The 57671-nt window shown below is 46.9% G+C and carries 55 protein-coding genes, 1 tRNA gene, 1 pseudogene and 1 other annotated feature (2 of these 58 cut by a window edge); of the genes and pseudogenes, 26 read left to right on the top strand and 31 right to left on the bottom strand.

All coding sequences use genetic code 11. The features are described from left to right. From N2245_RS06030 to N2245_RS06015, 4 genes are all read left to right on the top strand, one after another. Nucleotides 1-340: the 3' portion of an ABC transporter permease gene (locus tag N2245_RS06030; protein ID WP_494535824.1), read on the top strand. 2552 nt of this gene lie to the left of the window's left edge; only the last 340 of its 2892 coding nucleotides appear in the window; the start codon falls outside the window, past its left edge; it ends in the stop codon at nucleotides 338-340. Next, nucleotides 337-1341: an ABC transporter ATP-binding protein gene (locus tag N2245_RS06025; protein ID WP_494535823.1), complete on the top strand. Its 1005-nt coding sequence runs from the start codon at nucleotides 337-339 to the stop codon at nucleotides 1339-1341. Before N2245_RS06030 ends, N2245_RS06025 begins: the two co-directional genes overlap by 4 nt. After that, on the top strand, nucleotides 1338-2096 hold the full coding sequence (locus N2245_RS06020) for an ABC transporter ATP-binding protein (protein ID WP_494535822.1): 759 nt from the start codon (nucleotides 1338-1340) through the stop codon (nucleotides 2094-2096). The genes N2245_RS06025 and N2245_RS06020 overlap by 4 nt, the downstream gene beginning before the upstream one ends. 76 nt (nucleotides 2097-2172) lie before the next feature. Next, nucleotides 2173-2418: a hypothetical protein gene (locus tag N2245_RS06015; protein WP_012874236.1), complete on the top strand. Its 246-nt coding sequence runs from the start codon at nucleotides 2173-2175 to the stop codon at nucleotides 2416-2418. Here N2245_RS06015 and N2245_RS06010 read toward each other — a convergent pair. The 11 genes from N2245_RS06010 to N2245_RS05960 all read right to left on the bottom strand — a co-directional run bounded on the left by N2245_RS06010 (nucleotide 2415) and on the right by N2245_RS05960 (nucleotide 15283). Next, complete coding sequence (locus tag N2245_RS06010) at nucleotides 2415-2981, bottom strand: cupredoxin domain-containing protein (RefSeq protein ID WP_494535821.1); 567 nt, start codon at nucleotides 2979-2981, stop codon at nucleotides 2415-2417. The genes N2245_RS06015 and N2245_RS06010 overlap by 4 nt on opposite strands. A gap of 44 nt (nucleotides 2982-3025) precedes the next feature. Next, nucleotides 3026-3829 (bottom strand): Mut7-C RNAse domain-containing protein, encoded by an 804-nt coding sequence (locus N2245_RS06005; protein ID WP_494535820.1) that lies wholly within the window; start codon nucleotides 3827-3829, stop codon nucleotides 3026-3028. Nucleotides 3830-3852: 23 nt separating this feature from the next. Further along, nucleotides 3853-5655, bottom strand: coding sequence for an ABC transporter ATP-binding protein (locus tag N2245_RS06000; RefSeq protein WP_494535819.1), 1803 nt, complete (start codon nucleotides 5653-5655; stop codon nucleotides 3853-3855). Beyond that, a complete protein-coding gene (locus N2245_RS05995; protein ID WP_494535818.1) occupies nucleotides 5652-7466 on the bottom strand; it encodes an ABC transporter ATP-binding protein in 1815 nt (604 codons plus the stop codon). The genes N2245_RS06000 and N2245_RS05995 overlap by 4 nt, the downstream gene beginning before the upstream one ends. Nucleotides 7467-7630: 164 nt before the next feature. Further along, complete coding sequence (locus N2245_RS05990) at nucleotides 7631-8656, bottom strand: cation diffusion facilitator family transporter (RefSeq protein ID WP_494535817.1); 1026 nt, start codon at nucleotides 8654-8656, stop codon at nucleotides 7631-7633. Nucleotides 8657-8732: 76 nt separating this feature from the next. Beyond that, complete coding sequence (gene hemL, locus N2245_RS05985; RefSeq protein ID WP_494535816.1) at nucleotides 8733-10025, bottom strand: glutamate-1-semialdehyde 2,1-aminomutase; 1293 nt, start codon at nucleotides 10023-10025, stop codon at nucleotides 8733-8735. Then, complete coding sequence (gene hemA, locus N2245_RS05980) at nucleotides 10006-11265, bottom strand: glutamyl-tRNA reductase (protein WP_494535815.1); 1260 nt, start codon at nucleotides 11263-11265, stop codon at nucleotides 10006-10008. Before hemA ends, hemL begins: the two co-directional genes overlap by 20 nt. Nucleotides 11266-11345: 80 nt before the next feature. Continuing rightward, the gene (gene rpe / locus N2245_RS05975; protein ID WP_012874244.1) at nucleotides 11346-12044 is read right to left on the bottom strand and encodes a ribulose-phosphate 3-epimerase; all 699 of its coding nucleotides are present in this window, start codon (nucleotides 12042-12044) and stop codon (nucleotides 11346-11348) included. Nucleotides 12045-12115: 71 nt separating this feature from the next. Continuing rightward, nucleotides 12116-12988, bottom strand: coding sequence for a succinate--CoA ligase subunit alpha (gene sucD, locus N2245_RS05970; protein ID WP_494535814.1), 873 nt, complete (start codon nucleotides 12986-12988; stop codon nucleotides 12116-12118). A gap of 22 nt (nucleotides 12989-13010) precedes the next feature. Further along, nucleotides 13011-14159, bottom strand: a complete 1149-nt coding sequence (gene sucC, locus N2245_RS05965; protein ID WP_494535813.1) for an ADP-forming succinate--CoA ligase subunit beta — start codon at nucleotides 14157-14159, stop codon at nucleotides 13011-13013. A gap of 122 nt (nucleotides 14160-14281) precedes the next feature. Then, on the bottom strand, nucleotides 14282-15283 hold the full coding sequence (locus N2245_RS05960) for a sensor histidine kinase (RefSeq protein WP_494535812.1): 1002 nt from the start codon (nucleotides 15281-15283) through the stop codon (nucleotides 14282-14284). A gap of 131 nt (nucleotides 15284-15414) precedes the next feature. On the opposite strand from N2245_RS05960, the gene rpoN reads away from it, so the two are divergent. Continuing rightward, the gene (gene rpoN / locus N2245_RS05955) at nucleotides 15415-16851 is read left to right on the top strand and encodes an RNA polymerase factor sigma-54 (RefSeq protein ID WP_494535811.1); all 1437 of its coding nucleotides are present in this window, start codon (nucleotides 15415-15417) and stop codon (nucleotides 16849-16851) included. An 89-nt stretch (nucleotides 16852-16940) separates the two neighbouring features. Here rpoN and N2245_RS05950 read toward each other — a convergent pair whose 3' ends face one another. Then, nucleotides 16941-17126, bottom strand: coding sequence for a hypothetical protein (locus N2245_RS05950; protein WP_494535810.1), 186 nt, complete (start codon nucleotides 17124-17126; stop codon nucleotides 16941-16943). Between the two features lie 133 nt (nucleotides 17127-17259). On the opposite strand from N2245_RS05950, the gene N2245_RS05945 reads away from it, so the two are divergent. Together N2245_RS05945 and N2245_RS05940 are read left to right on the top strand one after the other, a co-directional pair. Further along, nucleotides 17260-18510 (top strand): TolB-like translocation protein, encoded by a 1251-nt coding sequence (locus N2245_RS05945; RefSeq protein WP_494535809.1) that lies wholly within the window; start codon nucleotides 17260-17262, stop codon nucleotides 18508-18510. A gap of 82 nt (nucleotides 18511-18592) precedes the next feature. Beyond that, entirely contained in the window at nucleotides 18593-19375 is a 783-nt protein-coding gene (locus N2245_RS05940; protein WP_494535808.1) for a hypothetical protein, read from the top strand. A gap of 33 nt (nucleotides 19376-19408) precedes the next feature. Here N2245_RS05940 and speD read toward each other — a convergent pair whose 3' ends face one another. The 5 genes from speD to N2245_RS05915 all read right to left on the bottom strand — a co-directional run bounded on the left by speD (nucleotide 19409) and on the right by N2245_RS05915 (nucleotide 22995). Further along, nucleotides 19409-19753: an adenosylmethionine decarboxylase gene (speD, locus tag N2245_RS05935; protein WP_494535807.1), complete on the bottom strand. Its 345-nt coding sequence runs from the start codon at nucleotides 19751-19753 to the stop codon at nucleotides 19409-19411. Between the two features lie 9 nt (nucleotides 19754-19762). After that, nucleotides 19763-20923 carry a bis-aminopropyl spermidine synthase family protein gene (locus N2245_RS05930; protein WP_494535806.1) on the bottom strand — a complete coding sequence of 387 codons (1161 nt, stop codon included), beginning with the start codon at nucleotides 20921-20923 and terminating at the stop codon, nucleotides 19763-19765. Between the two features lie 11 nt (nucleotides 20924-20934). Beyond that, on the bottom strand, nucleotides 20935-21534 hold the full coding sequence (gene recR, locus N2245_RS05925; protein WP_494535805.1) for a recombination mediator RecR: 600 nt from the start codon (nucleotides 21532-21534) through the stop codon (nucleotides 20935-20937). Between the two features lie 120 nt (nucleotides 21535-21654). Further along, nucleotides 21655-22338 (bottom strand): dienelactone hydrolase family protein, encoded by a 684-nt coding sequence (locus N2245_RS05920; RefSeq protein ID WP_494535804.1) that lies wholly within the window; start codon nucleotides 22336-22338, stop codon nucleotides 21655-21657. A gap of 21 nt (nucleotides 22339-22359) precedes the next feature. After that, complete coding sequence (locus N2245_RS05915; protein WP_494535803.1) at nucleotides 22360-22995, bottom strand: O-methyltransferase; 636 nt, start codon at nucleotides 22993-22995, stop codon at nucleotides 22360-22362. A 110-nt stretch (nucleotides 22996-23105) separates the two neighbouring features. Between N2245_RS05915 and N2245_RS05910 the strand changes: the two genes are divergently transcribed. From N2245_RS05910 to N2245_RS05880, 7 genes are all read left to right on the top strand, one after another. Beyond that, nucleotides 23106-23780 (top strand): response regulator, encoded by a 675-nt coding sequence (locus tag N2245_RS05910; protein ID WP_494535802.1) that lies wholly within the window; start codon nucleotides 23106-23108, stop codon nucleotides 23778-23780. A gap of 6 nt (nucleotides 23781-23786) precedes the next feature. Next, a complete protein-coding gene (locus N2245_RS05905) occupies nucleotides 23787-26027 on the top strand; it encodes a GAF domain-containing protein (protein WP_494535801.1) in 2241 nt (746 codons plus the stop codon). Nucleotides 26028-26467: 440 nt separating this feature from the next. After that, a complete protein-coding gene (locus tag N2245_RS05900) occupies nucleotides 26468-27691 on the top strand; it encodes an NYN domain-containing protein (RefSeq protein ID WP_494535800.1) in 1224 nt (407 codons plus the stop codon). 74 nt (nucleotides 27692-27765) lie between these two features. Continuing rightward, nucleotides 27766-28764 carry a zinc-dependent alcohol dehydrogenase family protein gene (locus N2245_RS05895; protein WP_494535799.1) on the top strand — a complete coding sequence of 333 codons (999 nt, stop codon included), beginning with the start codon at nucleotides 27766-27768 and terminating at the stop codon, nucleotides 28762-28764. Nucleotides 28765-28809: 45 nt separating this feature from the next. Then, on the top strand, nucleotides 28810-29385 hold the full coding sequence (locus N2245_RS05890) for a hypothetical protein (RefSeq protein WP_494535798.1): 576 nt from the start codon (nucleotides 28810-28812) through the stop codon (nucleotides 29383-29385). 58 nt (nucleotides 29386-29443) lie between these two features. Beyond that, a tRNA-Asn gene (locus N2245_RS05885) sits at nucleotides 29444-29518 on the top strand. Between the two features lie 365 nt (nucleotides 29519-29883). After that, nucleotides 29884-30165 carry a hypothetical protein gene (locus N2245_RS05880; RefSeq protein WP_494535797.1) on the top strand — a complete coding sequence of 94 codons (282 nt, stop codon included), beginning with the start codon at nucleotides 29884-29886 and terminating at the stop codon, nucleotides 30163-30165. Between the two features lie 136 nt (nucleotides 30166-30301). Here the strand turns inward: N2245_RS05880 and N2245_RS05875 are convergent, their stop codons facing one another. The 11 genes and pseudogenes from N2245_RS05875 to N2245_RS05825 all read right to left on the bottom strand — a co-directional run bounded on the left by N2245_RS05875 (nucleotide 30302) and on the right by N2245_RS05825 (nucleotide 40420). Continuing rightward, nucleotides 30302-30667, bottom strand: a complete 366-nt coding sequence (locus N2245_RS05875) for a hypothetical protein (RefSeq protein ID WP_494535796.1) — start codon at nucleotides 30665-30667, stop codon at nucleotides 30302-30304. A gap of 563 nt (nucleotides 30668-31230) precedes the next feature. Then, nucleotides 31231-31452, bottom strand: a pseudogene (locus N2245_RS05870) (response regulator transcription factor); the annotation flags it as partial. A gap of 427 nt (nucleotides 31453-31879) precedes the next feature. Next, complete coding sequence (locus tag N2245_RS05865; RefSeq protein ID WP_494535795.1) at nucleotides 31880-32110, bottom strand: alpha/beta fold hydrolase; 231 nt, start codon at nucleotides 32108-32110, stop codon at nucleotides 31880-31882. A gap of 392 nt (nucleotides 32111-32502) precedes the next feature. After that, nucleotides 32503-33093 (bottom strand): dihydrofolate reductase family protein, encoded by a 591-nt coding sequence (locus N2245_RS05860; RefSeq protein ID WP_494535794.1) that lies wholly within the window; start codon nucleotides 33091-33093, stop codon nucleotides 32503-32505. Between the two features lie 229 nt (nucleotides 33094-33322). Next, complete coding sequence (locus N2245_RS05855) at nucleotides 33323-34069, bottom strand: class I SAM-dependent methyltransferase (RefSeq protein WP_494535793.1); 747 nt, start codon at nucleotides 34067-34069, stop codon at nucleotides 33323-33325. A gap of 841 nt (nucleotides 34070-34910) precedes the next feature. Beyond that, nucleotides 34911-35240 carry an NAD(P)-binding domain-containing protein gene (locus N2245_RS05850; protein WP_494535792.1) on the bottom strand — a complete coding sequence of 110 codons (330 nt, stop codon included), beginning with the start codon at nucleotides 35238-35240 and terminating at the stop codon, nucleotides 34911-34913. A gap of 141 nt (nucleotides 35241-35381) precedes the next feature. Further along, nucleotides 35382-35894: a hypothetical protein gene (locus tag N2245_RS05845; protein ID WP_494535791.1), complete on the bottom strand. Its 513-nt coding sequence runs from the start codon at nucleotides 35892-35894 to the stop codon at nucleotides 35382-35384. 82 nt (nucleotides 35895-35976) lie between these two features. After that, nucleotides 35977-36876 (bottom strand): DUF1028 domain-containing protein, encoded by a 900-nt coding sequence (locus N2245_RS05840; protein ID WP_494535790.1) that lies wholly within the window; start codon nucleotides 36874-36876, stop codon nucleotides 35977-35979. A gap of 1127 nt (nucleotides 36877-38003) precedes the next feature. After that, nucleotides 38004-38861 (bottom strand): sulfurtransferase, encoded by an 858-nt coding sequence (locus N2245_RS05835; RefSeq protein ID WP_494535789.1) that lies wholly within the window; start codon nucleotides 38859-38861, stop codon nucleotides 38004-38006. A gap of 11 nt (nucleotides 38862-38872) precedes the next feature. Then, the gene (msrA, locus tag N2245_RS05830; protein ID WP_494535788.1) at nucleotides 38873-39421 is read right to left on the bottom strand and encodes a peptide-methionine (S)-S-oxide reductase MsrA; all 549 of its coding nucleotides are present in this window, start codon (nucleotides 39419-39421) and stop codon (nucleotides 38873-38875) included. A gap of 75 nt (nucleotides 39422-39496) precedes the next feature. Then, on the bottom strand, nucleotides 39497-40420 hold the full coding sequence (locus tag N2245_RS05825) for an ATP-grasp domain-containing protein (protein ID WP_494535787.1): 924 nt from the start codon (nucleotides 40418-40420) through the stop codon (nucleotides 39497-39499). Nucleotides 40421-40560: 140 nt separating this feature from the next. Between N2245_RS05825 and ppc the strand changes: the two genes are divergently transcribed. Further along, nucleotides 40561-43356: a phosphoenolpyruvate carboxylase gene (ppc, locus tag N2245_RS05820; protein WP_494535786.1), complete on the top strand. Its 2796-nt coding sequence runs from the start codon at nucleotides 40561-40563 to the stop codon at nucleotides 43354-43356. A 46-nt stretch (nucleotides 43357-43402) separates the two neighbouring features. On the opposite strand, the gene N2245_RS05815 is transcribed toward ppc, so the two are convergent. The 3 genes from N2245_RS05815 to N2245_RS05805 form a co-directional block, all read right to left on the bottom strand. After that, nucleotides 43403-45706 (bottom strand): ABC transporter substrate-binding protein, encoded by a 2304-nt coding sequence (locus N2245_RS05815; protein WP_494535785.1) that lies wholly within the window; start codon nucleotides 45704-45706, stop codon nucleotides 43403-43405. A 246-nt stretch (nucleotides 45707-45952) separates the two neighbouring features. Next, entirely contained in the window at nucleotides 45953-46468 is a 516-nt protein-coding gene (locus N2245_RS05810; RefSeq protein ID WP_494535784.1) for a methylated-DNA--[protein]-cysteine S-methyltransferase, read from the bottom strand. Between the two features lie 108 nt (nucleotides 46469-46576). Then, complete coding sequence (locus tag N2245_RS05805) at nucleotides 46577-47203, bottom strand: TrmH family RNA methyltransferase (RefSeq protein ID WP_494535783.1); 627 nt, start codon at nucleotides 47201-47203, stop codon at nucleotides 46577-46579. 106 nt (nucleotides 47204-47309) lie between these two features. Next, nucleotides 47310-47555, top strand: a binding site (T-box leader). A 61-nt stretch (nucleotides 47556-47616) separates the two neighbouring features. Between N2245_RS05805 and argG the strand changes: the two genes are divergently transcribed. The 11 genes from argG to N2245_RS05750 all read left to right on the top strand — a co-directional run. After that, nucleotides 47617-48870, top strand: a complete 1254-nt coding sequence (gene argG, locus N2245_RS05800) for an argininosuccinate synthase (protein ID WP_494535782.1) — start codon at nucleotides 47617-47619, stop codon at nucleotides 48868-48870. Beyond that, nucleotides 48863-50209: an argininosuccinate lyase gene (gene argH, locus N2245_RS05795; RefSeq protein ID WP_494535781.1), complete on the top strand. Its 1347-nt coding sequence runs from the start codon at nucleotides 48863-48865 to the stop codon at nucleotides 50207-50209. The genes argG and argH overlap by 8 nt, the downstream gene beginning before the upstream one ends. Before the next feature lie 23 nt (nucleotides 50210-50232). Further along, the gene (gene lysW / locus N2245_RS05790) at nucleotides 50233-50409 is read left to right on the top strand and encodes a lysine biosynthesis protein LysW (protein WP_012874272.1); all 177 of its coding nucleotides are present in this window, start codon (nucleotides 50233-50235) and stop codon (nucleotides 50407-50409) included. An 84-nt stretch (nucleotides 50410-50493) separates the two neighbouring features. Then, entirely contained in the window at nucleotides 50494-51342 is an 849-nt protein-coding gene (gene lysX / locus N2245_RS05785) for a lysine biosynthesis protein LysX (protein WP_494535780.1), read from the top strand. Further along, a complete protein-coding gene (locus tag N2245_RS05780; protein WP_494535779.1) occupies nucleotides 51339-52385 on the top strand; it encodes a [LysW]-lysine hydrolase in 1047 nt (348 codons plus the stop codon). The genes lysX (N2245_RS05785) and N2245_RS05780 overlap by 4 nt, the downstream gene beginning before the upstream one ends. Before the next feature lie 5 nt (nucleotides 52386-52390). Next, nucleotides 52391-53257 carry a lysine biosynthesis protein LysX gene (gene lysX, locus N2245_RS05775; protein WP_494535865.1) on the top strand — a complete coding sequence of 289 codons (867 nt, stop codon included), beginning with the start codon at nucleotides 52391-52393 and terminating at the stop codon, nucleotides 53255-53257. Between the two features lie 28 nt (nucleotides 53258-53285). Further along, entirely contained in the window at nucleotides 53286-54329 is a 1044-nt protein-coding gene (gene argC / locus N2245_RS05770) for an N-acetyl-gamma-glutamyl-phosphate reductase (protein ID WP_494535778.1), read from the top strand. A gap of 20 nt (nucleotides 54330-54349) precedes the next feature. Continuing rightward, nucleotides 54350-55144: a [LysW]-aminoadipate kinase gene (locus N2245_RS05765; RefSeq protein WP_494535777.1), complete on the top strand. Its 795-nt coding sequence runs from the start codon at nucleotides 54350-54352 to the stop codon at nucleotides 55142-55144. A gap of 13 nt (nucleotides 55145-55157) precedes the next feature. After that, a complete protein-coding gene (locus tag N2245_RS05760; protein ID WP_494535776.1) occupies nucleotides 55158-56333 on the top strand; it encodes an aspartate aminotransferase family protein in 1176 nt (391 codons plus the stop codon). Nucleotides 56334-56357: 24 nt separating this feature from the next. Next, nucleotides 56358-57428 carry a Gfo/Idh/MocA family protein gene (locus N2245_RS05755; protein WP_494535775.1) on the top strand — a complete coding sequence of 357 codons (1071 nt, stop codon included), beginning with the start codon at nucleotides 56358-56360 and terminating at the stop codon, nucleotides 57426-57428. After that, nucleotides 57425-57671, top strand: the 5' portion of a protein-coding gene (locus N2245_RS05750; protein ID WP_494535774.1) for a sugar phosphate isomerase/epimerase family protein. It continues 1364 nt past the right edge of the window; the window shows 247 of its 1611 coding nt (coding positions 1-247); its start codon is at nucleotides 57425-57427; its stop codon lies beyond the right edge, outside the window. Before N2245_RS05755 ends, N2245_RS05750 begins: the two co-directional genes overlap by 4 nt.

Raw genomic sequence — 57671 nt, 5'->3', positions numbered from 1 at the left:
GAGAAGGTTTGTAGAGTTGGGTACCCTCAGAGCTATAGGGCTATCGACTGGTCAGATGGCCGCGATGCTAGCTTGTGAGCAGCTCATTATCATAGGACTTAGTGTAGTTATAGGAACTGTCCTGGGAGTGCTTGTCAGTGATATGTTCATACCGTTCTTACAGGTAAGTACTGGGGAACATCCACAAACTCCGCCGTTTCTGGTGCTTATAGCTTGGGACAGGCTAATGCTTATCTATCTTATATTTGCCGTGCTGCTTGGCCTAGCATTGGTCATACTGGCGATGCTGCTACTTAGAATGAAGATCTTCCAGGCAGTGAAGCTAGGGGAATCAGTATGAGTGAGCCAATTATAATATGCGAAAACTTGGTCAAGATCTATAAGCTAGCACAGGTTGAGGTCCTAGCCCTACAAGGATTAGATCTAACTGTCGAGCGAGGCGAGGTCATGGCACTTGTCGGACCCTCTGGTTCAGGGAAGACCTCCCTTATGAATGTTATTGGCGGACTCGACAGACCTACCGCTGGTCGGGTAGTAGTAGCTGGGCAGGAGCTGCTGAAGCTTAGCGATAGACAGCTAAATCACTATAGAAGACATGTGGTAGGATTCGTATGGCAGCAGGTGGCTAGAAACTTAGTGCCTTATTTGAACGCAGAACAAAACGTGGAGTTGCCCATGCTGATGGCAGGCATCAAGCCAGCGGAGAGAAAGTCCTGGGCTAACGAACTCCTCGAGGTAGTGGGACTTGGAAATCGCAAGAAGCATAAGCTGGCACAGCTGTCCGGAGGAGAACAGCAAAGGGTAGCGATAGCGGTTGCTCTAGCCAACAAACCCCAACTGCTATTGGCCGACGAGCCCACAGGAGAACTGGACTCGGCTACAGCCAAGACCATATTTGATATCTTCCATAAATTGAATGAAATGTATGGGACAACGGTCGTAATAGTATCACACGACCCTCAGATCTCACGCCATGTATCTCGTACTGTAGCAATAAGAGATGGCAAAACCAGTACCGAGACTCTAAGACAAGTAGTCGAAACAGAGAAAGAGGATGAGGCTAAGGAAGAACAGCACCATTTCATAGAGTACACCGTCTTAGACCCCGCAGGGAGATTGCAAGTACCGGAGGAGTATAGAGAGCTATATCGTATCGGAAGAAGAGTGATACTTGAGACTCTACCAGACGGTATAGTTATCCGGCCCGTGCCAGGAGAAGAGGTTACTAAGGTTCAGCCTCTGGTAGATGAGGATGAACCACCACCTAAGAAGCAGAACTTAGCATCACGTATAAGGAAATTCCTTCCGCTGGGAAGTAAAGGAGAGAGTGAACAGAAATGAGGCCCGAATCGAGTTCCCAGATACGCCCTGATAGCTGGTTAGTGGACAAGGATGGGTTTAGACAGCATGTCATACAGGTTGTAGACGTAGTTCGGAAATATAAGGTAGGCAGCGAAGAGGTGCAAGCTCTCAGGGGAGTAAATTTGACTGTGTCTGAAGGACAATTTGTGGCTCTAATGGGACGTTCGGGCTCAGGAAAAACAACTTTGCTCAACATCATAGGAGGGCTAGATAGACCTACCACTGGAGAGGTATTTATATCAGGAAAATCCCTTAGCAACCTCTCCGAAGGCGAGCTAACTAAGTTGAGGCGTAGCCAATTTGGTTTTGTATTTCAGTCATTTGCGCTTATACCGATACTATCCGCTGCTGAGAATGTAGAACTTCCCCTTAGGATAGCCGGCAAGTATAGTCTTAGAGAGCGTAAGCAGCGAGTGATGGAAGCCCTATCTCTAGTAGGGCTAGCCAAGTGGGCTGAGCACAGGCCATATGAGATGTCCGGAGGCCAGCAGCAAAGAGTTGCTATAGCTAGGGCCTTAGTCACGAGGCCCAAGATACTGATTGCTGATGAGCCAACGGGAGAATTGGACAGTAAGACTGGGCAGATGGTCCTAAACCTCCTCAGAAAGGTTGTGGACGAATCGAAAGTAACGTTAGTGATGGCAACTCACGACCCAGCAGTAGAAGAGTATGCTGATGTACTCTATAGAATGCAAGACGGACAGATAATAGATACCCTCATAAAGACTATGTGAGTACCCCATCGATAGGTTATTATTACTATTGCCTATTCACGGCCAGGACAACATAGAACTCATAGGAGACCATACAGTGACACAAGAGTTTTTTAGTCACGGCATGAGCGTTGAAGTCCTCCAGATCCATAATCCTCTTGCAGAAGATGAGGACGATCTGATAGTCCAAGGCTACGTAGTTGACCACAACGAGATAGGGCTCCTACTGGATGGAGTCGAGGGCGAAGATGGAGGCCAGATCTTCATTCCGTGGTCTAACATAGCTCAGGTCATAACAATAGAGTTCGAAGAAGAATCCGGAGAAGAGGAGATTCTTCCCTAATAACCCGGCTCTTTGGCCTGTACGATAAATGTGCCCGTCATTATCTGAGGGTGAACATCGCACCTGAAGAAGTAGTTCCCAGGTTTGCTTGGAGCCTTAAATCGATATGTCGTGCTGCTAGGGCCATTGATTATCTTTCCCACAAATATTTTTTCCTTAGCAGTTTTGTCCGTGTAAAAAGCCATGTTGTGAGGAACGGAATCTTCGTTTTTGAACTTAATAACAACCAATTGTCCAGGTTGCACAGTTATAGTCTTCACATCAAATGCAAGTCCCTTCGCAGTAACAGTAAGGGAGTACTCACTACCCGATGGAGGCGTGCTGGTGACTGGACTCGGAGATGTCTCCGTGACAGTTGGAGCAGTACTTGGGCTAATTGATGGCACAGGAGTTGGGCTAGCTATGTGTTCCTCTGTGGGAATAGGCGTAGGCATGGAAATAGTAGTAGGGACAATCGAAGGTAATCCTTGAGATATAGGCAAGGTAGGGGTAGCCTCACTAGATGCTCCACAGCTAATAAGAGCTAACGACAAGAGCGCTATCTTTAGTAGTCTCTTCTTCATGAAATCGGACCTCGTATCTACTTCTATACTATTTCCAATATTTACTACGAGGTCTGAAGTCTTTTTGGTTCTAAGCTCACTTCTTCTTGGATAGATTCAATCAGTCTTAGGATAGCCTCATGATGACTTCCCTTCCAATAGATCTTCCCGCAACCACGGCATCTCCTGAATTCGTCGTAGTAAAGTACGGTCTTTGGCAGCAGAAGATGTATGATCTTGTGCTTAGGGACGTCTATCAGTAGATCATTACAGTGCGCACACCTACCGAAAGGATTGATCTTATCAAGCAGCTTGAACTGCTTTATCACCTCTACGATCTGCCTCTTTGGTTCGGTTTCCCTTACATAATAACCTCTGAAAACTATTTTTCTTTTCAAGAGCCCGATATCCCTTGTAAGAAGTATTCTGCCATCAGCCTTTGAGGCAAAAGCCAGATCCAGATCTGAAGAGTCAGGGTCATAGATAGTATCGAACCCTAGCATTCTAAGATAACCAGCCAATTTGCCCAGGTGAGCATCTAGAACAAATTTTGGATTTGGATCCGGGTCAGGCTTGAGATGGTACTCCAAAGATAAAGATCTGAATTCCGGATATACACTTATCCTGTCACCACATCTTGGGATGTAGGAAAAATCTATGATGTCTCCATTAGCAACCAGCATGTCAACTTCAGTATGGGGTACACCTAAAGACTCTACAAGGTCTTTGATCGAAGTCCTCCTGTTGAGATCTATCAGCCATTCTTGTTGTCTCTTGTCAGCAGGGAGAAAATCGTTTAGCTCCGCGTAGAATCTAAGAGTAACTTGACAAGGATTATTGTTATCTAGCGCATCAGGAAAGTTGCTCATTAGAGCATCTGATTAGGCAGCTGCTAAGCCACCCCCATTAGGATACGCACATGATGGTTATAGAGATTTGCATAGTGACCACCCCGTGCCAGCAACTCTTCATGAGTACCATCCTCAACTATTCGACCTCTCTCAAGTACTATTATTCTATCAGCGTTCCTGATCGTCGTGAGCCTATGAGCTATGATAATACTTGTTCGATTCTTGAGAATTCTCTGCAAAGCATCTTGGATTAGTGCTTCGGTAGCAGTATCTATGCTCGAGGTAGCCTCGTCTAGTACTAAAACGCCCTTAGGGCTGAGTGCTATAGCCCTAGCAAGTGACAGAAGCTGCCTTTGACCTATAGAAAGATTCTCTCCACCTGGCTCGACCAGGGTATCGTACTTCTCAGGAAGCTGTTCTATAAACTCTGCAGCATTAGCTTGTTCCGCAGCTCTTCGAACCTCCTCAAAGGATATCGAAGAATCATATAGCCGTATATTATCTGTAATCGTGCCTGCTATACATATAGGATCTTGAGGCACAACCGTGATGGCATGCCTAAGTTCATCAAGTTTGAGTGTCCTTATATCTTTGCCATCTAGCAGGATCTGTCCCTTCTGGGGATCATAGAATCTTGCGAGTAGGGAAACCAATGAGCTCTTGCCAGCACCAGTTGGACCCACAACTGCTACACTCTGTCCAGGCTTGATATGGAGGTTTATGCCCTTAAGTACAGGCTCCTTTGGGTTATAGCCAAAATAGACATCCCTGAATTCTATTTCTCCTCTTACCTCACCTAGAGGCACAGGCTTTTGAGGATCCTTAATCGAGGGCTCAACGGACAGGAGTCTAGCTACCCTTTCAGCCGCAGCTAGGGCTATCTGTACGTTGTTGTATTGCTCCGATAGTCTCAGGACAGGTTGGAACGCGCGCTCCGTGTACTGTACGAATGCCACGAGAACACCCAGCGATGCCCAGCCTGCTAGCACACCCTTACCACCCCAGTAGAGCAACGATGCTAAGGCCACAGCAGTTATTATTTCCTGGACTGATAGAAACTGAGCGCTCTCCTTACGCTGCCAGAGCAAAGCTCTCCTGTACCTAGCATTGAGGTCCTGATAGCCCTCCATGCTTCTCTTCTCGTTGCGAAACAGCTGAACGAGCAACATTCCCTGAATCTGCTCGTTCAGGTATCCGCTGACCATAGAGTTTAGGCTGCGCTCAACATCCGATGTGCGTCTTATACGTCGCCTGAAGAAGACCGTGATTACTGCTAAGAAAGGTAATATTGCCAATGCGAGTAGCGCTAACCGCCAATTCACCAAGAACATGGCCACTACCACAGTGACCAAAGTAACACTATCTATAAGAATCATCACGACACTAGTTGAGAGCAGGGAGTTGAGAGCATCAACATCACCAGTAATCCGCTGTACTAGCTCTCCAACACTGTGCCTGTTGAAGAAATCCATATTCTGCTTGAGCATATGGTCCAACATTCGCTTTCTGAGATCAGCCAAAGCCTTCTGGCCACTGCTCTGCAATAAATATGTTTGCCCAAACTGGAAGCCAAAGCTCACCAGAACTGTGATGGCATATAGTATAGCCAGAGGCAAAAGGTCGCTTGTATCTCCAGTTCTTATTGGGCCATCTATTACCAATTGAAGTAGGTAAGGAGGAACAGCTGCAAGTACTGCTACTCCACCAAGCATAAGCAGAGCAACTAATATAAGCCGCCAGTAAGGAGCCATAGTGGTTATGATCAGCCATAGCAGAGCAGTATCCTGTGATAACTGGCGTACACTTACCCTTTCTCTTTCCTGCACATAAGTCTTGCTGCTCATCTAGCGGTCTTTACCTCTCTCTTGGCATCTTCTATCTGTACATCCGCACCGGAAACAGCGTCATCCAATCTGTTACTTCTCTCTCTATGTTGATTGGCATACATGTTAGCGTAGAGCCCACCCAACTCCACCAGATCCTCGTGCGTACCCTGTTCTACTATCCTGCCGTTATCCAACACCAAGATCACATCGGCATGTCTTACAGCCAGGAGGTTTTGAGTGACTATAAACGTAGTACGTCTATAACCGTTCGTAAGATCCTTTCGTGTTAGACCTTGTATTATTTGAGTAGCAGTATGCGCATCTACACTTGCAAAAGCGTCGTCCAAGAGCAATATCTTAGGCTTTCTAACTAAAGCTCTAGCTATAGATGTTCTCTGTCTTTGGCCACCCGAAAGGCTACTGCCACCTTCGCTTACCATGGTATCTAGACCATTAGGAAACTGAGGCATGTCGTTGACTAATCTAGAAGTGTTAACTGCGTATTCCAAATCCTCTTCCGAGACCTTCTCAAGTCCAATGGTTATATTCTCTCGGATGGTCATCTCAAACAAAAACGTCTGCTGGGGTACAAGAGTTATAGCTCTTCGCAAGGAGTCTAGCTTGATCGTCCGAACATCTCTATCATCTATAAGCACACACCCAGAATCTGGATCCTGCACTCGTGCTATCAGAGAAAGCAAAGTTGACTTGCCAGAGCCAGTAGGTCCGACTATACCAACTGTACTACCAGCTGGGACCTCAAAATTCACATCCTTCAGCACCCATCTACCACCTGCTCGTACACCAACATCCCTCATAGCAACGCCGCCTTTTATGTCGACTTCTGTGGCCTCTGGCAAATCTTTTATGTGCGGCTCATGCCTGAGCACCTCAGCAACCCTTGCGGTTGCTGCAGCACCCTGCTGTAGGCGTTCGTAAGCAGAGCTCATCTGGATAGCAGCATTGCTGAGAAGGTTTAGGTACACCACAAACTGCACGAGCTCTCCTAGAGTTAGGAGGTTTCTTATTACCATAAAGCCTCCTACTCCTAGGACCACCGCTGCACTCAGTCGCACTACCAGGCCAGGCAGCGGGCTGAAAAGCCCGCTTCTAAGTGCGAACATGGTGTAGCTTCTAGCATAAGCTCTGTTTACATCCTCGAAAGCTTCGACTACTTCCCTCAGCTGAGAATAAGCCTTGAACATTCTTACAGCCCCCAAGTGTTCCTGCACGAACGCCGACAACCTTCCAACATCGTGCTGTACCCTGTCAAAAGATCTCTCCAGGAAGGGGCCATTAAATATTTGAACCATCATTATAAGCGCTAGAGATATGAACACCAGGGCAGCTAATGGTAGGCTGGAGCTAGCCATCAAGACCACGCCTACAAACAACAACACCAGGGAATGGAGCATCATCTGGAAGCCTGCACTAAAGAACCTCCATATGTAGATGAAATCCATGGTTCCCCTGGATAATAGATCGCCACGCCCAAAGAAAGCATAGTTCTTTTGGTCCAAAACTAGTAGTTTCTGAAAGAACTCCTGACCCAGCTCATAGGTAACTGTAGCTGCCATATTACCTGTGAGCATACGCAAGAGGTATCTGAAGACAGCAACTGTCACAGATAGTGCGAGCAAGCCAATTGCGTAAAAGATGATAACGTCCAGCCTAACGCCCTTCTTGAGCTCATCCACCGCATGCCCTAAGACAAAAGGGCTAAATGCGCTGGCTGTTCCTCCCACAGCTGCTAGGAAGAGACATCCTATGATCCAATGACGACGGCGTGCTATATAAGGCCACAGAAAGGTTATGCTTGATCCTCTCATCTCTCCTGCTCACTACAACGAGAAAGAAGAGAGCACCCCGAACGCCAGTTTCTCGCTGCAAATTTTTCCAAAAATTATTGTTTATTTCCAAATTATTCGGGGTCTACAAACATTCTAACATAGATGACAACCCACAAGGGTAAATATGTTGGAACTTATACTTTTTATCTATTGATTACATGGTGAGAGGTGTGCTCATGGTGGTCAATACCACTATGGCCACAGGGATCAGCATGCACGTTTACAACCTCGAGTCTGGGGATATCGTGGAATAATTTATGTCTAACATCTTCAAGTATCTTATGACTAGCGTAAGTTGGGAGATCTTCGTCAACGGTAACATGCATCTCAGCCTGTAAATTATGCCCAAGCCACCTTACTCGTATATCGTGAACATCCTGTACACCTTCGACGCTCCCTACCAAGCGCTCTATAGCATCCAAAATCGAAGGATCTACGGCATCCATAAGTCTCCACCACATCTTGAAACCTACATCTCTCAGTATGAAGATTATGAAGAACGTAATAAGCAAGCCTACTATGGGATCAAGCAGAGGAAAACCCAATATCACTCCCAAAGATCCGAGAAGCACAGCAAATGATGTAAGGCCATCCGCTTGCGCATGTTTGCCATCAGCTATCAGTGCCTCCGAACCTAGCTTCTTACCAGCACTGATTCTGATCCAAGCTGCTAATTCGTTCCCACAGAAGCCGACGAGCGCGGCGAGAGCTACTAGCAATGGATATCTTACTTCATGCGGATGGAAGAGCTTGAGTATGCTTTCGTAAGCTGCCATAAGCGCACTTGCAGCAATAATAAGCACTATAAATACCCCAGCTACATCCTCGATCCTACTATAGCCATAGGTATAGCTTCTGTTGGACGGGCGCCGACTAAGAGATAAAGCTAGCCACAGTGGAAGAGATGTTAGAGCGTCAGAGAAGTTATGTATAGTATCCGATAGTAGGGCAACGCTCCCAGATGGTAGATAAATAGCCAGCTGTAGTACAGAGGTTAGCAGAAGAACTAGTAGTGAGATTTTTAGAGCTTTTATACCTTCTTGGGAGGATATCACTTCAATGTCGAAGTTTTCAGACTCATCTCCGTGGGTATGCAGATGCAGCAATTCTGCTAGCCTATGAAAGAGACCTGAGTACTCGTGGGAGTGATCTCCACCCTTGGTGCTCATATCTATACTCCAACAGCTTACAGGAAGTATATACCCCTAGATAGGATCAGATAATACAAAAATTGTGCCAAGGGATTTATATCTTCCTGAGAGCTGTGTAGGCTGCTTCTATAGTTCTATCTAGATCTTCGCGAGTATGAGCAGTAGATAAGAACCAAGCCTCAAATTGGCTAGGCGGTAGATAGATGCCTTGCGCCAGCATATTTGAATGAAACTTAGCAAACATAGTGGTATCGCTTCGCTTGGCGTCTTGATAGTTAGAGACTGGATAGGCGGAGAAGAAAACAGTTAGCATGGAGCCCGCTCTGTTGATAGTAACCCCTACACCAGCCTCCTTCGCAGCTTCTTGGAGCCCTTTTTCTAGATATGATCCCATATAGTCTAGGCGTTCATACACACCTTCATCCTGCTGTAGTATATGAATGGTCTTATAACCTGCCGCCATTGCTACAGGGTTGCCAGATAAAGTACCGGCCTGATAAACAGGACCATTAGGGGCTAACATGTTCATGATCTCCGCAGTCCCACCGTAGGCACCCACTGGGAGCCCTCCACCTATTATCTTCCCCAGAGTTGTTATGTCGGGTTTTATATCAAATAACTGCTGTGCTCCACCTAGCGATAGCCTGAAACCAGTGATAACTTCGTCAAATATAAGGAGTGCGCCGTATTTAGATGTCAGCTCGCGCAATTTCGCAAGGAAATCCTGATCAGGCAGCACGACTCCCATATTACCTGCAACGGGTTCCACTATAACCGCGGCTATCTCATGGCCTCTTTCTTGGAAAAAGGTAGTGACATGGTCGATGTCGTTGTAAGGCAAAGAGACTGTGAGGGAAGCTATCTGATTGGGCACTCCAAGGCTATCTGGTTGCCCTAGAGTCGTGGCGCCTGAGCCAGCTGCAACGAGAAAGAAATCTGCATGTCCATGATAGCAACCATCAAACTTTACTACTAGATCTCGTGAGGTTACAGCTCTTGCCAAGCGTACCGCGCTCATAGTAGCTTCGGTTCCAGAATTGACGAATCTTACTACGTCTACGCTCGGGACAAGACTAGTAACCATCTCAGCAAGCTGCAGCTCATATTGATTAGGTGCTCCAAAACTCGTACCTTTATCCACAGCTTCGTGAATAAGCTTCGATACCTCAGGGTGGGCGTGACCAAGGATCATAGGCCCCCAGGATCCAACGAAATCTATATATTCCTTGCCATCTACATCAAATAAACGAGAGCCGTACGCCCTGTCTATAAATACAGGATCCCCTCCCACAGCTTTAAAAGCCCTGACCGGACTGCTGACTCCACCGGGCATCACCTTCTGAGCACGTTGGAACAATTTGGAGGAGTTATTTGCCAGGATTTTCATGGTTTACCCCCCACATATCTGCGAAGAGCCTCCTTAAATCCTCGTCCTCTACCTGCTTTATCCATATTGTGGGATCGTGAAGTATTGCATTGACGATGGACTTGCTCATCGCGTCTATTACGTATCTTTGTTCATCAGTAAGGTTCTTTAGCATTCCGAAGGTTTTCTCTAGCCTATCTTTACGGATCTGCTCTGCCTTGCCACGCACATCCCGGATTAGAGGAACAACTAGCCTCTCGTGCTGCCACTTGAAGAACTCTTCAACCCAATACTGCAGCTCCTCATGCGCCAGACGTGCTGCCATCTTCCTGGCATGCCTGTTTCTATTACATATCTCCTGTATATCATCCATATCATACAAGCTAATAGAAGGCAGGCTACGCACTTGGGGGTCTACATTTCTAGGCATAGCAATATCTATTACTAACATTTGTTGACCTTGTTTGTGGTTGATTGCCTGCTCCAGATGGGTGGTAAGTACTATAGGTTTGGGGGAAAGGGAGCAGGTAATCAGTACATCAGCAGAAGCTAGAGCAAGATCCATGTCTTCTATCGGTATAGCTTCCCCGCCTATATCTTCAGCTAAGAATTTAGCTCTTTCGTAGGTTCTATTGATGATAGTTATCTTCTTGACACCGGCCGATCTAAGGTTTCTAGCAGCTAACCTTCCCATCTCTCCGGCGCCAAGCACCACTACACACAGATCCTGCAAGCTGTCAAAGCGAGACCTGGTCAGCTCCACCGCAGCGTGCGCAACCGATGTAGCTCCCCTTCCTATGGGCACTTTCGTTCTTACATCTTTGCCTGCCTGCAAGGCGTATCTAAACAGAGTGTTCAGTACAGGGCCAGTGGTATCCAGTGAAGCTGCCTTTTCCCAAGCCTGTCTGACTTGCCCTAATATCTGGGACTCCCCCAGCACTACTGAATCAAGGCCAGCAGCTACGGACATAAGGTGGTAGACGGCGTCGCGATCAGCTTTCATGTATGAATGAGATGTTATTTGCTCCTCAGGAGCCTTTACCAAGGAGGCTATGCAGGAAGCTACGTATTTATGGTCAGGAGACGAATCACTGATGTATATCTCTAATCTGTTGCAGGTCGAGAGGACCACAGCCTCTTCAAACCTTTGATTGAGCTTGGTAAGTAGAGTCGCGATATCAGGATCAGACAAATATAGCCTCTCCCTGATATCTGCATTAGCCGTAGTATGGTTGATTCCTATTAGAAATATACCGCTCAACTTCGTATTACTGACCAGCAGTCACTAAGGAAACATAAATCTATCCTAGCAATTATACCTTGAGAGGATATTGAATCTAACTAAAAGGCTTGCCTGGCTAAACCACGCTCGGCAGATTCCCTGATAGCGCGTATATTCTCCTCTATAGAACCTTGCCCAAATATAGCAGATCCAGCTACCAGCACTCTGGCACCGGATGCAGCCACCGGCTCAGCTGTATTCGGATCTATACCACCGTCAACCTCAAGTTCTATATCATAGCGCCTATCGTCGATCATCATACGGAGCCTCTTTAGCTTCTGCAAAGAGGTCGGGATGAAATGTTGCCCGCCAAAGCCTGGATTGACGCTCATAACAAGTATTAGATTTACGAAAGGCAAGATCTCGTCAAGCATAAATGGAGGTGTCGAAGGGTTAATAGCTACGCCTGCTTTAGCACCCAAATCCCTGATCCTCATGACCGTCCTATGAAGGTGTACGACCGCTTCATAATGAACAGTGATGATGTCCGCCCCCGCACTGACGAAATCAGGGATGTATCTATCGGGATCTTCTATCATAAGGTGCACATCCAAAGGCAGAGACGTGCTGCGCTTTACTGCCTCGGCTATGTACGGACCCATAGATATATTTGGCACGAAATGACCATCCATAACATCGTAGTGGATGTAATCAGCACCTGCCGCTTCAGCTTCCTGTACCTGCTCTCCAAGCCTCGTAAAATCGGCCGAAAGTATAGAAGGGGCTATCTTGAGCTTTCCCTGTTTCACGTGAAACATACTCTGAAGTCTACTCCTTACAACAAATTACTCTCTATATCTTAGCGAAAGGTTTCACGTGAAACGTGAAATTAGGCGCCAGCTAGGGCAACCTCAACAAGCTCCGCTATCTGCGACGGTGTTTCAGCTATATGAGCGTTGGCACCTTCAAGAGCTCGGATCTTGCTCTCTGCTGTACCACTGCCACCACTTATGATCGCTCCCGCGTGTCCCATTCTGCGTCCGGGAGGTGCGGTACGTCCAGCTATAAAGGCAACCACGGGCTTAGTCATTTGCCTTATATATTCTGCGGCTTCCTCTTCAGCATTCCCACCGATCTCCCCAATGAGTACCACAGCGTGCGTCTCAGGATCATCTTCAAACATCTCTAGCACTTCACGAAAGCTCGTGCCCACAATAGGGTCCCCACCTATGCCCACGACCGTACTCTGTCCTATACCAGCCGCGGTAAGCGCAGCCACCGCTTCGTAAGTTAGTGTGCCAGAGCGGGATACTATACCTACTGGTCCACGCTTGTGTATATTGCCTGGAATTATCCCTACCTTAGCCTCATTTGGGGTAGTCAACCCTGGACAATTAGGGCCTATCAATCTACTACCCTTCTCTCTGACATAATGGTACATCTTTATCTCATCAACAGCCGGTATATGCTCAGTTATGCAAACTATGAGGGATATTCCAGCCGAAGCAGCCTCGTACACCGCATCAGGGGCAAAAGGTGCAGGAACGTAGACTATAGAGGTATTAGCGCCCGTGGCCTCCACAGCTTCTCTAACGGTGTTATAGACAGGAACACCACAAACCTCTCTCCCTGCTGCTCCTGGTGTCACGCCAGCCACCACGTTAGTTCCATACTCAACCATCTGCTGAGTATGAAAGGAGCCCTCCCTACCGGTTATCCCCTGTACAAGAAGCCTCGTATTCTTGTCCACCAGTATGCTCACGCCACATCCCCCTACTTAAGATTTAGCTAGAGACCGCGCTCTTGGAGGCAAGTTCAACCGCCAGCTTGGCAGCTTCTTCCAAAGAGGAGAGGGATCTAAGTCCTGCACCCTCGAGTATCCTATGAGCTTCTTCCTCATTGGTTCCTACCAACCTGACTACTATGGGCACTTCTCTTTTGATGTTTCTAAGACCCTCTACTATCCCACGGGCCACATCATCACATCTTGTTATGCCACCAAATATATTGATTAGGACCGCACTTACCTTCTCATCAGAGAGAATGATATTCATCGCAGCCTCAACTTGATCTGCATGCGCTCCACCACCTATATCCAGGAAGTTAGCTGGATTACCCCCATATAGCTTTACGAGGTCCATAGTGGCCATCGCTAATCCAGCTCCGTTAACCATACATCCTATGTTCCCATCTAGCTTTATATAACTTATGCCTACTCGCGAGGCCTCTACCTCTGCGGGTTCTTCCTGGCTCAGATCTCTCATTGCAGCAATCTCTGGATGCCTAAAGAGGGAGTTATCATCCACAACAATCTTGGAATCCAGTGCTATCAAATCACCAGAGGAAACCTTAGCCAGGGGATTTATCTCCACGAGATTAGCTTCCACGTCTAGAGCACACCTGTAGAGAGACATCGCTATTTCCACAAAAGTCCTAACGAGTGAACTTCCGAAACCCATTTTGTAGGCTAGCTCTCTTGCTTGGTAAGGCTGTAGCCCCAGCCAAGGATGGGCCGGCGCTCTCAAGATGCTATCAGGATGCTCGCGAGCAACTTCTTCTATGTCTACTCCGCCCTCAGCACTGGTAATAAGAGTGAAGGTTTTCAGCTCCCTATCTAGCACTATGCTAAGATAGTATTCTTCTTGTATGTTGGCAGCAGGAACAACCAAAAGAGCACTAACAGGACGACCGCCTATATTCATACTTAGTATGGTTGTAGCTACAGATTCAAGCTCTCGTTGCGAGTTTACTAGCTTTATGCCACCAGCCTTGCCTCTCCCGCCAGAATGCACTTGAGCCTTAATTACTACAGGATAACCAAGAGAAGAGGCTGCCTCGACAGCCTCTTCCACACTTCTTGCCAATATTCCGGTTGGGACAGGAATGCCGTGTTTAGAGAGTATTTCCCTTGACTGATACTCATGTAAATTCATCCCCAGTTCCCCTCATATAAACAAAAATGACAAGGCCATTACGGTCAGCGGACCTTCTGAGGGTAATAATAATCCCATCTCAATAGGTTGTCTATCGCTGAAGTTGAGGACTAGTTGCCGAGTCACCTAGCCGGGATAGCTATGTAAAAAGTAGTACCATAGCCTGGATCTGACTCAAACCATATACGCCCGCCATGGAGCTTCACGAGCTCCGAAGATATATAGAGACCTAGCCCAAGCCCTCCGCTACATTCAGCCCCCCTGTAAAACTTCTCGAATATATGAGGGCCATCCTTAGGTTGTATCCCTTTGCCATAATCCGTAACCGTCATGTATATATCATCCATATCTTCATAGACTTCCACTAGCACAGCTTTGTCCGGATCTGAGTTCTCTAAGGCATTCCGTAGGACGTTCTCGATCACCTGAGACAGTCTTACAGGATCTATGTTTGCACGCAACTCGTGCGAGGGCAACTTTATGTCTATGCTTCGACCGGGAATCGATGACCTTACCTCTTCCACAGCTTCCTGTACTATCGCACGGAGGTCATGATCGCTTTTCGTAAGCTTCACCCTACCTGAAGCTAATCTAGAGGTATCCAACAGGCTATCAACCATGTAGGATAATCTGTTCACCTGCGAGATTATCATGCCAAGCAACTTCGATTCTCTATCGTTCAGATCGCCATTTCTTAGAAGGGTCCTCTCCAGAAGCTGAGTACCTCCTTTGATAGCCGTTAGAGGAGTCTTGAGTTCATGAGCAGCTATGGATAGATAGTCGATATTTTCATCGTATCCTGGAGATGGATCGCTGAAAGCTACACTAACTACGTCTCCTACATCAGCAACTGTGAACTCAATGCGCGTATTTGCGATAGTTGCGTGTCCGCTTTCAGAACGTGAGTATCCCTTCAGAACTCTATACAAAGACTCGCGGATGTTTACCGGCAGAGCAGGACTTTCTGAGGAGTCGTTATGATTATCAGTCTTGCTAAAGGGTAACAGCATCGCACGGGCCTTAGGAGATGCAGCCAGCAGATTTGCATTGCGATCAAAGACCAACAAAGCTACCGGTATCGCCTCTACTAAGTTGTATATCCACAACTTCTCAGAAGTCTTCATTGCCACCACCTTCTATCAAGTTCGGAGGTCACAGCAATAATGATGCCATCAATGTTGTACAAAATTACAAGCAATGATATAATCCACACGACCTAAGTTGAACACTAACAGATCTGAGGGAGGAGATTTTTATGGATATGCAGATGTCACAGGAACAAAATCAAGCACAAGAGATGACTATAAAAGCTTCTCCCTCGCTGATAGAGGCAAACTACATACTTAGTTTGTCCCTACCAGAGCTACGACAGACTATACTAAACGAGCTAAGTCAGAATCCTGCTCTCGAGCTGGTAGACCACGAGACTTGCCCCTTTTGCGGTGAAGTCATGTTGGGTGGCAAATGTGAGAACTGTTCTCGGGAAGACTCCAAGATTGATCACACTGATACCGTCAACGAGGACCTGGATTCTCTGTACTATGAAAGCTACTCAGCAACATCACGTTCGTTAGTATCTGACGACGAAGATGATTTTGACCCTATGTCCATAGTGGCATCTGAGCAGGACTTTCATGAATCACTAAGGTCAGATCTGCATTCGATACTCCCTGAAGAAGACTACGAGATAGCTGACTACCTGATAGAGTCCCTGGATGAGAACGGTTATCTCAGGCAACCGCTAGATGCCATAGCTCGTGAGCTGGGGAGGGATGTGCAGAGGGTAGAATGGGTGCTACAGCGATTACAGGAGATCGCACCCGCTGGTGTGGGTGCAAGGAATCTTCAAGAATGTCTACTGCTACAGCTGAGATATTTAGAGCAAGAGGGGGAAATCATACCTGAGTACGTAAGAGCCATCCTAGAGAACTATATCGAAGAGCTAGGTAGTCATAAATACGGTTACATAGCTAGGAAGCTGAAGACATCTCCTGAAAAAGTGGCTGAAGCTAGGCAGTTCATTAAGCAGAAACTATCTCCTTATCCTTCACTGGACCCTGCAGTCGGCCGCACATGGAAGAGTCCCGCCAAGTCCACTTACATCTCTCCTGATGTCATCATATTTGAAAGGGAAGGCAAACTAGAGGTAGAAGTGGTCGAGGGTAGGCAGTTTGAGCTTAGATTAAGTTCTGCATATCAGCAGATAGCAAAGGACCTTGAGGCGCGCCCGCATTATTACTCAGATAACGAGAGAGCCCATATCAAGGAGTATATATCACGTACTAAGATGTTTATCTCGAACGTAAACCAGCGCCGTAAAACTATATACAAGATAGCCTCTGCTCTGGTCGAGCTGCAGGAAGACTTTATAAGATATGGAGTCAGACATCTAAAGCCTCTAACTAGAGCTATGCTCGCAGACTATATAGGGGTACATGAGAGCACAGTCAGCCGTGCCACTGCTGGCAAATATGTAATGTTGCCTAATAGAAAAGTTATACCTTTTTCAGACTTCTTTACCGCTTCACTCAGCATCAAAGATGTCATCAAGGAGATAATCACAAGCGAAGATAAAGCTCTGACCGATCGACAAATATGCGATAAGCTACGCGAGAGAGGAATAAGGGTAGCGAGAAGAACGGTAGCCAAATATAGGGCTGAGCTTGGCATACTTCCTTCTACTCTAAGATAAGGTTAGATTCAGGCTACTAGTTATAACTCCTAAATAAAAGGCAAGCTTTGTCTCTATGACTTACAGGCTGGAACAAGGTTAATCTAGAACTACTTATAGATACATCTAACTCTTATATACCCTTTACTGGTGTGTTCACAGATTAATAGCCTTACCATGTTCCAGTTGACTGCCTCCAGCACCATATACAAATCTTCAGGAGACACCAGCAAGTCATCGATGAGATTTGCTTGGAGTTTAGCTTTGTTGTATGAGAAAGAGTCTCTCTCGTACATATCTAACTCCTCAAAACATAGCTATCTGATAATAGCACTCTAGTTCTCATGAACACAGGTTCGTTTGTAAATAAAATATAAATTCCTGGAAATAAATAATCTTTTTCTTTCACTAGTACACCGTTGATCCAGTATGTCTGATCCATTAGCATCTAATGCTATGAAGAAGCTAATTACTTTTGTAGTGCTATTTGTTTTTTTGATTTCTTGCTCTTGGGGTACTATAGGTCGAAATACCAGCAAGCAAGCAGACCAATCCACACAAACCTCTTATCAGACAGGTACGAAACGCCCTGAAACTACAAACACCCCTCCCCGTGGGGTTACTCCTGTACCAACGATCACCCTGGGAGTGGATCAACAGCAGCGAGTTAAGCACCGAGATCTAGTATTATTTCAATCTGATAAAGCTATCTGGAAGATGGATCCATCCGGAGGTAGCGCAGAAGTATTTCTAAATCTCACATGTAGAGAACTGTCGTTAAATCCCAGAACTCAAGACCTAACATGTATACAACCATCGAAGGGCAAAAGCACAGGACTGCTCTTGATAAACCTGGAGACTCATAAGCCCAAGGAGATAGTCTCTGGTGATGTTATGCAAGCTGCGTGGAGCCAAGACGGAAGGTACCTAGCTTATACCGTTACTAGAGATAGTAATCATGACAAAAAGCTCGAACCTTATATAGATAGAAGCTTGGTTTACATAAAAGATATAGTTCGCGGCAACACAATAAGAGTTGGGCCTGGGATTGATCCCGAATGGCACACGAGAAAGCCTCAATTATTTTTTGCAACTCTTGGATCCAGACAAGGCAACAAGATAATGTCATACTCACCAGCTAGTCGAACTTTCAAAGAGGTTGTAGCCATCAAGGATCTACCTAAGGATCTATCGCAATACGGAGTACCTTTTGCAACAAAGCTCAGTTTATTGCGTCATCCATCTATCAGCTATGATGGCTCAAAGCTAGCCATAAGTGCCTATGGATCAACTGCTCTCCTAATTACCCTAGATCTAAATAAGCTAGATAAGAATAAAATTCATGTTGAGGATTTCGCCCCAGAATCAAGCTTCGAGTATCTAGTATGGAGTCCCAATAGTCATAAGCTCGCATATGAGGTACTTACACCTTCTGGGCTAGATCAATTAGCCGTCCTAGACGTCTCTACTGGTAATAGAGAGATCTTTGGAGATATGCGATCAGGTATAGGCTATGCTGAGCCAGTATGGACTCCTGATGGAAAACATCTATTAGCAACTAGAATCTACAGAAACAGTCCTAAGGGCATATATATGATCACGCTTGGCAACCAGAGAATAAGGCCTCTAAATTTGGGGTACTACTCAAATCCCTTATGGATGCGGGTTCTTACAAGGTAAGCTTGACATCTAGAGTATATTAGCCAATAACCTTTTAAGGTGATCTTGGTAATCTTTAAATCTACTCTGAGAGGTATATTCTTTGGTAAGAAAGTTCGTACCCGTACTACTTTTTGTAATCTTTATATCTTTGCTTACCTTTGTGCAAGCCTCTATACGGGCAATTGCACAGGATCAGGGAACACCTCAACCTACCGCAACAGTTAGCTTGACTCCCCAATCGGGTGGCAACTCCATAAGGGGCACCATCGCCGCCGTATCAGATACTGATGTAACCATCAATGTAGGTAATAGATTAGTAACAATACCCGTCTCTGAAGATATACCTATCGTACGCAATGGTAAGCCATCAACCCTTTCTGAGCTACAGGCAACAGAAAACATATCTGTACAAAGGGACAAAAACGGCAAGGTCCTGAGCATAATAGTTTGGACCTCCACCCCTACTCAGGTCGTGCAACCCACGGTTGTATCCAGCCCTACTGTAAGTCCAACATCGATCTCAGCTACTCCTACTCCTACGGAAAGGATAGTTACTGGTACGATCACATCTGTGGGGAACAACAGCATAAATGTATCAGGTGACGATGGCAAAACATACAACTTCTCAACTAGCGCCGCTAATCTACAGATAACTAAGAATGGCCAGACCGTTACAGTAAGTCAGCTCAACGCGGGAGACTCCGTTGTTGTTACCCTCAATACAAATGGTGATCCTGTAAGGATAGAAGCCACGAGCGTAAATACATCAGGCGGTGGGTTCAACCCAAGATGGGTATTATTCCCGATACTTATGCTTCTACCATTTGTGCTATTGTTGCTGTTACTGATTAACAAACCTGCCAATGCAGAAGAGAATGAATAGCCAAAGGGTTATAGTCATAGGGTTATGTTGAGGCTATAATGGTGTTCCCCCTCGGCTAAGATCTGTTATTCTCTCTCTGGTCGGTCGCAGCTTCTCCCTTATATAGCTTATAGCTAGCTCGGGATTCATACCCTGGTATGTGAAAACATCAATAGCAGCATATTTGTCCTCAGACCAGGTGTGGATAGAGAGGTGAGATTGAGCGATCAGCACAATACCGGATACCCCATGAGGATCAAACTGGTGGAAGTACGAATGAAGTATTGTGGCACCGCTGCAACGCGCAGCCTCGAGCATTATCTCCTCTAAAGGCTTAGTACGTTCTAGTATAGAAGGATCTTCTACCCAGAGATCATATAGTATATGCCGGAAGGACATATGTTAACATCACTCACTAAGTTTACTGCTCTGACGTCTGAAAGCTCTGTTGCCACATCTAGGGCAACCTTCTAATTTTAATGCTTCTATAGTTTGCCATTTTTCGCCAGGAGCAATCTTATATGATGAGCCACAATTCGTACAGATATAGGTGCGTACTTTAGTCCTCACATCTCCGGTATAAATCTCTCTCGTATATCTTCCCCTAATTGTAGGCTTTGAGATATGAGTAGCTCTAAGTAAGTAGATATCGCTTGCGCCAGCTAAAACACTGGCACCTTCATAGCGATTGAAGCCTGGCCTCACATCCGAGACGTATAAGTGCATATTGCAGATCTTTTCCATGATTCGGACCGATTCAGATGGAGGCTTACGACCAAAAGATAGAACCACCGCAGAACCTTCCTGCTTGATCAAGGCGTCAACAGCTCGTGACAGGAAAAGTTCCAATCCCGCAAGCGTGTAGGGAGGATCAATAAAGACCGTATCGAATTTAGAAGAAATACTTGCTGGGAGAGGGTCTCTGGCGTCGTGATAAATCGTTTTGACCTCTATCTCCTCCTCATCACATGCAGTTTGAACATAGTTCAATATTCTATGATCAACATCAAGAACAGTTAGGTCTACATGAAAACCTAAATAAGCTGCTAGCATACCTACACATAATGAGCTAGCATCATCATCTCCTATAAAGAGCACCCTCTTTCCAGCAAGTAGTCCATGGTTGAGTGCGAACAGACACCTTCTAAGGTTATATTCAGGCAATATAAAGCTTTGATCTAAGCTGACGTCGACTCGAGGTCTATTTGCTCGGTACATACGCAGCTTATCGAGCAATGGTGAGAGTTCGTCAGGTATCAGCAGTCCAGTACCAGAACATGCTTCGCAAACACCAAGGAATCTGTAGGTTTGACCTTCTAGTAGACGCTTTCCATCATCCGTTAGTACTACACCACCTTTACGCTCTAATATTCCTCTGGATTCAAGCTCACGCCTTACAGCGGCCACCACTGGGAGTGGAAGGCCAATGGACTGAGAAAGTTCCTTAGCACTGATAGGCCCACGTGCAGCGACTACCTGCAGGAGTCTAACTACTGCATCCGGGCCTTCCTTGAGCGAGGTAGCTTCGGATACGACACGTGCCAAGTCACTGAGAGAGGTATTTATCACAAGATTACTTCCTATATGGACTGCCTACCCTGTAGGGCCCTGCTGAGCGTTACCTCGTCAGCGTACTCAAGATCTCCCCCAACTGGAAGACCGTAGGCAAGCCTAGTTATCTTCACATTCAGGTTCTTCAGAAGGCGAGCTATATAGAAAGCCGTGTTGGAGCCTTCAAGTGTAGGATTAGTCGCAATTATGACCTCACTCACTCCTCCGCGGGCAATTCTATCCTTCAATTCCTGTAGTTTTAGTTTATCAGGAGTGATACCATCCAAAGGAGAAAGTAATCCATGCAGCACATGGTACAAACCTTTGTACTCATTGGTGTTCTCTATAGCTCTGACATCCAGGGGTTCTTCTACAACACATATGACAGATCGATCCCTTGATTCGCTAGAGCAGATCCTGCATGGATCCACATCTGTAATGTTGAAGCACTCGGAGCATAGGGTAGTCTTTTCTTTTAGCTCCCTAATAGCATCGGCCAATGACTCAGCCTGCTCTTTGCTACTCCTCAGCAGCCAGTAAGTAAGTCTGGAAGCTGTTTTTGGTCCTATTCCTGGTAGTTTGGAAAATTCCTCTATGAGCCTCTCTACAGGCTCCGCCGTTGTATACATGCTCTCTTTGCCCTCTGAAGATCAGGAATCAAGTAGTAAGTTATGTTTATCTATAGCTATGAAATTATATCAGCCAATGGGCACAATTAGCCTATCACGTGATTGTATGTTGGCAGAATCCTAGCTAACTAACTTATCACGCAGAAAGGCAATAGTTCTCTGCCAAGCTAGCTCACAGGCTTCCCTGTTGTAAACCTGTGGTCTAGTGTCGTTACAAAAGCCATGTTGTGCTCCCTGGTATATATGTATCTCAACTTCTTTACCTAAGGACTTCAGCTGGTTCTCGAATTCCCTTACCCTTTCTACGGTTATGCCTTGATCCAACTCAGCATAGTGGCCAAGTACCGAAGCCTGCAGCTTGCTCCAGTCCACAGGAGGCGCAGACGGAGGCACTAAACCGTAGAAAGGCACCACTGCCTTGACTACATCGCCTCTAAGAGCAGCTATGAACAAGGCAAGTCCTCCACCCATACAGTAACCTACCACACCTACAGATGCATACCCAGAGTGCTCTCTCAGGTAATCCACCGCTCCACTCATGTCTTTGGCAGCTGTCTCCATTTGAAGAGACATAGCAAGCTTCCTGGCTTCATCTGGCTCAGTAGTTGCTCGTCCATGATAGAGATCTGGGGCTATTGCCAGGAACCCTTCCGAAGCAAACCTTTCACATATGCTTCTGATATTATCGTTCAGCCCCCACCACTCCTGTATTACTAGCACACCTGGGGCTTTATCAGTATCAGGCTTAGCAATATAACCCTGAGCAGTAGTACCATTGCTTGGAAAGGTAACCATCTCACCCATAATTAATCTCCTCCACAAATATCACTGCTTGTAAGCAAGTAAAAGACCATCTCTTAGAGGTACTATGCTATAGATCCACTCTGGATCATTTCTAACCATATCGATCATAACTCTTATAGACTCCGTGTCTCTAGACCTTTCAGAAGGATCTAGTATCCTCCCATGCCAGAGGATGTTATCTACTATGAGCAGGCCACCTCTCCTTAGCTTGCTTTTGATTACAGGCAGAGAATCAGGGTAAGCAGACTTATCTATATCATTGAACACTATATCGAAGGTATCTTCCGTATTTTTGAGCGTCTCAACCGCTTCCCCTACATGGTAGACAACTATGTCCTCGTATCCCATGTTCTTTAGGTGTACGCGCGCCATATCTGATAAGTTTGAGTCCCAAACAGTGTGGTGAACCACTCCGCCACCGTTTTCGCGCACACCCCTTGCGAACCAGGCAGTGGAGTACCCGTAACCAGAACCTAACTCAAAAACCTTTCTAGCACCCATCACTCTGGTCATAAGGTAACAAAAATATCCTGCTGATGGACCTATGATCGGAAAACCATGGACTTTAGCATAATCTTCCATGATTGCCATATCACCAGTTCTCTCTGGCACGAGGGTATCTAGATATCTAGCTATACTTGGGGCAATCTCTTCCATCTAAAGAACTCCTGCACATGAAGTATCGGCCATACATGCACAGGGTATCATACAGGAGGTAAAGAAAGCGGTATTATAAGCAATTAGATTTCCAAAGAGGTAAAAGTAGAATGCAGGAAGAGCAGGTTAGCGGGACGGAAACTATCCGCGTAGTGATAGCTGAAGATCATGCTCTCGTGAGGGAAGGAACAAAGGAGCTCCTCGAGAAACGAGGTATAAGGGTAATAGGGGAGGCTTCAAACGGCGAGGAGGCTGTAGAGCTTGCCCAAAAGCTCCAACCAGACCTGATCTTGATGGATGTAAGCATGCCGAAGCTAAATGGCATAGATGCCACAAAGATTATCAAACAAAAACATCCAAATATAGCTGTCCTTGTTCTCAGTGCATATGACGATGACCAATATGTGTTTGCGCTCCTTCAAGCAGGGGCAGCAGGCTACATACTGAAGGACGCACATGCTGATGAAGTCGTGCACGCAGTGAAGGCGGTCGCTAATGGAGAGTCTGTACTTGCGCCTTCCATAGCCAAGAAGGTGCTTTCAAGGTTTACATCTCCTAATACACAGTCTGAACATCCAAGCCCTGTTCTAACTGATAGGGAGCTGGATGTCCTGAGGTTAGCGGCAAAGGGAGAGAGTAACAAAGCAATAGCTCAACAATTACATCTGAGTCCCCGTACCGTTCAGGTACACTTGAGCAATATATTTAATAAATTCGGTGTTGCGTCAAGGACAGAAGCTGTGCTGCATGCTCTTAAGTTGGGGCTTATAGACCTTTCGGAGTAATATATTATGGACAGAAGGTTTGCCAAAGTAAGGGTCCAGGAGCCATTGGAAAAGCCTCCGCCTGACTTTAGAACCGTAGACCAAACCACCCAAAAGATATTTACCCTCAACGCTATAGCTGCTGCTATAAGCAGAGAGGCAGACCTGGATAAGGTCTTTTATTTAGCCCTAGACTGGATTCTAGAAGTAACCGGTGCTGATGCGGGAACGGTATTCTTGCGCGATGAAGAGACAGGAGATTTGGTCAGAGTAGTTAGTAGAGGTATAAGCAACCTATTTCTGACCGAGCAAGAAAGACACAGCTATGGTATTGGTCTAGCAAGCAGGGTGATAAGGGCGGAGTCACCTATAGTCCTGGATAACGTAGCTCGAAGCTCAATGATAAGCCCCTCTAGCTACGGAGACGTAGTCAAGAGCTGTGTGGGCATCCCATTAAGGTCTGATAATAAAGTCGTAGGAGTCCTCAATATATTCTCTAAGCAGGTCAATAAATTTGAACCTGCTGATATAGAGCTACTTACAAGCATTGGTAATCAGATAGGAGTGGCAGTAGCCAAAGCGAAACTTAGTTCAACTGTTACCCAGAGCAGAGAGCAGCTGCAAGAGAAGATGCGTCAGCTGCAGGAGCTCTTGAAGATCAGTGCTACTTTCAGAGCTAACGCTCCTCTCGAGAAGGTACTCAATGCTATCTGTAACGCTATCAGTAGTGCACTCGGCTTCAGACTAGTTGAGCTCAGTCTTCTGGATCCCACCACGGGGATGATGGTGCCTGCGGCGTTCGCAGGCTTCTCTGAGGAAGAGCAGCAAGAGCTAAGGAGTTTTATAAGACCTCCAAGCTTCTACGAGCGTATCATGCATCCCAGGTTTCAAATCTCAAATAGTTACTTCATATCTCACAAGGAGGATATCGAGCAGACGCTCGGCATGCAGTGGGCCTTTTTACCAAATATCAACGATGAAGAGAGAGGTCCAGATGAGTGGCATCAGAAAGATGCATTAGCCGTACCAATTTACGATCGTGATGGCAATCTTACAGGATTGGTCTTTGTAGACGATCCCATCGATAGAAAGGTTCCTAGCCTAGAGAAGATACAAGTGCTGGAGATGTTCGTGCAACAAGCCGGGCTAGCTGTAGAGAACGCCAGGCTCCTGAATGACCTACAGAAATCTGAAGCACAGTATAGGTTGGTAACCGAAAATGCAAGTGACCTCATATTCCTACTTGACCCAGATGGAAGCATATCTTTCGCAAGCAGCAGTGCAAAAGCAATCCTTGGCTACCAACCAGATGAGCTGGTAGGGAAGATGTTTGTTGACCTGATATCTCCTCAGTCCAAGCGCATAACACCTGAATGCCTAATAAACCCGTTAACCGCAGACGAGCTAAGCATCAGGTGCGAGATAGAGGCCATAAGAAAGGATGGGAACTCAGTATTTCTTGAAATAAGCTGTACTCCAGTGTTTGAAAATGGAGTATTTAGAGGCGAGCAAGGTACAGCAAGAGATATCACTGAAAAGAAGAGGATGGAAAGGGAAATAGCTCGCAGGCAGAGGCAGCTTAGAAGATCCCAAAAGCGAGAGGAGCAGCTCAGCGGCTACGCTGCAGCTGTGATAGCTGCTCAGGAAGAAGAAAGACGGCGAATAGCACGCGACCTGCATGATGACACCGCGCAAGCTCTAATTGCTCTCTCCAGGCGAATAGACTCACTTAGAGAAGACCTAGGAGATCTTCCAGAAGCAGCTCAAAGAAAGATCGAGGATCTAAAGGCCCTTACAGACCAAACCCTCGCTAGCGTGAGAAGATTCAGCCGAGATCTAAGACCCTCCATACTTGACGATCTGGGTCTAGTACCAGCTCTAGAGTGGCTGGTCTCTGAGAATGCTAAGAGATACAAGATAACCACCAGGCTGAAAATCCAGGGTGAGGAAAGAAGACTACAACCTGAGGTAGAGTTAGCATTATTCAGAATAGCCCAGGAAGCGCTCAACAACACCGCCAAGCACTCTCAAGCTACAGGAGCTGCTGTGGAACTAACCTTTGGAGACACATGGTGTAGGCTTACAGTTTCTGATAACGGCATAGGTTTTCAAACTCCCCCCAATATATCTGAGCTTGCCGACCGGGGGCGCATGGGCGTTATGGGTATGTATGAGAGAGCTAACTTGCTTGGTGGTAACCTCTATGTAAGGACTGCTCCTGGGCAAGGTACTAGAATAACAGTTACTGTTCCCCTGATAGAGTCCTAATCATAAACGATGTATATCCACAAACCTACGTTAGACATCTGTGAATATATTTTTATTTTGAAAAGAGGAAGGGCAGACGTATTTAGTAGGGAGTGTGTATACGTGGAAAACAACTCAAAATGCGCTAAATAAGCCAAGTTACCAGTGGAAATATATGTGGAAAAACCGGAGAGTTTTTGCACAATGTTTATAACTTGCGAGACACATTTTTATCTTACTGGAAGTTATCCAAGATTTTTCCAGAGTGTTTTCCACAACTCGGTTATATTTTCCACAAAGTTATCCACAATTCCCACAAGTTATCCACATCCACTATATCTGCGGATAGATAGATTATAGATGTCCTAGGTTGTGAATTTCGCAAAACGTTACAAAATCTTTATTGGGTTATAATAGCTTCAAGTTGCAGAGGGGAGTTCAGGAAAGGGAAGGGAGAAGTAGTGTACAACTCTGATAGTCGCGCGCATAGCGGCACACACTTGCACCAAAATGATGTAGCTCTTTACATAGACTGGGAGAACATCAAATATAGTCTCTGGAACAAGGACTCAAGGGTCCCAAACGCCACAGCCCTCAAAGAAGCAGCCTCAAAGTTTGGCCGCGTGGTTGTAGCTAGGGCTTACGCCAATTGGCAGGAGCACCAGCACCAGCTGGATCCTAATGACCTTTATTCAGCTGGAATAGAACCTATTTACGTACCTACCAGGACATATACCTCGACCGACGCTGTAAAGACTAATAATCGTAGGAAGAATAGCGTAGATGTTAAGCTGACTGTGGATGCTGTGGATTTCTGCCTGAGTAATCCTAATATACATACTTTTGTGCTAGTGACTGGCGATGGTGATTTTATCCATCTCGTCAACGCCCTCAGATCTCGTGGCAGAGAGGTAGTGGTAATTGGCTGCTCATGGAGCACCAGCTGGCAGCTCACAAGTATGGCCGATTACTTCATACCATACGATATAGAGGTTGACCCTATATACGACAGGGTCGGTGAGGATAATACTGAGGACGTAGATCTGGAACATGCATTCAAGACCTTAGTGGAGATAATGCATGACATACGCAGGAGGGGTGAGCCAAATGTCTTTGCTCAGATTCGCCTTCTTATGCTCTCCAGAATGCGGAACTTCGATGAGAGGCATTATGGATTCTCTAACTTCAGGGAATTCATGAAGGAAGCTGAGAGGAGAGGCTTGATCAAGACCTACAATGTCGGCCTAATCGATCGTGCTTACCTCCCAGATGAGCAGCTGGAAGTTGATATGCACACCCATGTGAAAGGTATCTCCAACAATGAGCTATCTGCTAGCGGGGCTAATACAGGATACGCCTCTTCCTATCCCTACAAGGAAGATGGCAGAAGTATGCTCATCAAGCTAATAAGGTACATTAGCGAGCTGGAGCGGAACAGTCCCTATATGAGCTTCAACTTCATGGTGGAGAATGCTGCAAACACTGGAATACTACCTATAAGCGTGTCAGAGATAGCTACTATGCTCAACATAGCTATAGATGATGGTATTTTCAAGCGTGAGTCTAAAACCATCTACAGCAAGGCTACGAATGATTACCGGGAAATTAGTGTGTTCCATCTCAATAGGTCGCATCCACTGGTGATCGAAGCTATCGAAGAAGATATAGTCTCCAGTGAAAGCTAGCTTCTAAGTAGCTTTTAATAGATCTAGAATACTATAGAAGTTTTACGAATGTTGCTTACTCCAGGAAGGTAATCATGAAGGCACAAGTGCTTTCTGAGCAGGCGTCAATCGATAAACACCCACTTAATCTCTTGGAAGTAGATGAGCCACAAATTGGCCCCAAAGATCTCCTTATAAAAGTCAAGGCTTGCGGAGTGTGCCATACCGACCTCCATATAGTTGAGGGTGATATCCCCTTGCATAAAAGACCGATTGTACCTGGTCATCAGATAGTGGGAATAGTAGAGAAAGTAGGTGAAGCAGTATCTCGTTTCTCTCCAGGAGATCGAGTGGGAGTTCCCTGGCTTAATTGGGCATGTGGTGAGTGTGAGTATTGCCGGAGAGGGCACGAAAATCTCTGCGTGAATGGCAAGTTCACCGGTTGGGATGTTGACGGTGGCTATGCTGAGTATCAAGTTACAAGTGAAGACTTCGCATATCAACTCCCTGAGGGATACTCGGATCTGGAGGTTGCTCCCTTGCTCTGTGCTGGAATAGTGGGTTACAGGGCATTGAAGCTTGCTAAGGCTGATAATGCTGAGCGAGTGGGCTTGTATGGTTTTGGTGCTTCGGCTCACATCGCTATACAGGTGCTACGATATTGGGGAGCGAGGGTGTTCGTCTTTACCCGTAGCAAGGAACACCAAAAGCTTGCCATGGAGCTGGGTGCCGAATGGGCAGGTACAGCTGATGATGATCCTGGAGTGCTGATGCAGTCGTCTATAATATATGCCCCAGCAGGCGATATTATTCCGCAGGCCCTTAGAGTATTGGATAAAGGCGGGGTTCTGTCCCTAGCAGGCATATATATGACACCTATACCTCAATTAGATTATGAGCTGTTGCGCGGAGAGAAAGTTATAGTGAATGTTACAAATGCAACCAGGCAAGATGCTGTGGAACTTCTCGACCTTGCACCTAAGGTGCCGATACGTACTGAGATAGAGGTTCATCCTTTAGAGGAAGCCAACGATGTACTATTGAGACTCAAGGAAAGTAAGGTAAATGGTTCAGCTGTTTTACAGATATCATAATACTGATATAATCCAGCTTGTCATAAACCTAAAATAGGGATAAGTATGTCACAAGAAGATATATACTCAGAGACCACGCAGCCTATAGATACATCAAAGAAACCTGTGGGCAGCTCTGTTAGTAAGTCTCCTCTTGCTGCTAATAGGATAGGAGTAAGTAGAGCTGAACCCTGGGTTGATGCTGTAAGGTGGGGAGCAGTATGGGCGGGATTGCTAAGCGCCTTTGGTCTGTTCCTACTTCTCTTCACTCTAGTTGTAGCGTTAGGATTTAGATCCACCTCGGTGTTGGCGGCGATCGTGCTCTTATGTACCTTCTTTGGTGGTTTCGTGTCGGCGCGTAGCTCTGGAACCTACAGTAGATTTATAGGATTCATTCAGGGTTTTCTTGCCTGGATTTTGGGGTTGCTAATATCGGTACCTCTTACGTACTTGGCCCTAGCTATTTACAGTGGAGATGTTACTAATAACGGCTTTTCCCTAGAACCTCTCTTGGAAAGGCTACGTAACGATGCCACCTACTTTGGTACATTTACTTTTCTCGGGCTTCTCATTACAGCACTGTTGTCTAGCCTGGGTGGCATAGTTGGCACTTTGTCAGGTGAAGGCTCTGATGTTTCCTAAGCTGGTATTGTAAATTGCAGTTGGCTGCATATTTTGGTATATTACAAGCGTGGTACGTTCCCCGATAGCTCAACGGTAGAGCGGGCGGCTGTTAACCGCAAGGTTCCAGGTTCGAATCCTGGTCGGGGAGCCAGATTTCAATTCACCAACTCTAGAGATTCTTAGGTAATGCAGATCCTGTCTGGATATCGTGGTGGAGTCTTTTTTTACCCTCGATTCACGCGGAGTTAGGCCCCAAGTACATCTTCACTTGATTTCTCTAGTTTGAGACGAAGTGCGTGGGTTCAAGCGCAACTCACGCAAATCCTCTTATTCTCCACCTCACAGCCTTGTCTTGTTTCACAGCTAGGTTGCAGGTGAGATACTTACCCGACGTTGAATCCCAGAGATAACCTAGCGAAAGCCAGCGCTGCGACCCACGGCCCGATGTGAAGCTAACCACCAGTTGGTGGGACAGCCGCGAAGTTCGCCGCACGCGTCACAGCACGCTCCGACCTCGTGTACAGCGAACTCCTGACATTCGACGATCCCGAGACCTGCCTGCCGGCTATCGACACCATTGAGGGCTTCCTGCCCGGCGGACCCAGCCTCTACAGGCGTGTGCTGGTGCCGGTAGGCGCCATTCTGGTCGTCGGTTGGTGGACGGTGCCTGGCGAGCCTAGGGAAGGACTCTTCCGGATAAATCGGCTGTCCTGCCGATTTGGACGCACCGAAGGTGCGCCCGGAGGGTGCGAGCCAGGGATAGCGAGCATCAAATCTCTTGAAACCAACTGTCACTAACTGTAAACTACGTCAGTTGGGTGAGGTACAATGACATGAAGTTTGCCTTGCGGTCAGAGAGGTGCTTCGGATGGATGAAAAACCAGGCCACGTCCTGGCCATCGAAGAGTCGTTTGCCTAGCTGAAGATACCGAAATCAATACTCTACAAGCTCGTTTGGGAAGACGAAGCTCTGAGTCAGATGATCAGCCGCTATTGGCGCTTCAAGGAAAGTATCTTGCAGCTCAACTGGCAGACGGTCTGTATAGGGGAACAAAGTTGTCCGACGCCTACCCAATAAGCCCTCTGCTCCCTGATCCTGCATATCTTTTGGAATTAGCTCAACACGCACGACATGAAAACCACGCGCAAATAGCCACTCCTGATATTCCTCCGGTCCGTAAAAAATAATACGGGTGGTAAAATCCTGTAATTCGGTACCCAATGGCGCCAAAGATGTCGGCTGCTTTTCCACGATCGCCCATTTGCAGCAAAATTTTGCCGCCAGCCTTGAGATAGGCACGCACCCCCCGGAAGAACCGCAAGGTGGTTTTTTATCCAGTGCAGGGTAGCATTGGAGAATGCAACATCGAATCTGCAGGGCAAATGAATATCTGTCGCATCCATGCGCAGAAGGATAGATTTGGGTATTGATCCAAAGGCAAATTCTCAGTAGCAAAAGCAATCATCTCATCAGACAGGTCAATTCCCACCACATTTCCATTTTTCACAACCAGCTTGCGCTGGTTGTGATCTTGTCATCTCCGAATCCGATATCAAGCACAGACTCATATCCCTGCAAGTTCAGCTTTGAAATAAGCTCCTGGACTCATTGCAGTCGGGCCGAAGAGTTCTCTACGTAGTCCCTGGCATTCCATTTCTGTTGCACCGAACCCATGGGTTCTAGTCCTCTAACGTTTTGAACTAACCGAATAAGACAGAGATGTTTTATTTCCGTTGGATTGATTCGATGTTGAGAATTCGCTAACAGTATCGACTGTTGAAATAGCATGCCCAATATACACCAATATACATAAGAAAGACACTCTTGTCCTGAGGCTGCTGTCCTGATTTTGGGGGGAATATTTATTGCTTGTCTGGGAAATGATGGGACAAATGTCCCTGATCAAAGGACTTACTTCGACCGAAGCCGGCATCACGCCCGAGAACGATTGCTTCAGCTCGACTGGAGACTTGCAATTTACTGTAGATGTTTGTGACGTGATTGCGCACTGTTTTTTCACTAAGAAAAAGGCTTTCGGCTATCTGCTTATTGCTCAATCCCCGGGCAATCAAGTCAAGAATCTCAATTGAAAAGCCTTGTTTGGGGGTGGGGAGGGCTCTGTCACATCCGTTGAGAGAAAATCTAAGACCTCATCCAGGAAACGCTGCCAGGCTGGCTCGCTTGCTAAAAGCAAATAGTTCTTGCTCTCAAGGAAAACAAATCGTGCTCCGGGAATCATCGCCGCCAGTAGGCGGCCTTCCTCAAAACTTACTATGGCATCATCACGTGCATGAAGAACTAGGGTTGGCACGATTATACCCTTCGGGCTGAATCGCTAACATCAACGTTAAAGGCGGCTACTTCCATTTTGGCGGCATTTTCTGGCGAAGTCGATTTTCGCTGGATATCGTTAAACCAACAGACTTGTTCCGGGTTCCCTTCGGGCATAAACAAGGTTGTAAACACCTGACGAAATGCAGGATTATCCTTTCCTCAACCAACCTTAAATAACTAAAACATTTGCCTGATCCAGTTGTTCCTGAGTTGGCGTTCGGTGAAACCTACCCGGGCATAGGCCCCGTAAAGGATCAGATGACTGACTTTCTCAGAATGGTGAGCCGTATATTCAATAGCTACAGCACTACCTCTGCAGGGGCCTAGAAGGGCGAACCGCTCCAGACCTATAGTGTCCACAACCGTCTCCAAGTCCTGTACCCAAGCCTCCAGTGAAATCTCCTCCACCTCCCAGTCCGAAAGGCCACATTGCCCGTTGATCGTGCTGGATAAAGGTGAAATGTTTGCCCAATTCTGTCAACCAATGCCGCCAAACCGGACCCTCCCAGTCATACTCCAGATGCGTCAAATGTGAAGAGGCTCTGACAAGCGGATAGCCCGTGCCATGCGTAGCGTAGGCGATGCGTACGCCGTCAGGGGAAATGCAATAGCGAATCTGTTGTTTGATTTTTCCCACCGAATGAAATCTTTGTCAAACAATGCCACTGGCAAACTGGAAAGTGGCGCTTGAATAAGCACAGTCCCTGATTTAAAGAAATTGCCCAAAGCTTGGCATCAGCGGCACACAGTGCCATCCGGTGGATGCTGTTAGTAGCCAGCATGCCATCATGCAACAGCCATTACCGTGCCCGCACATAGTGGCAAACCTGGGCGCCAGTGCTTGCTTTCACGGCAGAAACAAGGTCGAATGGCAGCGGCTCGGACATCGCCGGAAAGAGCTTCTTGCCGCTGCCGATGACAAGAGGCACGACCGTAAGCACCAACTCATCGACTAGGTCTGCGACGAGGAGCGACTGCACCATCATGGGGCTGCCGTACACATAGATATAGCCGCCGGGTTGGCCCCGCAGGTCGGCCACGGTCTTGAGAAAGTCCTTGCCTCGGATGATCGTGGTTGGGTGCCATGTGATGTCAGCCTCTGTAAGCGTGTCGGACACCACATACTTTTGCACGCGGTTGATCCAGTCGGAGAAGTCGTCACCCGACCGGCTGGGCCAGGCCATTGCCGACACCTGGTAGGTACGTCGCCCTTGCAAGAGTGCATCACTTTGCTTGGCCAGCTCGTCAAACGTGCCCCCGATAATCTCAGGGTCGAAGTACTTCCCCATCCACCCGCCGTGGGCGAATCCCCCGTCGATGTCTTCCGTCGTGGCACCGGGTGCTTGGATGACACCGTCGAGGCTGATAAATTCTGTGATAAGTGTCTTCAATATAGAGTCTCCTGTTTTTGCACATTAGTGCTGTGCAAGTAATTGTGGCAATTATACAAATCGGGATAGGAGTAGACAAGCACCAGCGATGCAGCATGTTCATCGCGATACCGTCCTTTTGTGTCAGATGCTACTAGCACAAACCAGGCTGAAGTGATGAGTGGAGAATGTTACCAAAAGTAGGTTATATAAAATGCAAAGCATGGTTTATTGCAGGGGGTGATGGGTTTCATAGTGGTTTTTTCCCAGTCACGATTCGTACTGGCGGAAACATCTGAAATTGTAATCTCGAACGGTTTACATCCTGCCACCCTAGTGCTTGAAAGGCTTGGGCATACTCCTCTGTATGTTGAAAATCCAATAAAGCCACTTGCCCACCTGGCTTGAGCACCCGTGCGATTTCCTGAATAGCTTTCAAGCGACCTTCCTTAGTGGGGATATTGTGAATCGCCAGGCTTGACACAACAACGTCTATGGTCTCATCCTCAAGAGGCAGGTCACGCATGTCGCCAGTCTTGACTTCGACAAAGTTTGCAACTCCTTCTGCTCGGGCATTTGCCATAGCAGCTTCAGGATGGTTGCCAGATTGGTCTGCATTTTGCCAGAGATCTATCCCGATAGCTTTGCCAGTTGTTAGCCGGCGAGCAGCAGCAGTGAGCAACAAGCCACGCCCACAACCGACATCGAGAATCGTTTCATTTCCACGCAAGGTCAGTGAGTCGATAAGCTTTTCGCGCAGTTTGAGTTTGCCTATTTTGCTACTCCACACCATCAGTGCGGCAGTGAGCACCATGCTGGCACCAGCAATTAACCCCCAAACCAGTAAGATTATCCCTAACACTGAGAGCTTTGCGACTAACAGGTGGTGGAGAACGACACCAGCGATCATCGCTCCTGCACCAGCGAGTAATAAGTTACGAACGACTAGCGGAGCGTCAATGCCGTAGTTGCCTTGTTTGAGAACAGGCTTTTGCATATCATCCTCTAATTCGATATTTCGCAAGCAAAATTATAATGCTTTCTCGGTAGTGGCGGTATCCATACCAGCGATGTGCACCACTTATCGATTGCCTGATCACTCTCAGGTCCTGTAGGTGCTTCACTACATCTTTGATCATCATCGCTCTTGCACTCGTCAGGTAAAGCAGTGGTCGGCCACAGCTGCTTGCGACATGTCCTTAACCATGTGAACATGTTGCACCTGTTTACCTGTTACCCTTTCTCGCAATGCAGATACAGACCAGCGAGCACAAAAGCGATAGCAATCGACTCGGCATACTCGTTGGTATGTTGGAGCTTCCGACATCCACAACGTGCTGTTGAATGCAGAATCGCCGTGGATGTCTGTATACGCTTGAAGTTCGTGGTAGGCCGTTAGTTCGTCCACTTTAAATTTCCACCCATTTGTAGAGAATGGGTTTACTTATTTGACTTTGGTGGTTATCATAGCCACCACCGCTTGGATAGAACCAGCGACGGTGAGCGTGTTGCTGTCGGCACTAAACGTGCCTTGGTAATAGTCCGGCTACCCTTTCTTGCCGAACTAGATCGTGAGAGTGTCTCCTTCGACTTCGTACACATGGTCGAGGATATTGTCGGTGCTGTCTGGTAAAGTAATCTGATTTCCTTGCTCGGTGCTTCTCCTTTGATCCTGTGTCTGGATTGCACAAACTCAACATGTTGGATTAGGGAACCCTCCTTCCATACACTCGAAAGTTAAGTAGTCGTTTGCATCTCCTGTTATTTCCCACGTACCGACCAATTTATTCAGACTGGCTGGAGAGCACTACTACCGAATCAAACGGAGCGAATCCGTGTTACAGACGGCCAGGGAAGGCGGCATACCGTGCGAAAAGTCCAGCGGGTTCGCCACATCGATCAGAATCTTCCCCCGGAGGTTCGCTGCACCGCCGTCTCGATCGCCTGCATGGAAGCAACTCCAGCGGTGCAATTGAAGGAATCTCTCCAAATGCGGCGGCATCGGCAAAGGTCCCGTGCGGCGCCCGCGGGCCATTGGCCGCTACCCACCGGGCTGCTTTTTCGTTATCTGCCGTGCGCGAGCTCATACCCACTTCATGCCCAAGCTGGATGAGCTTCGAGTCAATCGTCTGTCCGACCGTGCCCGTGCCGAGGATGCCGATGTTCATTGTGCACTCCTCTCGTTAGCTGCCCAACGACCTTGAGATAAGCCGCCCGGCCAGCGCTTTGATAGTTGCATGAATCCGATTCGTCTCAGCTAGCAAGGTCGATCTATAGAGTGGTTAGGCGTCTCAGATCAGCTGGACAACTCAAGCCCGCAGGCCGAGCCAGCCGAATATCATCCCTGGGAGTAAGAGAAGGGTTGGTATCCAAAAGATGGGCGGAAGGTCGACAAACTGAATAGAGATGCCAGCTTTCAAGTAGGGCTTGAAAATGAGAAACCAGTAAGGGAGAACTAACAGTCCAGTTAGGGTGAGTGTTGCAAACGCCCACACTTGATGCTGGCGAAGTCCAAACCATGTGAGAGAAATAATGAATATGCCTATTATAACGAGTGATCCGCCAGCATTGGTCAAGAATAGCGTGCGGAACATCGCCAGCTCCTTGTTTCTATCTAGCAGTTCAGACGGCGCTGCTCCAAAGAGCTGTCTATCGGTTTGCTGCGAGATGAAGATAGCACTACGTCCAAATTTTGAGTTGACAAAGATCGGCGTGAGTATCCCGATCAACAGATGAACGACTCCTGATAATAGAAAGCAAATAACACTAATGCCGAGTGGAGTTGCCCAATGGAAAGTAGATACAGTCTGAGATTGATCCATGGTAGGCTCCTTGTTGGAGAACTATGTTTTGGCTGGAATGTTAGTACTGATGCTTATAAGGTTTCGCAGGGATAATTTATTATTAAGCTAGGTCAGATACAAGCGAACCTAATTTTTCGCGACTTACAGGGATTATCCCAGCATCTGCGAAGCGCAGCAACAATTCACTCCATCCAGAATGAATGATATAAGCTTTTTGCAAAGCCATGCGTGCTTCATCGACTTGCCCTAACAACAGTAGTGGTAGAGCCCGTCTGAACTGGAACTCTGGCTCGTCAGGGAATTCTGCGCAGCATTCCTCAAGATCAGCTAAACCCGTAGCAACCTCACCCATCATAACTTTGTTGATTCCTTGGTCGGCAAGTTGATGGACTCGAGCATACCTCAATAAACGCTTGATCTCGCCCAGATCCTCTGGGCTGTCATCCACTCGTAGATCAATCAAGTGGTCCAGCTCATTTATTCCGGAGGATTTACCAGATACCACGATTAGCGCTGCTGATTGCCTCCCACGAATATCGCCACCTTCATCCTCGGCACCTTCAAGCGCTGCCAGCAATCGATCAGCAAGTTGTCCATCCGTATTTTCAAATGCGGAAACCATAGCTTGCCATACGGTAGGTTGTGCCATCATATTAGCTTGAGCACAGCAATGCATACCAACAGCATGTCCTGCTGCTACACAATTGGTTCCAGTGTGGACCGCCATACGGCCTTGTATATCTAAAATCGCTACCTGACGCATAGAGGCCCCTGCGTCCTCACTTAGTAATTGCTCTAAGATCTGCTTTGGTTCCTGACCAGATCGCAGCCTTCGCAAAGTTTCATAACCATAAATTGGGTTAGCAAAGGACTGTGATGCGACTACACCAATACCAGCTTCGATCCAAGGCACTATTCTTTCCACAGCAAAATGGCGCGACTGGACGGCTATACCTAATTCATTATTAGCAGGGTCGTGTGCAATAATTGAGTAAGTCATAGTTTCACCTCATTACTTAGCTATCATTCTTCTTAGATAGCCCAATCTACACAACCCAACTTTTAGTCCAGTCATGGCTATCTATTACAACAAACATTGGCTCTCATGCAGGATTCATGGCGGGCTTATCTTATTACCAACAATGGTTCAGCGGACGACGAGTGTTTATGATCGCAAAGTCTAAGAAATTTTCCTACTTTGGTGAAGGCCGATTCCCTAAGCTTGTCTTGACAAATTGGCAATTGTTATCAATCATCGATATTTGTGGAGCTCTATGTTAGCAGGCTAGTGCAGAGTAAATAGTATTATGAAAAAATTAGAGATAACTCAAACGAAGAGTATTAGGTATAAGTAAAGGGTTTATAGCAGCGATATCTTTAGTTCGCCTAAGATAAAAATCTCGCCTTTAATCGATATATTCATAATAAAAGATAAAAGTCTCTATAGGTTTTGCCTCCTTGTTGAGCTGCGTCCATTGATGACATGCATTATATCACCGCTGCTAAGAAGTAAAGTGTATTTATGGTCTAGAAAAGGTTTCGAATACTAGAAATGTTTGCTTACGAGAGATTTTAGGTAATATCCCGTACAGGACGGCAAATCGCTGCCTCCTGTATTTCTAAGTACTATTGGGCGTTAAAGTAATACTACTCTCGTCTATTAGAAGCAATTTTTCTCTTATTGCCATATTTTTAGACTTACTGCTCAAGTCATATATTGTGTTAGCTAGTCCAAGCTTTTAAAGCTCTCTTAGTCTATGGGAACTAACTGCTAATATGTGAATACTCATTTTATATCTATTACTTTATATTCTTCTGGAACGTTCTGCGCCCAGTACTCATAAGGGTCAAAATCTATATTCACGTTTTCCTTGCAGCCGATACTTCTATATCTGAAATCTCTTTGAAAAGTAAGTTTCGGAATATACAAGGTCCATATCATGCACCTCTAAGTTCCGATCTTGTACATAAGCAAAACAGGGCAAGACTACTGCTTAGTACTGGCCAGATGTTTAGTTCGTTGCATATCATAAGTGTCCACTAGTAAAGGGCGTGCGCAGAATGAAGTGCTCAGAATTCTTGGGGTTGTTGTGACCTTGATCGCGTCACTCACAATATGTATGTTCTTTACTCATCACCTGTAGATATGGGTCTGCTTTCGTCCGTTATCCACTCGCTCCAGGAACCTGGATACAGCTTTGGCATTCCTAATCCAGCGTGAGCAAATGCAAGGACGTTGTGAGCTGCAGTTACTCCGGATCCACAGTAAAACACTATGGAATCTGGAGGATATTGCTCTACAAGCGGGGCAAATCTTTCTCTAAGGCTTTGAGGTGATCTGAAGAATCGGCCTGCATCCAGATTTTCGGTATATGGTAACGATACTGCAGTGGGTATATGACCTGCCTTTGAATCTATGGTCTCATTTTCTCCCCTGTATCTATCATTTGTTCTTGAATCAACTATCTTGCAAGACTTTGAAGCTATTCCTGCAAGAAGGTCATCGGCAGAGGCTATAAGTTTGTGGTTGTATTTACCGTGAAACTCGGTCCTAGTTCTAATCTCATTCCCACTAACAACTGGAAGGCCATTAGCAACCCATGCTCTAAAGCCTCCATCTAGGACAGCTACGCTATTGTGCCCTGCCCATCTGAGCAGCCACCAGAGCCTGGCGGCTGCCATAGCACCAGTCTGCTCGTCGTAGGCCACGACTTGTGATTCTTGCGAGACGCCAAGCCGAGACATAGTCTCGTCGAAGTCTTTTGGATCAGGGAGTGGGTGACGTCCTGTCTTGCCCGGTATTACTTTCCCGGATAGATCTTTATCCAGGTGTGCATATACCGCGCCTGGTATGTGAGCTTGAAGATAATCCCTTAGACCTTGCTCAGGATTGCCAAGTGTATAGCGACAATCTATAAAGACCCATTGTGGATCCTGTAAATGCTTTGCTGCCTCTTGTACGCTAATAATTGTTTCATATGGCACGGCATTTACCCCTATTGCTTTATTAGATCTACATATCTCTTGCGAAACTTCTCGTACTTCGGGGCTATTACCAGTCTGCAGTAGGCTTGGTGAGGATTACGACGGAAGTAATCCCAATGATATTCCTCTGCTGGGTAAAAGGCTTCAAAGGGTACAACTTGCGTTACTATAGGGTTCTTCCACACATTGTTCCTAGTTAGCTCTTCAATCACCTCCTGCGCGATCCTTCGCTGCTCTTCATCGTGGTACAGGATGATTGACCTATACTGAGTGCCTACATCCTCACCTTGTCTATTGGGGGTAGTTGGATCATGTACCGAGAAGAAGACCTCTAATAGATCCCGAAACGAGATTTGACTAGGGTCGAACTTTATGTTGACGACCTCCGCGTGCCCGGTTGTGTCGGTACATACTTGCTCATATGTGGGATTGGGTACATGTCCTCCTGAGTAGCCTGGAATCACCTCTATAACACCTTTGAGGTCCTTGAATACGGGCTCCATGCACCAGAAGCAACCACCTCCAAGGGTAGCTTCCTGTATGTGACTATTATTTGACATGGTTACTCACCTCTACCAGTTGCGTAATCGTCCGATCAATTATATGACCTAGGAATGAATAGCGATCTATATGTTCTAGGATCCTAGCTTTGGGTTTCTGTAGATGGGCTCTCCATTAGCTATCTTTATAGTTAGCTGATTTAGGAGCTCAGCAAGTGCCTTGATTGCCCACTTAAAATCTGATTCTTCCATGGCATCAGGATCGATATCCGGTATTGGGTTGAGGCAATCTATAAGAAAAGCCTTGTCCTCACAGATGGCCCATTCCACCAGGTTTATATCGTAGCCAAGCTCTTTGACTACCTTAGCTGAATCCGACATAATACGCGCTTCGAGCTCATTGGGTATTCCTTGACTACCAGGTAGATATCTCTTCTTCTGAAAGTCAAAGTACATAGGTATAACTTCCTCTCCTATAACCAGGCAACGAACAAAAAGATTCCAGTCTATGAGTTCCTGTACCATGACTGTTCTCGTCGATGTATGTCGGTAGTTTTCCATAAGCTCATCTACTGAGTGGCATATATGTAGCTCAGACCACTCTCCTTTTTCTGCGTCCTTCAATATGCAGGGTAAACCTACTTCTTCTGCTACCTCGTACCAATCAACTGGTAGTGGATGGCTTGCTAGCTCTCGGGATGGAGAATAATTTTCCAAAAAGTAGTGATTGGGTAGTAGTACAGTTTTGGGTGTTAGTAGACCTAGTTTATGAGCCAGAGATATCTGATGAAACTTATCATCTGAGGAAGATACAAACGGGTTGTTGATAACATAGACACCACTTATTAAGGCATGCTTGAGGTAGGCCCTGTAAAATGGGACTACATGCGAAAGCCTGTCAACAATAACAGAATATCTACAGTCTTCTCCCAGCTCTACTGCTCCTAGCCTGACGATTTGCATATCTACGTGTGGATAGTTGGATGTGATCTCTTGTAAAAGTGCACTGACCAGATTTTTCTCTCTTCCTACCAGAAGTCCCACTCTTGGTTTTTCCATGGCCTTCCTCCTGGTGATACGAAAAATGGCCTAATCGCCTTTAGGCGCGGTTACAGCAATTATTGGGCCCTTATTGTACTTGAGTTATTGTAGATCAACAATGCAAAATGGTCTTGAAATAACATCTGGTAGGTAGAGGTATGGCGATAGAGAGAGCTGGCACTGGTGATAAGTTGAGCGAGGACGTGCGCCTCCTTGGGAGCATAGTTGGAGATGTGCTCATAGAACAAGGCGGTCAGCGATTATTTGACATAGTAGAAAAGCTTAGGACTACCTCTATAGCCTTGCGTACTAGGTACTCAGAGGAGCTCCATCGTGAGTTAGTCCAGATAACTTCCGAGCTTGATCCTGCGACAGCCTTTGATGTAATACGTGCCTTTAACCTTTTCTTTCTGGTCGTGAATCTCGCTGAAGAAAACCATAGGGTAAGGGTGCTCAGGCAAAGGGAGATTAGCAGCTATCCTGAGCCTCTGGAGGGATCGATTAGAGAGGCTGTAAGAGATCTGTATAACGAAGGTATATCGGATGAGCAGCTGCAGGAGCTGTTGAACAGACTCAGGGCAAGGTTTGTATTCACCGCCCATCCTACTGAGTCCAGGCGCAGAACAACCTTGATGCACCTTAGACATATATCTAATCTCATAGCCTTGCTTGATGATGCCCTTCTGACTCCTACCCAGCGTGAGATGGTTATAGATAGGCTACGGGAAGTGGTGACAGCTCTTTGGCAGACAGACGACTTCAGAGAAACTAGACCTACTCCTCTAGATGAGGTCTATAACAGCCTCTACTTTTTCCAGGAAAGCGTGTTTGAGATCCTTCCCTCCGTCTACAGAGAGTTATCAGACGCCTTGAAATCGGTGTATAAAGACTGGAGTTTCCAGATACCCCCTGTCATTCAATTTGGTACTTGGATGGGGGGAGATAGAGACGGCAACCCTAATGTTACACCTGAAGTAACTATACGTACAGCACGCCTCCAGAAAGGCGTGTTGCTGAGGCACTATATATCCCAGCTCGACAGGCTTCGCAGGCACCTATCGATGAGTGTTCGGCGTGCTGGGGTGAGCGATGAGCTCATGCAGTCCATAGAGAAGGAGAGAAAGATCCTTCCTGAGGCCTCTGAAAGGATAGAGGAGAGAAACAAGAACGAGATGTATCGCCTGAAGATAGGCCTCATGATAGAAAAGCTAAAGAATACTCTCTCCGCTATGGAAACCAGACAGAAGCCTCAGCCCGACGTTGCTTATGAGGGTGTAGATCAGTTCTATGCAGATATAGACATGATCGTCAATAGTCTGAGGCAGAACAAGGGAGACAGACTGGCCTTAGGAGCAGTAGAGGACTTCCGGAGGCTTGCTGAAGTATTTGGATTTCATCTTGCGAAGATAGATGTGAGGCAGCACAGCGCTCGTCATAGCCAGGCTATAGCGGAGGTGCTATCCTCGGTAGGTATATGCGATAGGTACTTGGAGCTTAGTAGCGAGGAGCAAGCTGAACTCCTGCGTAATTTGCTTAGAGACAATCGACCAATTATAGGTAAGGTTCACCACTTCTCACCTTCCACCGAAGAAACAATCGCTGTTTTTGATGCTATCAGAACCATCCAGGAGGAGATTGGAAAAGAAGCTTGTGACACTTACATAATAAGCTTTGCTCAATCTGCTGCTGATCTGCTTGAGATTCAGCTTCTAGCCAGGGAAACAGGATTGTTATCAGTATCTGAGGGCTGGAGCAGGCTGCAGATTGTCCCACTTTTTGAGAGCATACATGATCTAAACGAGTGCGGTAATATAATGGCTAGCCTCCTGGATGACCCTATATATAGATGCAATGTCAAGGCATGGGGTGATCACCAAGAGGTGATGATAGGTTACTCGGACTCCAATAAGGACGGTGGTTTCTTCACGAGCTGTTGGGAGCTCTACAAAGCTCAGAGGCGTCTGGCCGCTGTGTGCTCCGAGAGAGGCGTTACGCTGAGGCTATTCCATGGTAGAGGCGGGGCGATAGGTAGAGGTGGTGGGCCGACGCATATGGCTATACTTGGTCAACCTCCTGATACTATACATGGTGAGCTCAAGCTTACCGAGCAAGGTGAAGTTATATTTGCCAGGTATGGCAATCCTGCGATTGCAAAGAGATATCTGGAGCAGGTGTTGAACGCTCTACTCAGAGTGAGCCTAAGCCCAACCGTTATAGAAAACCAGAGCAGAATAGAACCAGAGTGGCAGGAAGCCGCGGACACTTTGAGTGCTTACTCTTATAGAGAGTATAGGAATCTGGTGTATGAGACGCCTGAGTTCGTAGAGTACTTCCGCGAAGCTACCCCTATAGGCGAGATAAGTCTGCTACCCATAGCTTCACGCCCCGTCCGCAGGCAGAGTGGTTTTGATATCGAGCAGCTTAGGGCCATCCCCTGGGTTTTCTCCTGGATGCAGAGCAGGCATACCTTACCAGGATGGTATGGTCTTGGGACTGCTATAGAGAAGTATGTTGCTGGGGACGATTCTAAGCTCAGGATACTTCAGGAGATGTATCAGAAGTGGATGTTCTTCCGATCCACCATAGATAACGCTCAGATGATACTATCTAAAGCTGATATACACGTAGCGAGTATGTACGCGGGATTGGTGAGCAACCCAGATGTGTGGAGTAAGGTATGGCCCAGGATACAGCAAGAATACGAAAGAACTGTCTACTGGGTAATTAAGGTAACTGGGCTGAACAGGTTGCTCGATAATGCGCCGGTGCTTCAGAGATCTATTATGCTCAGGAATCCTTATGTAGATCCAATAAGCTACATACAGGTAGCCCTGCTACGCAAGTTGCGAACAATTCCTGATACTGAGGATCATAAGGAGGAGCGTGAGAGTATACTGCAAGCAGTCTTTCTATCTATCAATGGTATAGCTGCAGGGCTACAGAACACGGGATAAAAATGCAGGGGGCAGGAAACCGCCCCCTGCAACCAGACCCCAAAGTTTAGGACTGCATTTGATGCTGTTCTGGATTGTCCCAATACCATGTCTCTGGATCGTAGACAGCTGGTGTTGGGTGTATCCAGGGGTTTACCCATCCATGCAGTGTCAGATCTTCCCTCTTCGGTACGTTCATAAGACCATTTTTGACTAGTTCTACTCTTGGCCAGTTGGCAACCACGCCAAGGAAGAAAGGCCCCTGTTCTATGTGAAGCTTCATGATCTGCCATTCCAGCGCTATTCTCTTCATGCGGTCTACTTCAACTCTGGCCTTGTTGTAGAGATCCCACAAGGTCTTAACTGGTTCGAAGAACTCCTTGTCGAATGGCCCAATTCTAGGTGGGTTACGCTTCCAAGGGTTGATGTTCTTCTGCTGGTTCTGCTTGGGGGTACCTATAACTTGGAAGAAAGCTCCATGGAGTGGCGCCCAGTGCGCGGGCTCAACAGGAATTACCCACCCTGGGTATATAAGTATGCTATTATCACCTACCTCCCAAGTGGTGGTGCTCATTAGCTTACCAGAATTCCATCTGTCATCCCAACCTGTTGGGGGAACGGGATTAAGTTTGGCATTTATGCCTATAGCCTTCCAGTCAGCGGCGAGCTGCTCGTTTTTACGCATATGCTCACCACCTTGCGGTGTATCTGCCTGGTAATCTAGGTAAACCACTAGTTTGGAGCCATCGGGCATCTCTCGCCAACCGTCGCCATCTTTATCTACTACACCTATCTCGTCAAGGATCTGCTTTGCTTTTTCAGGATTGTATTCTAAGTAAGAATCACGCCATTGCTGGTACAGCTTCTTACCCTCTTCGTTGATGTTGAAGTTCACTCCCTTGGGGCTTAGTGTACCTGTGGTGACTTCTCCAGTATCCAGGTACACTAGCTTCCTAACTGCTTCCCTGTTGTAGGCATGAGAGAGAGCTTGCTTGAACTTGGGATTGCGAATCAACTCTCGCATCTTTTCATCAGGGTAGTCGTGGTTGAAGAAGAAGATGGAGCCAGTACCAGAACCCGAATCCCAGAATATCATCTGGTAGTTGCCTTTTTGCTCGGATTGCTTAAGTAGTGCATAGTCGGCTGGTGATATAGGCTCGAATCCACCATGCACGAAGTCGGCAGCACCTTGTGTGAACTTCAGCTTGAGTACTTCAGGATCTAGGATATTCCTCATTATCAGGTTATCTATATAAGGCAACTGGTTGCCCCATCTGTCTATACACCAATAGTAAGGATTGCGCTCCCAGATAGAATATTGACCTTTCTTGTATTCTTTGAGCTTCCAGCCGGTCATCGTGGGACAATCAGGGTTTGCAGTAAAGTCAACGGCTTTGCCCCAAGGAAATGCGAAATCCTCAGTCCAGTTTTTCTTTACGTTCGGGTTGTATTTCTTATGGAACTTCTGAGCATAGTGCTTGGGTGCCATCCATGTAGGTCCTATGCCCCTGTTGACCCAAGCAGCTAGACGTTCAGGCGTCACTGGAGCGGGCGCATCGAATATGAGTTGCAAGGTATAGTCATCTATCTTCTTCATCTTGCCAATGGTGCCCTTGCCGGACCTCATGTCATCTGGCGGTCCCTCCGGTATCTCCTCGTTGAGGACCATATCTTCCCACCAGAAGAGGATGTCATCTACTGTCCATGGATGGCCATCGGACCACTTGAGGCCTTCACGGAAGTGGAAAGTCCAGACTGTAGCATCCTCGTTTGATTCCCAGCTCTCGGCTAGACCCGGACCTATAGTCAAACCATCATTGAGATATCTTAGTGGCGAGTGACCATACATAGATTCCTGTATAAAGTGGGTGGTTCCCCAGTCATCAGCGCTGGAGTTGAGCATTTCCATCTTGCCGCCATACTTGCCTTGCTGTACCCATTTATGAGGTACCACGTAGGGGTTCTTTGGCAGTCTCTGATCTACAGGTGGCAGCTTGCCGGCTTTCACTAGTTCAGCAAGGGAAGGTGCCTCCTTGTACTCTCCCTGGTAGGTAACGGGAGTCGCTATGTAAGGTACATTGGGTACACCACCTGAGGTTCCTGGTGTTGCTCCTGGACTTCCAGATGGGCTTGCAGCGGCAGTAGGTGATGCGGCTGGCGAGCTTGGAGGTGTGCTAGCTACCGCCGTTGGCGATGCACCAGGTGCACTTGGTTGGGGACTTGCTCCCATAGTAGGCGAGGCAGCTGGTTGGCTTGCAGATGGCGTGTTGTTTGCAGTGCTTCCTCCACAAGCAGCAAGTATCACTCCTCCCGCGGCCATGGCCGATAGCTTCAAAAATCCCCGCCGATTTATTCTCCTGCTTTGCATCATCTATGTTTTCCTCCAGGGTTTGTAAGGATATGGTTGCGATTTGTGGTAGATTATCATTCCAAAGCGGTATCCTGTCAATATTAGGCATAAATGTTTAGTAATTGTGAAGCAAAAAGTTGGTAAAACTTTGAACAGGTATAGTGATTACAATTTGTTGACTTGGTTCGGGTATTTTGTAGAAAGATACAATAATGACTCTCTTAGAATTGTAGAGATAGTTGGTCTGCGTCTTGCGTAGTTAGGACTCTAATGTGAGCTTTTGGGATTTGTGCTTTCTTGCAAGTTTATGCCTTCCAAGGTTAATAAGTATCTTTTGCAATCCGAACCGAAGATATAATTACCTATAAGGCCATCACTACGTATTACTCTGTGGCAAGGTATCAAAATCGGGATGGGGTTTCTAGCTAGAGCTAAGCCCACTGCTCTTGAAGCTTTGGGATTTCCTATCTGTTCTGCTAGCCAACTATAGGTTCTTATTTGGCCCCTAGGTATTTTCAATGTTGTCAAAAGCACAGTGCGCTGGAACTCGCTCAAGCTAGTAAGATCAAACGCGAGCCTAGTTTCAGCAACGCCTTTGCCATTAAGGTAATCTAGTATCTCTTGAATTAGTCCAATTGAGTTTTGCTGGTCTAGCAAAAGCTCACGACCTAACGTTGACCGGATGTAGGATTTGAACTCGTCGTCGCTTGAGGCTTTATATAAGGCGCTAATGCCTACAGAGTTGTAGGCTATATACAACTTTCCTATTGCCGTATTGATCATGAAATATTTGTCTTTTGACTGCACGGTTATAGTTACTTTAACTACTAATTAGATCTATTGGAATAGATTAGACAGCAAAAATCATGATTTATGGGTTACAAGGATTTTTCATAGCACGTCTACTGACCTTCTTTCCCTCTCTAACCACCTTTTAAGCCTTTTGGAGATCTCATCCTGAGTTAGCTTGGGATGATCATAATGCCCAGCTGTGCGTCTCTGCCTTAGTGCTTCGTACAGAGTCACGGCACAAGCCACGGATATGTTTAGGCTTTGGACCATCCCCATCATCGGGATAACGAAGTTACCGTCAGCTAGTCTTGAAGCCTCCTCTGAGACTCCTCTCTGCTCGTTCCCGAATACTAGAGCAGTTGGCTTGGTGAGGTCTAGAGAGTACAGGTCATAACTTCTTTGTGGATCCGCTAAGTAGGTTGTGTATATCGTCATCCCTTGAGATCTGAGAGCGTCATAACAGTCTTGAATATCCTTATGCTTTATAATCTCTAGCCACTTTAGAGCGCTGCCAGAAACGTTCTTGCTGAGATCTGGAAACTCCTCTATGGTGTATACCAGGTGCACTGCTAGTACTCCCACAGCATCGCAGCTGCGTAAGACTGCGCTCACATTGTGTGGATCATGAACGTTCTCGAGGACTACAGTTAGATCAGGTTGCCTTCTCTTCAGAACTTGGATCATTCTGTTGAGTCTGCGTTCCGTTATCTTTCTCGTAGTATTCATGCCAGATAATTTTACTGTAACCTGTAGCAGTCTGCTGAATGGGAGAAATTCCCTACTAAAAGGTTGACATCTCCAAATGCCCTTTCCTATACTTACAGCCAGATACTTGCCCGCGATGAGGATGAGTAGTACGTTCTGGCTCTGCCGATAGCGAGCTGGGGATGGTGGAAGCCCAGTACGGTAATCCAGGGCGGAACGCGCATCTGAGCGGTGGTCCGAAGAAAGCGCTCTGGCGCAAGTAGGACCTACTGGTTGGTTACCAGGCAAGAAACAACCAAGAGTGGCCACAGGCGTTAAATGTGGCAACTAGGGTGGCACCGCGGGAGCGAATAAAAAAGCTCTCGTCCCTAACACTGATTAGGGACGAGAGCTTTTTTATTGGGGAAAAATATTTTATTAGGGAGGTTTGCGTTATGGCTCTTTCACCACTTGAGAAGATACAGGCTGTAGAGGTTCCCAAGTACCGCAAAGTGGCTCTGGCTTATTCTGGTGGTTTGGACTCGGCCCTCTGCCTGGTACTCCTCAGGGAGAAATATGGTGCCGAGGAAATTATACCTATAACTGTGGATGTAGGACAGGGTCAGGATGAGGTAGAACAGAGCTTCAAGAAGGCTGAAGTCCTGGGCGTGGAGCCACTGCTCATAGATGCTAAGTCTGAGTTCACCAACGAGTGGTTAACTAAGGCTATCAGAGCCAACTCTAGCTATAACGGTTATCCGGTATCTACCTCCATGACCAGGCAGCTTATAGCCGCTAAGGTGGCTCAGAAAGCTGTAGAGCTGGGCTGTGATGCTCTCGCCGAGGGTTCAAGTGGCAAGGGTAATGACCAGTACAGAATGCATAAAGTATTCAAGTACTTTGCTCCCCAACTGGGAATAATAGTGCCCGTGAGGGACTTCGACCTCACCCGAACAGAGGAGATGGAGCTTTGTGAGCACTACGGAGTACCTGTAACTGAGATCATCGTGGGTGGCGATGATAAGACTATGTGGTGCCGCTCTATTGCTAGCGGTGGAATAACCCTCGAGACCGAGCTACCAGATAACATCTGGCTTTGGTACACGCCACCTCAGAAGGCTCCGGATGAGCCCTACACCTTTACCATTGAATTCGAAGCTGGTATCCCGGTAGCTCTCAACGGCCAAAAGATGCCGCTTGAGGATATAATCGATCAGCTCAACGTTATCGGTGGTAAGCATGGTATAGGTAAGATCGATATGTTTGAGGATGGCATAATGGACCTCAAGTCTAGGGAGATTTACGAGGCTCCAGCTGCTACCATAATACTAACGATCCATCGTGATCTTGAGCAGTTCACTTTGACTAAGGACGAGATCCAGTTCAAGAAGATAGTGGATGCTCAGTGGGCTTACAAGGTTTATCATGGTGAGTGGTTCCACCCGCTGAAGAAGGCACTGGATGCGTTTATAGCGGAGACTCAGAGCGTGGTCAACGGTGAATATACCGTACAACTCTACAAGGGCAACATTGATATCCTGAAGCGCAAGTCCGATACCGGCTTGTTCTTCCCGGATGTTAGATCTATCTCCAGCGCTAGCTTCAACCAACAGCTCTGTGGTCCGACGGCTCAGATCTGGGGGCTGCCGTTCGAGCTGCTAGCTAGAAGGGAAAAGGAAAGCAAGAAGGTGGGAGCTGCTAGTGAGTAAGCTCTGGGACAAGGGCTACAAGCTGGATGAAACTATCGAGCGCTTCGAGATCGGTCACGATCTCGCCTTCGACAACGAGCTCGTCGAGGCGGATGTCTATGGCTCGATAGCTCATGCAGAGATGCTCAATCGGATAGGCATACTAACCGATGATGAGCTGCAGACGCTCAAACAAGGTCTTGGCAGGATCTTGGATCTCTATCGGCAGGGGCAGTTCTTCATGACCCCTGCCGATGAGGATATACATACTAAGATAGAGAACTTTTTAGTGCGGGAGTACGGCGATGTGGGCAAGAAGATCCACACCGCCCGCTCCCGCAACGATCAGGTTCTCGTAGATCTTAGGCTCTATGCCAAGGCCAAGATCCTTGAGTTGGAATCTGTGCTGTTGCAGTGTGCTGAATCTTTAGTGGAGTTTGCCTCTAAGCACGAGCATGTCCCAATGCCTGGCTATACTCACATGCAGAGAGCTATGCTCAGTAGCGTAGGGACTTGGGCCGGTGCCTTCGCTGAAGCTTTGCTAGATGACCTCAAGCTACTTGAGACTGCCTATGAGCTTAATGATCAGTCACCTCTAGGGTCTGCTGCATCTTACGGCGTCCCCTTACCTATAGATCGACAATATGTAGCCGATAGATTGGGGTTTGCTAAGGTTCAGAACAATGTGCTCTATGCTCAGAACGCTAGAGGGAAGTTTGAAGCACTGGTTGTACAGGCTATAAGTCAGATAATGCTGGATCTTAGCAAGCTTGCCCAAGATATACTGCTCTTTACCACTGCAGAATACGGTTTCTTCAACATATCAGATAGCTTTGTTACAGGTAGCTCCATTATGCCTCAGAAGAAGAATCTAAGCATGATGGAGCTTATAAGAGCAAAGGCAAATATAGCCCTTGGTTATCAACAACAGATAATGTCTGTGTTAAGTGGGCTTCCTTCAGGCTATAACAAAGACTATCAGGAGACCAAGAAGCCTTTTATGGAAGCCATCCAGCTAGCTTTGGACTCCCTTAAGGTTGCTGAGCTCACAATAAGTAACCTTAGCCCTAACAAAGACAAGCTGCTAACTGCCTGTACTCCTGAGCTTTTTGCCACTGATAGGGCCTACGAGCTAGTACAGCAGGGTATGCCTTTCAGGGATGCCTATAGATACGTGGGCACGAATCTAGACAAGCTTGAGGGAGCTGACCCAGAAGAAAGCCTCAAGAAGCGTACCCACATGGGTGCAAGCGGTAACCTTGGGTTAAATAAATTAAAAGAAAAGATATCCGCATCCAAGATAAATGTCGATAAAAAGTACTCGCATTTGATGGAAACCTGGCAAAATTTACTATCCTAGAAAAAACGGAGGTATGAGAGGAAATGGCAGCGACCCAAACAGGCACTTGTCCCGAATGTGAGGCTGAGATAGCTCTTGCTGATGTTGAGAAGGGCGAGATAGTTCAGTGCCCTGACTGTGGAGCGGAGCTCGAAGTACGTGATACAAACCCAATTGTCCTCGAGTTGGCTCCTGAAGAAGAGGAAGACTGGGGAGAGTAAGTTCCACTAAAAGTCAGAATCCGTGTGGGGAAGCAGATATTTTTCTGCTTCTCCAATATCAAGAAAGTTTGGGAAGGGTTAGGTTTGAAGGTAGGAGTTTTACTGTCTCGAGTAAGGGCTGAGGAGAAACTAATATTTGAGGAGTTTGATGCCCGAGGGATCGATGTGGAAAGGATCTATGATCCCGAGCTTGTGCTTGACATCGAAAACCCGATCAATGGATACGATGTGATTCTTGAAAGGGCTATCAACCATTCTAGAGCAGTCAGCGCTCTCAGGCTGTTCAATGATTGGGGAATTCCAACAGTTAACACCTACGAGGTGGCTACCATATGCGGCAACAAGCTTGAGACCTCTGCTGCTCTTGCTCGTTGTGGTATTCCAACTCCAAAAACGCTTATCGCCTTTACGCCTGAATCTGCCTTGAAGGCTATAGAAAGCGTAGGCTACCCAGTTGTGCTTAAACCTCTGGTAGGTTCTTGGGGAAGACTTATATCACTGGTAAATGATCGCTACGCTGCCGAGGCCTTGCTCGAACATAAGGAGATACTGGGATCTTATCACCACTCAATCTTCTACATACAAGAATATGTTGATAAACCTGGCAGGGATATCAGGGCGTTCGTGGTAGGAGATAAGACTATAGCTGCAATATATAGGCATTCAGATCATTGGATAACTAACACTGCTCGTGGTGGTCAGGCATCTAATTGTCCAGTCACTGATGAGATAAACGAGATCTCAGTAGCCGCTGCTAAAGCAGTTGGTGGAGGGGTCGTGGCTATAGATCTCGTAGAAAGCCCCGAGGGACTCAAGGTGCTGGAAGTGAACTATACTATGGAGTTTCGTAACAGCATACAACCGACCGGTGTGAACATACCAGCCTATATAGTTGACTATGTGATAGCTCGTGGGGAGGGGGCTCCTCCATGAGTTGGCAGCTAGACGTTCTAAGAGAAATGCTCAAGCTTTACAGCCCTACGGGTTCTGAAGATCAGGTATCAAGTTTTCTGGTTGATCTGTTCAGATCCGAAGGGCTTGAAGCTTATAAGGATGAAGCAGGTAACTTTATAGGTATTGTTGGTAGAGGCCAACCAGAAATTATGTTGTTAGGGCACATAGATACGGTACCGGGCGAGATACCCGTCAGAGAGGAAGATGGCAAGCTGTATGGAAGAGGGGCGGTGGATGCTAAGGGGCCTATGGCAGCCTTTGTTTGTGCTGCTATCCAGTACAAGCGTCAAGATGCTGTTAATGCTACTCTGAAGGTCGTGGGTGCTGTGGGTGAAGAGGGAGACTCTCGAGGAGCACGTTACCTTGTAAGGAACCACTTGCCTGGGTACCTGATTATAGGGGAGCCGAGTGGATGGGACAGTATCGTTTTAGGATACAAGGGGTCCATGCATGTACGTTATGTGCTCAATAAGTCTATGAGCCACAGTGCAGGCCCTGAAAGGTCAGCGGCGGAGGAGGCACTGGACTTCTGGAACCATGTAGTCGAGTTTTGTGGAGAACTTAACCAGGAGAAGAGGGTATTCGATCAACTTTCACCATCGCTACGCTCCATCAATACTTACAGTGATGGATTTATTTCAACCGTAGAGATGGATATCAACTTTAGATTGCCTTTGGCCTATTCTCCAGATGATCTAGGGGAGCGACTGAAGGACTTTGTAGGGAAAGGCGAGATATCTATTCTATACGGTGATCCTGCATTTAAGGCAGATAAAAATACTCCTCTGGTAAGAGCTTTCATGCAATCCTTGAGGAGTGTTGGAGTTACCCCAAGGTTCAAGGTTAAAACTGGGACCTCTGATATGAATGTTGTGGCGCCGGAGTGGCGATGCCCGGCTATAGCTTATGGCCCAGGGGACTCCTCGCTGGATCATACACCGGAGGAGCATATTTATATATCCGAGTATGAAAAATCTGTAGATATACTTGTAAAAGCATTGAAATATCTTGAAGAGGCGTGAGCAAAGTGAAGATCGGGGTATTGCTGTCGAGAATAAGAATTGAAGAAAAGCTTATTTTTAAAGCTGCTGAAAGACTTGGTGTTGACGTAATCAGGATAGATGACCGGGACTTGATTTTTGACTTGGCAAAGAAGGATTTCCCTGAGGTGGATATAGTCCTGGATCGTGGCCTGGTTCATAGCAGGGCTGAATATACTCTAAGGATCCTAGAGAGTTGGGGTATCCCAACCGTCAACAGCTACAAGGCTACGATCACATGCGACAACAAGTTTTTGACCAACATGGCTCTTATCGAGCATGGGGTTCCCACGCTGCGTACTATGTTGGCTTACACCCCGGAGTCAGCTATAGAGGCTATCGAGAGGCTAGGGTACCCGGTGGTTCTTAAACCCAATACTGGTTCATGGGGTAGGTTGTTGGCGAAGATAAATGATCGGGACGCCGCTGAAGCCGTACTGGAGCATAAGGAGATCCTGGGATCCTATCATCACTCCATCTTCTACATACAGGAGTATGTCCAAAAGCCTGGCAGAGATATTAGAGCCTTTGTGATAGGGGACTCTGTGATAGCTGCTTCTTACAGGCAATCTGATCATTGGATCACTAATACTGCCAGGGGAGGTATATCCGCTCCCTGCCCAATAACCCCTGAGATCGAAGACCTAGCTCTGAGGGCTGCCAACGCTGTGGGAGCTGAGATAGCGGGCGTAGATATAATCGAGACCCCCGAGGGCTATAAGGTTATAGAGATCAACGTGGGGGCCGAGTTTCACGGTCTGATAGAAACCACCGACCGTGATATCCCTGGAGAAATAGTTTCCTACCTAGTATCTAAAGCCCATAAGTCTACCGTAGAGCCTGTTGCTTCCTAATAACAATGAGAACACATAGGGGGTAGAAATGCTTAAAGTCTCTATAGTGGGAGCTTCCGGATACGGAGGAGGTGAGCTGCTTAGGTTACTCTTAGATCACCCCGAGGTGGAAGTGGCTCAGGTAACGTCGGAATCTAATGCCGGGAAGTTCGTATACAAAGTACATCCAAATCTGAGAAAGCGCACGGACCTGAAGTTCGTTAGCTCCAGCGAGCTTGAGAAATGTGACGTCCTTTTCCTGGCTCTGCCTCATGGCACGGCTATGGAGAAGATAGAACAATGGATGGAACTGGCGCCTGTGATAATCGACCTTAGTGCCGACTTCAGGTTGCGCAACCCAGAGGATTATCCCAAGTGGTATGGACATGACCATGCCCATCCAGAGTTGCTCGGCAAGTTTGTGTACGGCATGCCCGAGCTGCATAGAGAAGAGATCAAAAAGTCCAATTACATATCCAGTGGTGGGTGCCTCTCTACGGCAGCTATACTTGGCCTCTATCCCCTCTTTCAAGCAGGAGTAGTGGACTTGGATAAGCCTGTAGTGATAGAGGGAAAGACTGGATCCTCCGGAGCTGGTGGCGGCGTGTCACTATCCTCACATCATCCGGAGCGCAGTGGTGCTATGAGGTCCTTCAAACCCACGGGCCATAGGCATACAGCTGAGATAGTTCAGGAGCTATCTTTCCATGGCAAGCCGAAGATCAGCTTCTCCGCTACAGCTATTGAAGCTGTCAGGGGGATCTTATCCACCGCCCATGTTTTCCTGAATAAGGAGATGGATGAGCGTGAGCTGTGGAGGATCTATAGAAAAGCCTACGCAGGTGAACCTTTCATGAGGATAGTCAAGGAGAGTAGTGGTGTATACCGCTATCCCGAGCCTAAGATCCTGACTGGTAGCAACTACTGTGATGTGGGCTTTGAGCTTGATCCCGACAATGGACGCGTTGTGGTGATGTCGGCTATCGACAATTTAATGAAGGGAGCAGCCGGTCAGGCCGTACAAGCCTTCAACGTTAGGTTTGGGTTTCCAGAGACCACAGCTCTAGAATTCCCAGGACTGCATCCCATATAAGCGAACGGAGAATTAGAGCGATGCTGGTTATCAAGATCGGTGGTAGCAAAGGGATAAACGTAGATAAGATTCTGGAGGATGTTCCCCATATCCAGGACAAAATGGTCATAGTCCATGGAGCTAATTACGAGCTCAACCAGGTCTCCGAGCAGCTAGGGCATCCTCCTCGTATAGTGACCTCAAGTACAGGACAGGTCAGCAGGTTCACCGACCGGCGAACTATGGAGATTTTCATGATGGTCTACTGCGGAAAGGTGAACAAGACCATAGTGGAAAAGCTCCAAAGACTTGGTGTAAATGCGGTTGGGCTTAGCGCTCTGGATGGAGGAATAGCCAAGGGCAGGCGCAAAGACCAGATAAGAGTTGTTGAAGATGGTAAGCCAAAGGTACTAAGAGGGGATTACGCTGGTAGTATTCAGCAGGTAGATACGAGGCTAATAAATCTGCTGCTTGATAATGGATATCTTCCCGTGCTTACTCCGCCAGCAATATCTCACGAGGGTGAAGCAATAAATGTCGACGGCGATAAGCTTGCTATGGAGATAGCAGCCGCATTGCATGCTGACAAGTTCCTAATTTTCTCCGACACACCTGGTTTGCTCAGGAATTTGGAGGATGAAAACTCCCTCATAACAAGAGTGGGGCCTGATGAGATAGAAGAGGCTATGCAGGTAGCAGAAGGCAGAGCTAAGAAAAAGGTGCTTGCAGCTGGCGAGGCTTTGAAGAGAGGCATTGGACAGGTGATCTTTGCTGACGGCCGTGTGGATGCTCCTATCCAGAAGGCACTGGCAGGTATCGGAACGGTAATAGGCTGAAGGGAGTACCGGTATGGATATCCAGCAGATAGAGAATGAAACCCTGGTCCCTATGTATGCCAAGAGGGATATAGCCCTGATAAGGGGTGAAGGCTACTACCTATGGGATTCAGAGGGTAATAGGTATTATGACTTTGCATCGAACTATGGAGTCAATATTCTTGGGCACTCTCACCCTGCTGTCACCAATACTATATCTCAGCAGGCGTCCACTCTGATCTCATGTCATCAGAGCTTTTACAATGATGTGAGGGCGAAGTATCTACAGAAGCTTTCTGATAAGCTTCCCAAAGGGCTTGACAAAGTTTTCTTCTGTAACTCAGGCGCCGAATCCGTAGAGGCAGCCATAAAATTTGCGCGTGCAGCTACCGGTAGGAGCAGGATCATAGCTGCAAAACGCGGTTATCACGGCAGGACATATGGCGCTCTTAGTGCTACGGCTGACAAGAAGTACCGAGACCCTTACATGCCTTTAGTACCCGACTTCGAGCATGTACCTTATGCGGATTTAGAAGCCTTGGAGAGAAGTCTGTCCGAGGACGTGGCTGCAGTTATATTAGAGCCTGTGCAGGGAGAATCCGGGATTTATCCTGCTCCTAAGGAATATCTTGCAGGCGTGAGGGCTATCACGAGCAAATTCGGTGCATTATTGATCTTAGATGAGGTACAGACCGGCTTCAGGACAGGTAAGTACTTTGCGTTTGAACATTATGACATAATCCCTGACATACTATGCCTTTCTAAGGCAGTGGCTAATGGGTTCCCCATGGGACTTACGATAACTTCTAAAGATGTAGCTTCCAGATTACCTGCAGGTACTCATGGTAACACCTTCGGAGGTAATCCACTGGCCTGCGCGGTTGCACTGACAGTCTTAGAGGAGATTGATAGGGGAGATCTTTTGTCCAATGCTGCTAATATGGGCGCCTATTTGATAGATAGGCTTAGATCTATGAACTCTCCTATAGTACGCGAGGTTAGGGGTTTGGGTCTAATGATAGGGGTGGAGCTCAAGGATAGACCCACAAAGTACCTTAGGCTGCTACAAGAGAGGGGCTTTATAGCTCTGCCTGCAGGTGCTACGACTATACGTTTTCTGCCCCCAATCATAATTGATCAACAAGCCATAGATGCTCTTGTTGAAGTATTTGAGGAGGTGCTGACAGCCCAGAACGTTGTCAGGGGCTAGTTATCAAAACACAGGAGGAGAGATATGGGTGGTGTTCCTGAAGAGTTCCAGGTGGATTACAAACCGAGTTTTCCTGCGGATTATAATCCTGGAATCGGCATCATTGGCTGTGGTGGCATAGTCAAAAATGCTCATCTCCCAGCTTACAAGAAGTATGGGCTGCGAGTAGTAGGAGTATATGACGTGTTACCGCAGGCTACTGAAGGTGTGATCGAGACTTTTGGTGTAGAGAGAGTATACGACAGCTTGGAAGACCTGCTTGCAGATCCAGCTATAGAGGTAGTAGATATCGCTACTCATCCTGCTGAGAGATTCGAGCTTATAAATAAAGCTCTTGATGCTGGTAAGCACGTACTCTCGCAAAAGCCTCTTGCGCTTACTCTAAGTGAGGCAAAACAGCTAGTTAGTAAGGCGGAGCACAAAAGACTCAAGCTAGCTGTCAATCAGAATGGCAGGTGGGCCCCTCCATGGAGAGTGGCTACAATTCTAGTCCAAAAAGGCATTATCGGCGATGTGCTGTCAGTTACCCACTTATACGACATAAATTACTCTTGGGTCACAGGTACGAATTTTGATCGAATCAAGCATTTTGCTATATACGACTACTCTATACATTGGGTCGATATTACTAGGTGCTGGATGGAAGGAAAGATCCCTAGCGTGGTAAGGGCTCGCGAATATAGGACCCCGATCCAGCCTTCAGATAGCATCACTCCTTGGGGTATGTGGATGGACTTCGAGTATCCCGAAGGGTATAGTGCTTTCATACGTGGAGTTGGCTGTTCACAGACTTCTCAAGAAGGGCATTATTTCTGGATTCATGGTCGAGAAGGTACTATCAGAGGAAGTGTATTGGGCAGTGATTACGTAGAACTTGAGAAGGACGGTAATTACTACAAGTACGAGCTTGAAGGGCAATGGTTTCCAGATGGTTTTGCAGGAAGTATGGCTGAACTGCTCTCCTCTGTGAGAGAGGATCGAGAACCCTATAACTCAGCTTCTCATAATTTGCTCTCTTTGCAGATGGTGCTTGCTGCTTGTAAGTCAGCTGAGAGCTCAGGGAACCCCGTGAGTCTGAAGGAGGTAGAGAATTGAAACTGGGAGCGATGGACTATCTATTGCCGGGCAAAACCCCGAGCGAAATGTTCACCCTTGCAAAATCCTTGGGCTTTCACGGAGTGGAGATCAACCTTCATAGAGAACATCTAAGGTCTGATAATGGTCTGCTTGTACAGATCAAGAACGCATCTGAATTTTCTGGGGTGGAAGTATCATCTCTGGTTCTTGGAGAACACAACTACGGAGGAGTTAGCAGTTCTGATCAGGATGTGGTCTCTC

The organism is Thermobaculum sp. T2p, assembly GCF_059335935.1.
Note: the sequence above shows the minus strand (reverse complement) of the source record. Positions and strands in the feature narration are given on the sequence as shown.

Coding starts and splice junctions, on each gene's coding strand:
- N2245_RS06025 (WP_494535823.1), top strand. CDS start 337: ATGAGTGAGCCAATTATAATATGCGAAAACTTGGTCAAGATCTATAAG.
- N2245_RS06020 (WP_494535822.1), top strand. CDS start 1,338: ATGAGGCCCGAATCGAGTTCCCAGATACGCCCTGATAGCTGGTTAGTG.
- N2245_RS06010 (WP_494535821.1), bottom strand. CDS start 2,981: ATGAAGAAGAGACTACTAAAGATAGCGCTCTTGTCGTTAGCTCTTATT.
- N2245_RS06005 (WP_494535820.1), bottom strand. CDS start 3,829: ATGAGCAACTTTCCTGATGCGCTAGATAACAATAATCCTTGTCAAGTT.
- N2245_RS06000 (WP_494535819.1), bottom strand. CDS start 5,655: ATGAGCAGCAAGACTTATGTGCAGGAAAGAGAAAGGGTAAGTGTACGC.
- N2245_RS05995 (WP_494535818.1), bottom strand. CDS start 7,466: ATGAGAGGATCAAGCATAACCTTTCTGTGGCCTTATATAGCACGCCGT.
- N2245_RS05990 (WP_494535817.1), bottom strand. CDS start 8,656: ATGAGCACCAAGGGTGGAGATCACTCCCACGAGTACTCAGGTCTCTTT.
- hemL (WP_494535816.1), bottom strand. CDS start 10,025: ATGAAAATCCTGGCAAATAACTCCTCCAAATTGTTCCAACGTGCTCAG.
- rpe (WP_012874244.1), bottom strand. CDS start 12,044: ATGTTTCACGTGAAACAGGGAAAGCTCAAGATAGCCCCTTCTATACTT.
- sucC (WP_494535813.1), bottom strand. CDS start 14,159: ATGAATTTACATGAGTATCAGTCAAGGGAAATACTCTCTAAACACGGC.
- N2245_RS05960 (WP_494535812.1), bottom strand. CDS start 15,283: ATGAAGACTTCTGAGAAGTTGTGGATATACAACTTAGTAGAGGCGATA.
- rpoN (WP_494535811.1), top strand. CDS start 15,415: ATGGATATGCAGATGTCACAGGAACAAAATCAAGCACAAGAGATGACT.
- N2245_RS05950 (WP_494535810.1), bottom strand. CDS start 17,126: ATGTACGAGAGAGACTCTTTCTCATACAACAAAGCTAAACTCCAAGCA.
- N2245_RS05945 (WP_494535809.1), top strand. CDS start 17,260: ATGTCTGATCCATTAGCATCTAATGCTATGAAGAAGCTAATTACTTTT.
- speD (WP_494535807.1), bottom strand. CDS start 19,753: ATGTCCTTCCGGCATATACTATATGATCTCTGGGTAGAAGATCCTTCT.
- recR (WP_494535805.1), bottom strand. CDS start 21,534: ATGTATACAACGGCGGAGCCTGTAGAGAGGCTCATAGAGGAATTTTCC.
- N2245_RS05920 (WP_494535804.1), bottom strand. CDS start 22,338: ATGGGTGAGATGGTTACCTTTCCAAGCAATGGTACTACTGCTCAGGGT.
- N2245_RS05915 (WP_494535803.1), bottom strand. CDS start 22,995: ATGGAAGAGATTGCCCCAAGTATAGCTAGATATCTAGATACCCTCGTG.
- N2245_RS05910 (WP_494535802.1), top strand. CDS start 23,106: ATGCAGGAAGAGCAGGTTAGCGGGACGGAAACTATCCGCGTAGTGATA.
- N2245_RS05905 (WP_494535801.1), top strand. CDS start 23,787: ATGGACAGAAGGTTTGCCAAAGTAAGGGTCCAGGAGCCATTGGAAAAG.
- N2245_RS05895 (WP_494535799.1), top strand. CDS start 27,766: ATGAAGGCACAAGTGCTTTCTGAGCAGGCGTCAATCGATAAACACCCA.
- N2245_RS05890 (WP_494535798.1), top strand. CDS start 28,810: ATGTCACAAGAAGATATATACTCAGAGACCACGCAGCCTATAGATACA.
- N2245_RS05855 (WP_494535793.1), bottom strand. CDS start 34,069: ATGCAAAAGCCTGTTCTCAAACAAGGCAACTACGGCATTGACGCTCCG.
- N2245_RS05850 (WP_494535792.1), bottom strand. CDS start 35,240: ATGAACATCGGCATCCTCGGCACGGGCACGGTCGGACAGACGATTGAC.
- N2245_RS05845 (WP_494535791.1), bottom strand. CDS start 35,894: ATGGATCAATCTCAGACTGTATCTACTTTCCATTGGGCAACTCCACTC.
- N2245_RS05840 (WP_494535790.1), bottom strand. CDS start 36,876: ATGACTTACTCAATTATTGCACACGACCCTGCTAATAATGAATTAGGT.
- msrA (WP_494535788.1), bottom strand. CDS start 39,421: ATGTCAAATAATAGTCACATACAGGAAGCTACCCTTGGAGGTGGTTGC.
- N2245_RS05825 (WP_494535787.1), bottom strand. CDS start 40,420: ATGGAAAAACCAAGAGTGGGACTTCTGGTAGGAAGAGAGAAAAATCTG.
- ppc (WP_494535786.1), top strand. CDS start 40,561: ATGGCGATAGAGAGAGCTGGCACTGGTGATAAGTTGAGCGAGGACGTG.
- N2245_RS05815 (WP_494535785.1), bottom strand. CDS start 45,706: ATGATGCAAAGCAGGAGAATAAATCGGCGGGGATTTTTGAAGCTATCG.
- N2245_RS05810 (WP_494535784.1), bottom strand. CDS start 46,468: ATGATCAATACGGCAATAGGAAAGTTGTATATAGCCTACAACTCTGTA.
- N2245_RS05805 (WP_494535783.1), bottom strand. CDS start 47,203: ATGAATACTACGAGAAAGATAACGGAACGCAGACTCAACAGAATGATC.
- argG (WP_494535782.1), top strand. CDS start 47,617: ATGGCTCTTTCACCACTTGAGAAGATACAGGCTGTAGAGGTTCCCAAG.
- lysW (WP_012874272.1), top strand. CDS start 50,233: ATGGCAGCGACCCAAACAGGCACTTGTCCCGAATGTGAGGCTGAGATA.
- N2245_RS05780 (WP_494535779.1), top strand. CDS start 51,339: ATGAGTTGGCAGCTAGACGTTCTAAGAGAAATGCTCAAGCTTTACAGC.
- argC (WP_494535778.1), top strand. CDS start 53,286: ATGCTTAAAGTCTCTATAGTGGGAGCTTCCGGATACGGAGGAGGTGAG.
- N2245_RS05765 (WP_494535777.1), top strand. CDS start 54,350: ATGCTGGTTATCAAGATCGGTGGTAGCAAAGGGATAAACGTAGATAAG.
- N2245_RS05760 (WP_494535776.1), top strand. CDS start 55,158: ATGGATATCCAGCAGATAGAGAATGAAACCCTGGTCCCTATGTATGCC.
- N2245_RS05755 (WP_494535775.1), top strand. CDS start 56,358: ATGGGTGGTGTTCCTGAAGAGTTCCAGGTGGATTACAAACCGAGTTTT.